Here is a 55692-nt window from a genome sequence, read left to right as displayed (position 1 = left end):
CGGCTGAAGAGGCTGCTATTTCAATGACAAACACTTCTGTTATTCATGTTTATTGCATGCCGGGTCTCGCTGCTAATCCTACAATATTTGAAAAAATAGCCTTACCGCAGGATAAGTTCCAGATCCATTGGCTGGATTGGCTGCTGCCAAAGCCCAAAGAGAGTATTAAAGATTATTCAAGACGCCTTTGTGAAAAGGTGAAACATGAGAATCCGGTTTTGATAGGCGTATCCTTTGGCGGGGTTATTGTTCAGGAAATGGCACAACTCATTGACGTGAGACGGGTGATCATAATTTCAAGTGTGAAGAGTGAAAAGGAACTGCCAAGACGCATGAGGTTTGCACGTTGTACAAAAGCTTTTAAGATCGTGCCCACATCTCTGGCCAGGCATGTAGATGCTTTCGAAAAAATAGCAGTGGGTGATTTTGCTAAAAAAAGAGCAAAACTGTATAAAAAATATCTTTCTATTACAGATATCCGTTACCTGGATTGGGCAATAGAGAAAATGGTGTGCTGGGAAAGGGCAGAACCTTATCCCGGTGTAGTGCATATTCACGGAGACAGCGATGAAATTTTTCCCTATAAATACATCGAAGATTGCATTACAGTTCGCGGTGGAACCCATGTGATGATCATTAACAGGTTTAGATGGTTTAATGATCATCTTGAAGAAATAATAATGACCGGAGAGTTAAAGGAAAAAAAGGAAAATTTAATAAAGAACTGAAGATGAAAATTAAGAACATACTTATTGGAGGAAGTGTGCTGGCAGTAGTAGGATTAGGTATTAATGCGGTACAGGAGGCGCCAAGTGATGAGGTGCAGGAAAAGAAGATGATCAATGATTACAATATTTATGCACTTCCAATGCCCGAAAATCTGGAATTTGCAGGAGAACCTGTCCCTGTTCAAATTCCCGATGTTCATGAGAGAATGGACAGGGAGCTTTTGGTAAACACCTATTGGCAGTCAAATACGCTTTTACTCATTAAACGCGCGAACAAATATTTCCCGGTGATGGAACCTATCCTGGCCGAATATGGAGTGCCTGATGATTTTAAGTATCTGGCCGTAATCGAAAGTAGTCTCACCAATGCTGTTTCACCCGCAGGCGCCAGAGGCTTCTGGCAAATCATGGAGGCTACCGGAAAAGAATATGGACTGGAGATAAACTCTAATGTTGATGAACGATATAATATTGAAAAATCTACCCGTGTGGCAGCAGAATATTTCTTAAAATCCAAAGAGCGTTTTGGCAGCTGGACACTGGCCGCTGCAGCCTATAATGCCGGTAATTATGGCGTTGATAAGCAGAGAGACCGGCAGGATGTAAAAGATTATTACGACCTTTTGTTGGGAGAAGAAACGGGAAGATATGTTTTTAGAATTCTCGCTCTTAAAGAGATCATGGAAAATCCGGCTAAATATGGATTCAATTACAGACCGAAGGACCTCTACGCGCCAATCCCGTCACGTAAAATTAAAATCGATACTCCTGTAACGGATTTTGCAAAATTTGCCAAAGACTTTGGGATCAACTATAAGATCCTAAAGATCCACAATCCATGGCTAAGAGAGGCACATCTCGATAATAAAAGCCGAAAGGAATATTTGATCGAATTACCGGAAGAAGGTTATTATAGCCCCGCTCCTTAAAAATAAAACTACAAAACCGCCGGGAAGGCGGTTTTGTAGTTTTAAGGGAAATCCAAGACTTAAGGTGTCAAAACTTCTTCGGCCTGGGAAAACTGGCCGCTGTCTTTGATCAATAGCAGTGAAATTGCTTTAGAAAAAGAGCTGTAATTAAGGTCGTAGGATTTTTCAAATTCAATTCCATACGGGTGAGAGACCTTGCGTCTTATATCAATGATTTTCTTTTCCTTGTTTAACAGGAAAGTAGTAGGAAAGCCCAGAGAATGTTTCATCATTTTGATTACATAGGGGCTATTATTCTTTATTTCATCTACATATAAAACCCGGATATTTTTATGATATTTTTTTGCCAGCTCTTTTGCAGTTGCGTGATTGTCCCAGAACAACAGAACAAAGTCAACTTCATCTGAATACTTTTCGGCAAGTTTATTTAACGCCGGGATCTCTCCTTCTGTAGGGACAATCCAAGAGGCATAGGTAGTGAGATATACAGGTTTGGTAAATTCGTTCAGAGAAACCTCTTTCTTTTTCAGGTCCTTCACCTTGAAGTTGTCCAGCTGGCTTCCTTTTAAGCTGTAATCAATAAGAGAGTCAAAAAGAAACTCTGCCCGCTCAAGATTATTAGTGCGATAAGCTTTATCGGCTTTTTCTTTATATTTTGGAAGGTGGAGACTTAGAGCTTTAGAAAAGAAAATCTGCTCTTGTTGTGAATAAGAGAAACCTGTAAAAAATATAGTAAGAATTACAAGTAATGTTTTCTTCATTCACAGTGAGGTTCCGAATTCGGCACAAAAGTACTGAATGAATTCCTACAGCTGAAACTTACTCGGTAAAGAGCACAGAAATTAGATGAAATACCTTAGCGGCCTTTCCTGAAAATGATTCCTTAAAAAAAACTTGTGTAGAGACGAATATTAGATCTTTTTCATCTGTTGTTTCATCATCTTGATCTGCTCGTCAAGCATGTTGTGCTTATCAAGTTTTTTTGCCTCCTGCAACAGCATTTGAGCTTCTCTTTTTCTGCGTTTTGTCATCGCAATCCCGGCAAGGTTTAGCTTAGCCATTGCCAGGTCCTGTTTCATGGACAATCCCATTTTGACTGCTCTTTTAAAAAACTTCTCTGCCTGGGTCATATTGGTTTGAGAAACCATTAAACCGTGCAGGTACCAGTAGTAGCCCTGTTGTTTTTGAGTAAGTGCCTTTTCCGGATCCTTTATTTTATCTAACCATTTTTTAGCCCCCGGGAAATCCTGCTTCCGCAGTCTTAGAAAAGCCATAAGTATCATTTCGTTCTTGTAATAAAGAAAGATGAAAATACCTGCTAATAGTAAGAGGAAGATTCCGTTTCCTATATTACCCTGAAAAAACTGCCATATTGCAATGATGACAAGGATGGCTGTGATGATTAACTTATAGACTTTATTAAACATTTGCAGTTGATTTTAGAGGGCGCAAAGGTAAGAAAAACAATTGGAAATTATTTCAATTTAGGGTTTGCCTAAGTAAAAACTCTTTGTATATTTGCCCGCAGTTTTAAGAGGAGGTCTTAGAACAATTTTTCAAAGAGATTTCAAAGAAGATTAAAGATAATTATCATGAAAAGAACGTTTCAACCATCTAAGAGGAAAAGAAAAAACAAGCACGGTTTCAGAGAGCGTATGGCAAGTGTTAACGGAAGAAAAGTGCTGGCTCGCAGAAGAGCGAAAGGCAGAAAGAAATTATCGGTTTCCTCAGAGAACAGGCACAAACACTAAATGATAATAACCGAAAATAATAAAGGTGTTACTTTTTTAAGTAACGCCTTTTTTTATACCCTATAGGTTCCTATTTTTACAAACACCACACAAATTATTTCTAATGCCAAAGAACGAAAACCTAAAAAAAATCCTGATTATAGGTTCTGGTCCCATAGTAATAGGACAGGCCTGTGAATTTGACTACGCCGGTGCTCAGGCTCTTAAATCATTGCGGGAGGAAGGAATAAAGACGGTATTGATCAACTCCAACCCTGCCACGATCATGACCGATCCTTCAATGGCAGATCACGTTTATCTAAAACCTCTTACAACAAAATCTATAGTTGAGATCCTTAACGATCATCCCGATATTGATGCAGTACTCCCCACCATGGGTGGACAAACTGCACTGAATCTGTGTATTGAAGCAGAGGAAAAAGGGATATGGGAAGATTTTAAAGTTAAATTGATTGGTGTTGATATAGATGCCATAAACATCACAGAAGACCGGGAGAAATTTAAACAGTTGATGGTACGGCTTGGAGTAGGAGTAGCCCCGGCACAAACAGTTACTTCTTTTCTCAAAGGAAAGGAAGTGGCACAGGAATTCGGCTTTCCGCTCGTAATCAGAGCTTCGTTTACACTTGGAGGTAGTGGTGCAGCCTTTGTCCATAAAGAAGAAGAGTTTGATGAACTATTAACTGCCGGTCTTGAAGCCTCGCCAATTCACGAGGTACTAATTGATAAAGCCTTACTGGGTTGGAAAGAATATGAACTGGAATTGCTTCGGGACAAAAATGATAATGTTGTGATCATTTGTTCCATTGAGAACATGGATCCAATGGGAATTCATACCGGGGACTCTATTACCGTTGCGCCGGCAATGACCCTTAGTGATACCTGTTTCCAGAGAATGAGAGATCTTGCCATCAAAATGATGCGCAATATTGGCGATTTTGCGGGAGGCTGTAATGTTCAATTTGCTGTAAGCCCCGATGAAAAGGAAGAGATCATGGCAATTGAGATCAACCCGCGTACCTCAAGATCTTCGGCTCTTGCATCAAAAGCAACCGGATATCCTATTGCAAAAATTGCAGCTAAGCTTGCCATTGGTTATACCCTGGATGAACTTCAAAACCAGATCACACAAACAACTTCAGCTTTATTTGAGCCTACTCTGGATTATGTGATTGTAAAAATCCCACGCTGGAACTTTGACAAATTTGAAGGCAGTGACCGTACTCTTGGATTGCAGATGAAATCTGTGGGAGAAGTCATGGGAATTGGCCGCTCTTTCCAGGAGGCGTTACATAAAGCTACTCAGTCCCTGGAAATCAAAAGAAATGGATTGGGAGCCGATGGGAAAGGCTATACAAATTACGATCTGATCCTTGAAAAATTAAAATTTGCCAGTTGGGACAGGGTATTTGTGATCTATGATGCCATTCAACTGGGAATACCGCTAAGCAGGATCCATGAGATCACCAAAATAGACATGTGGTTCCTGAAACAATACGAGGAACTCTATGCTCTCGAAGTAGAGATTTCAAAGTTCAGCATCGATTCGCTTCCAAAAGACCTGCTCCTGGAAGCTAAACAGAAAGGTTTTGCAGACAGGCAGATCGCCTATATGGTTGACTGTCTCGAAAGTCAGGTATATAAGAAACGGGAGGAACTTGGGATCAATCGTGTCTATAAACTTGTAGATACCTGTGCGGCCGAATTTAAAGCGGAAACGCCTTATTATTATTCCACTTTTGAAGCCGATATAGAAACTCCAGAAGGAGTTAGATATGTAGAAAATGACAGTAAGGTTTCAGAAAAAAGAAAGATTGTAGTATTAGGTTCCGGACCAAACCGGATTGGCCAGGGAATTGAATTCGATTATTGCTGTGTCCACGGAGTTTTGGCAGCTAAGGAATGCGGTTATGAAACCATCATGATCAACTGTAATCCGGAAACCGTTTCGACCGACTTTGATGTAGCAGATAAGCTTTATTTTGAACCTGTGTTCTGGGAGCACATCTATGATATTATACGTCATGAGAAACCTGAAGGTGTAATTGTCCAGTTAGGAGGTCAGACGGCTTTAAAACTGGCAGAAAAACTTGATCGCTACGGAATTAAGATCATAGGTACCAGTTATAAATCTCTGGATCTCGCTGAAGACAGGGGCTCTTTCTCGAAACTGCTTCAGGAGAATGATATTCCTTATCCGGAATTCGGAGTAGCAGAAACTGCCGATGAAGCTTTGGCCCTGGCCGATGAACTTGATTTTCCAATCCTGGTGAGACCATCTTATGTACTGGGAGGACAGGGAATGAAGATCGTAATAAACAAAAAAGATCTGGAAGCAACTGTTGTCGACTTGCTTCGGAAAATTCCTAACAATAAACTTCTTTTGGACCACTATCTCGATGGGGCTATAGAAGCTGAAGCAGATGCTATCTGTGACGGGGAAACGGTACAGATCATTGGGATCATGGAGCACATTGAACCCTGCGGAATACATTCCGGAGATTCAAATGCCCTGCTTCCGCCATTCAATCTTGGAGATCTGGTGCTTCAGCAAATAAAAGATCACACCAAAAAGATCGCTCTGGCGCTGAATACCGTCGGATTGATCAATATTCAGTTTGCGATAAAAGATGATAAGGTGTTTATCATAGAAGCTAACCCAAGAGCTTCCAGAACAGTTCCTTTTATAGCAAAAGCCTATGGACAGCCATACGTGAACTATGCAACTAAAGTGATGCTGGGAGAAAATAAGGTGACCGACTTTAAATTCGAACCGAAATTAAAAGGTTACGCCATTAAACAACCGGTGTTCTCTTTCAATAAGTTTCCGAAGGTTAACAAACAACTGGGGCCTGAAATGAAGAGTACGGGAGAAAGCATTCTCTTTATCGATAGTTTAAGAGACGATACTTTCTATGAGTTGTACTCCAGAAGAAAAATGTACCTGAGTAAATAAGTTTCAAAAATGTTATTTTTGAATGCCATCCTCCAGGGGTGGCATTCTTTTTTTACTGAATATTTATACTAGATGAACATGGAAGAAATCATTTTAATAGCAGGAGGAATATATGGTACCCTTGCAGTCATTTTTGGAGCATTTGGAGCTCATGGTTTAAAGAAGTACCTGGATCCAGAGCAATTAAAAAGTTTTGAAACAGGAGTGAAATATCAAATGTACCATGCCTTGTTGCTCATTCTCACGGGGATCATTTTTCCTTTTCAAGGTTATTCGCAAAACCTGATGGGATGGTTTTTAATCCTTGGAGTTTTCTTCTTCTCCTTTAGTATCTATGGATTGGTGTTGTCCTCGGCAAAAGGTCGAAAAATGTCATTTTTGGGGCCTGTTACTCCGGTAGGCGGATTATTACTGGTGATGGGGTGGGTGCTTTTTACAATAAATGTTGCGGGAGTTGTAACTACTCCTTAGTTCATAAACCGTTGAAACGGTTTGATTATACCAAATATTTCCTGACCCCGGGTTGAAACCCGGGGCTATAGGAAGTTTTATTTAGCCTGTAGATTTTCTCTCTCTATGGCCGCTTGGCCCATTTTTCAGCAAAGATTAAGATCACCAAAAGCGGTAAAATGTGGTGCAGTTAACAATGGGACGCCATTTACATTGCTTTAAACTATTTTCTCAGCCTGGTTTTTTATAGCCACGGGTTTTAACCCGTGGTTATAGAGAAATTGCGGGTAATAATGGTTTTAACCATTTATAAACAGGTGAGTCAATTGTTTAAACCGGAATTTATTTCAGTAGTATCTATTAATTCTCAAATCCGTAAAGCTTCAAAAATTCCTCATACTCCTGCTGGAATGATTTCTTCTGATGATGCAGCTTCTGGTTCCGGATATAGGAAAAAGTTTTCTCTAATACCGATTCAGAAACAGAATAGGCAGCATATCCTGTTTGCCATGAGAATTTTTGAGGTATGAGATTGTTCTGATTAATATAATGAGAACTACTTCCTTTAATTTGCTTAATAACATCTGAAATAGATCTCTGTGGGTTGAGCAAAAACAAGCAGTGGATATGATCGGGCATTCCATTTATTATTCTCACAGGACAACCTACTTCCCGAAATTGTTGATCAATATATTCGTGTATTTCATTTTCAAAGGGAAAATTTATCAATGGTTGCCGGTCTTTGGTTGACCAAATAGTATGAACCCATATTTTATTAAACGAATGACCCATAATGGAAATTTGTTTAGGTGTATAAACCGTTGAAACGGTTTTGATAATAATAACTGTTCTCGTGACCCCGGGTTAAAACCCGGGGCTATGAATGAATTTAGGAAAAAAGATTGAATCACTCATTTTCAACTTCATATCTGAAAATTGTGAAATACAGGTTTCCACCTTCTTATAGCCACAGGTTTAAACCTGTGGCTATAAGTAAATTAGTATAAAAATAGTTTTGACTATTTAGGAATTAATTAGATCAGGAAATATTCTCCTCCGGCACCCGCCTTTTTTTTACAAAGACCATATTACCAGAGACGTGCTATTAACTACAGAAAGAATAAAAAGTTATTCGTGATATTTATCTCCTCGGTAATCTTAGCCACGGGTTTTAACCCGTGGTTATAGAGCATCTCCGGGCAGGAATGGTTTTAACCATTTCTACTTCACTGAATATGATTTTCTCTCGCTGCCCGCTTGCGATAGCTTTCAGCAAAAACAGCAATTACCAGTAACTGCAGAATGTGATACAGCATAATGGGCAACAGGAACAATGCATTAGCGGCACTATTACCAAAGATGACCTTCACCATGACCGACCCATGCACTAAAGATTTTTTGGTGCCACAGAATTTAGCAGCAATCTCATCCTCTACACCTAAATTCATAAGTCTGGAGATTAATCCCAAACCAAAATAAACAGCAAAGAATAAAATCGTTACTATTATCAGAAGTTTTAAAAGATCCACCGGCCCTACAGTTGTGAACAGCTGAGAGGAAAATGCACTGCTAAAGCTGGAATAGACAATCAGGATGATGATCGTTTTATCAAAAAAGCTGATCTTTTTTGAATGTTTACGCGCCAGATCTCCAAGGAACTTCTGGAGGAATAATCCGATGATTAGCGGCAGAATGATCTGAATTACCAGCTTTTGCACCACGGCGCCAAATTCAAAGTCTGAAGAGGCTGCCATGAACAGGCTCATCCACAAAGGAGTGGCCACAATCCCTATTAATCCCGAAAGGCTGGCATTAAAAATGGCAGTGGGTAAATTACCTCTGGCCAGTGACACCATCACAATAGATGAACTGACCGTAGAAGGTAAAGCTCCCAGAAAGAATAGCGCCAGCCACAGGTCTGAGGCTGTTCCCGTGTCAAAAAAAGGAGCGAAAGTCAGTGTCAGCATCGGAAAAAGCACAAAGGTGGTCAGCTGAATGATAATGTGCACCCGGTAATTATAAAAGCCAGCTTTAAATTCTGCCGGTGAAAGTTTAAGTCCGTAGAAGAAGAAAATAAAACCTATTCCTATATCTGTAATGGTCTTTAGCGGCAAAACTTCAGGGCCTTCCGGTAAGAACCAGGCAACAAGGATGGAAAAAAGCAGTGCAGCTATGAATCCGTTGAACTTCACTTAGCTTTCGATCTTTACGTTATAGGTTTCCACGATGTGCAAATGTTCTTCGGATACAAAATCAGTTTCAGTGAATTCTTTGAGCTTTACTCTTTTATTGTCGTATCTCTTTATACTTTTTGCAAATCTCCTAATATCGTCTGTAGACTTCAGGATCAATCCGGGCACCTTTACAGATTTGCCTTCGGCGTCCTTGGCAACCATGGTGAAGTAGGAGGAATTACAGTGTTTCACTTCTCCCGTCTGAATGTTTTCGGCTTCTACTCTTATTCCTATTTGCATAGAGCTGCTACCAACAAAATTCACTGAAGCTTTCATGGTAACCAGCTCTCCAATTTCAATCGGCTTCAGGAAATCTACAGTGTCAACACTTGCAGTTACACAATAAACTCCCGAATGCTTGGAAGCGCAGGCAAAGGCGATCTGGTCGAGCAGGCTTAGCACATAACCTCCGTGTATTTTTCCGTTGAAGTTGGAATGGGAGGGAAGCATAAGTTCAGAAATAGTAACCTGCGACTCGGCTATGGTTTTATATTCTTTTGTCATATCGAAATTAGAGGGATTGGTAAAGCAGGTTCATAAATTCTTCAATTTTGGAAGGCTCCAGCCAGCGGGTGACCACAACCAACTTTCTCTCCTGGTCCACCACAATAAAATTCCCTCCAAATCCGGCTGCGTAGAATACATGGTCCGGTACATTCTTCCACTGGCGATTACCTCGATTAAGCCACCACATATATCCGTAGGATTCATTGGCTTCTGAAGCTTCCAGGGCTTTTGAAATGCTTAAGGATGAAATTAACTGTTCGCCGTCCCAGTTGCCGTCATTCATATAAAGTAAGCCGAAACGGGCCATGTCCTCAGCATTGATGAATAATCCTCCACCCGAATGGCCGCCACCGCTTACCGACTGCATTTTCAGTCCGTCAATAGTAACCCAGGAATTTTCATATCCATACCAACGCCAGGTGCTTGAAGCATCAATGGGATCCATGATATTTTCCTTGAGAATCTGTGGCAATGGTTTTCTAAAGATATTTAGCAGGGAATATGCCAGCACATTTACCCTCACATCATTGTACTTGTAGTGAGATCCCGGTTCATTTAGTTCTGTAGAACGCCAGTCATCAATGTTTTTCCGGGGGTTTGGGCGATCTGCCCAATCATAGGTGTCCCACAGTTGTCCTCTCCAATCTGAGGTTTGATGCAAGAGATGCTCCCAGGTGATCTGGCTGTTATGCGGACCTTCAAAAGTGTCATCCCAAACATAATGTTTTACCGGCTCTTCAACATCGTCTATAAGTCCTGAGTCGAGGGCGAGAATGGCTGTCGTGGCCAAAAAACTCTTGGTCACACTAAAGGTCATATCCACTCTTTCTGTGTCTCCCCATTTTCCAATTATGTAGCCGTCTTTTAAGATCATTCCGGCAGGGCCACCGCGTCTTTTTGTGGGACCTAAAAGTTTGTGATAAGGTTCGTTTTCAAAACCTTTAAGTATCGCCTGTCGTAGATCTCTTGAATCGGAATATTCATTGTTCTTGGCAAATTCAATGGCTTTGGAAATATCTATATTAAATTCTGAAGCTGGTTTTTCTTCCCAGACATCTGCTGAAGGAAAGTAGATTTCCTGGGCTGTGGTTGAAATGCTAAAAAAACAGGCAAAGAATACCAGCCTGAAAAAGTAAAGTTTCATAATTTTTAATTTAATTGATTCTCTTCCCCGTTAGCCTGGGAAAGCCATTTCTGAGATAATTTTTGTTTGGGTGAAATTCCCAGGGATTCCAGTTGGTCAATATCCTTGATGAGGTTTTGTTGTCCCGTTAATTTTTTCATTGCACCTTCATAGGCCGATGTTGTGGACTTAAGCCTGTTGCCCACTACCTCCAGTTCGTCCAGCAGCAACTTGAACTTGTGGTACAGGGAAGCGGCATGATTAGCGATCTCCAGTGCATTTTGCTGTTGTTTTTCATTGCTCCAAAGCGTATCAATGGTGCGCAGTACAGACAACAGTGTAGTAGGGCTCACCAGCAGAATGTTCTTTTGAAAAGCGGTGTAGAAAAAGGAGTTGTCGAAATTCTGCGCAAGATATAAGGCCGGCTCTACCGGAATGAACATTAATACAAAATCGGGCGATTGCATTTTGTACAGGTCTTCATATTTTTTCGAGCTAAGATCCTGAAGGTGGGTGTTCAGGGACCTGAGGTGTTCTTTTAAGCATCTTGCTCTCTGTTCTTCGTTCTCCTCATTTACATACTTCTCATAAGCTACAAGGGAAACCTTTGAATCGATGACCATTCTTTTATCCCCGGGAAGATGTAAAACCACATCGGGCAGCAATTTTTTTCCTTCTTCAGTTTCATGAGATTTCTGAACAAAATATTCCCTGTCCTTCACCAGTCCTGACTTTTCCAGTACCCGTTCCAGGATCAACTCTCCCCAGTTGCCCTGAGTTTTATTTTCACCTTTTAAAGCTTTGGTCAGGTTGTTCGCTTCCTCACTTATCTTAATATTTTGCTCATGTAAATACTGAAGCTGTTTCCCCAGTGCCGCATGTCGTTCAATAAAATCATTGGAATTCTTCTCAACCTTCTCCTCAAAATTTTTGATCTTCTCCTGAAGGGGATTCAGTATCTGCTCAATATTCTCCCTGTTGATGTTGGTGAATTTCTCAGATTTCTGATCGAGGATCTTATTCGCCAGGTTCTCGAATTCTTTAGTGAATTTTTCCTGAAGTTTTTCCAGCTCTCCTTTCTGGTCCTCCAGTTTTTCCTGGAGGTTCCTGAATTCTGAATTCCTCTCGGTCAATTGGGTGCTCAAAATGTCTTTTTTGCTCCTTATTTCTTCCCGCTCTTTACAGGCATCCAAAAATTGCTTATTTATCGCTTCCTTTTCTTCCCGTGCCTGTTCTTTTAGCTGAAGCACCTGTTGCGCTACCTGCTCCTTGTACTCCTGATATTGCTGATTCAGCTGATTATTTCTTTCTGAAAGCACATTTTGTACAGCTTTACTCCTGAAGCCGGCAATAAAAAAGCCAATTAAACCGCCAAAAAGCAGGATGATTAGAAAAATTGCGATGAGAAGGGGGTCTGTCATGAGCAGCGGGTTTGCTCAAAGATAGTATTTTCAGGTTTTTATTCTGAAGGATTCTGTAGCCGGATCGAAAACAATAAGGTCTGAAGGAAATATATTCTCAAAAGCACCTTTTTGGATAAGCTGTTGCGGACTGTCCTGAAGGATCTCTCCGGGTTTCATCAGGATGATCTTGTCGCAAAGTTGCAAAGCCAGATTGATCTCATGTGTTGCAAAGATGATTGCCTTTCCGGTCGAAAGGCTTAATTCCTTCAGTAGTTTTAGGACCTGCGCCTGGTGGTACATATCCAGGTGTGAGGTGGGCTCATCCAGGATCATTACCGGGGTGTTCTGGGCCAGCGCTCTTGCAATAAGCACTTTTTGAAGCTGTCCATCACTCAGCTCATAACACTTCCTGTCCTGTAGGTGTTCAATGTTTACTAAAGTCAGGGCTTTTTTTACCATTTTTCGATCCTCTGCCGTAAGCGATCCAATCCAGTTCGTGTAAGGCTGCCTTCCAAGGGCAACTAGTTCGGCGACTCCCAGATTCTTTGATAAAGGTTGTTCTGTGAGCACCAGGCTTATCATTCGCGCCAGTTTTTCCGGCGGAATGTGATTTCGGTCTTCAGAGTTAAGAAGTATCTTTCCGGAGAGGGCAGATTGTACTCCGCTAATGGTCCTCAAAAAAGTGGATTTTCCCACCCCGTTTATTCCAATAACCGCTACCAGTTCCCCTTCAGCAACAGCGATGTCAATTCCTGATGCCACCACGTTTTCCAGCTGCTTCTTTCTGTAGCCTATGGAAAGTGATTCCGTTAGAAGGACGCTATTTGCTGGTGTTGGCTTCAAAATAAGAATTTTCTTTTTCGTACCAGTAGCCATATCACTACGGGCGCTCCCACCAGAGAAGTTACGGCATTAATGGGTAAGGTGTGTTCGCTACCCGGCAGCTGTGCCACCATATCACAGATCAGCATAAGGATGGCTCCTCCCAGGATCACTGCGGGCAGCAGGATCTTATGATCATTTACCGGAACCACCTGCCTTATTAAGTGTGGAACCGCGAGACCAATAAAAGCAATAGGACCGGCAAAGGCGGTGATGCTCCCTGCAAGAAAACTTGTGGAAATAATGAGTAGCGCCCGGTTCTTTCCAATGTTCATTCCGAGGCTTCGGGCGTATTGTTCTCCTAACAGCAGGGAATTGAGATTTTTGATGCTGTAAAGTGCAATGCCGGTCCCCAGAAGCCAGAAAATAATGAGTACTCCGAGTTCGTTCCAGGAGAGATCGCCCACACTTCCGTAGGACCAGAAGACGTATTGCTGTAACTGTGCCGCCGGACTAAAATATGCCAGGACACTTACGACGGCCGAACTTAAACTCGCGAACATTAATCCTATAATGAGAATGGCCATAGTATCTTTAAGCTTAACCGAAGCTAGCATTACCGCCAGAAGCACCAGTAAACTTCCAAGGCTGGAGGCGATCACAATTCCCCAGCTGGAAAAAATGATACTTCCTGCCAGGCCGCCGAAAAGCGAAGCACCCATAAGCACCAGCGCCACACCGAGACTGGCGCCGCTGCTAAGTCCCAGCACATAGGGCCCGGCAAGCGGATTCCTGAACATGGTTTGCATCAGCATCCCACTTACTGCAAGGCCTGAGCCTGCCAAAACAGCGGTCAGCGCCTTGGGAATTCTATATTCCATAATGATATATTGCCAACTGCTGTTGCTGTTCTCTGAAAAAATTGATGTGAGTACCTCCCTGAATGGAATATTTACAGATCCCAGGCTAATATTTAAGAACCACACAGCTACTGTGACAAGCAGCAGTAAAACCAGGCTGATCTTATAAGTACGGGTGCTTTGCAATTATTCCAGTGGTTTATAAAATGTTGTTTGATATTCCGGAAGAAGGTTGGGATGGAATATTGAAATAAGATCCCTTAAAACCAGGTCGGGTCTCATAGGAGCAAGTTCATAAAAAATTACGCCGCCGGTTTCCCCTTTGTCACTTGCGAAAGTGTAAATATTTCTGTTTTGATATGCTTTAAAGCGGGTATAATGTGGAGAGGCATTTTTTAGTTCTTCATAAGAAGTGAATTGAGATGGTCCCACCCAAAAATTGGCATCGGCAGCTTTCGCCAAAACAGTTTCAATGGAAAGAGAAAGACTTCCGGAGCCATCGCTGTTTCCAAAGAGGTATTCGGCATTGGCATCTTTTATAAATTGGGCCTGCCAGCTTTCTCCTGCCGGTAAATACCACTGATCTTTAAACATGGCACCTGCTACCACCGTTGGCTGCTCTTTTGCCTTTGCCGCGATTTCTTTTGCTTCCAGGTAACTGCTCTCTACCTCTTCAAAAAAGGTATTTGCTTCCTCCATTTTTCCGAAGAAGGCCCCGAAAAATTTGATCCATTCCACTTTTCCCAGGGGAAAACTTTCGGTCCAGTCGGCATTGAAGACTACCGGAATTCCGCTTTTTTGGAGGGTATTGAAGCTCTTGTTGCTGCCGTCAATGGAAAAGCCAATAACTACATCGGGCTGCAGCGCAAGCAGGCTTTCGGTATTGAGAGCTTCATTTCTGCCAACCTCCTTTACCTTGCCTTCATCAATTAAGTTGCGGGTGTTTTCTGAAGAAATATAATCCAGCCCCGGAAAACCTACTAAAGTCTCCTCAACTTTGAGGATCTCCAGGGAAGGAATGTGAGTGGTGGAGGTGACCACCATTCTTTCTACAGGGATCTTTATGCGTTCGTCGAATTTCACATCTTCAGGAACTTTTGCACCTTCGTGCGCAAGTAAATATTGGTATGATCTGTCGGCATTTGGCCACGGATTTTCAACTGTTATGATGAGGTGATCGCCAAAATCCACAATGGAAAGTCCGGATGCATATTTTACTTCAATCTCTTCTCCTGCACCGGTCAATAAGGGAGTTTTTTCCTTTTCTTCAGATTTACATCCAGAGAAAAGTGCAAGAATCAACATTAGAAATATGGGAGAAAAGTTCTTCATAGGTGAATTCAAAAGTAAGATTATTTAATTTTTTGGGAGCTGTATAAATTGAAATGTTTACTTTCGTACTGAATTTTGGTTCGATTGTTTTCTGATAATTTCAGAAAGAAAAGACATCGATTAAAAGGGAATCAGGAGAATTTGAAGTTAGAAGTACGAAGTTAGAATTACGAAGTACAATAACTTAAATTCTGAAGCAGTTTTACAGAAGCAGAAATTTACTTCTAATTTCGTACTTCTTAATTCGTACTTCGTATAAGCCTGAGCTGTTCCCGCAACTGTAAGCTTAGTCCCGAGAATTTGGGATGCCTTTTGTACACTTCATACCACTGTTCCATAAGGGATGGGAAGGTCAACAAAAGGACGCGAGCCAGGAGACCTGCCATTTTTCACTCAATTTAAAACCTTCGGCTTTCGGGAAAAAAGCCTGCGGATGATGAAAAAAGGCATTTTCTACATTTTATTACCCCTATTGCTATGTTCCCTTCAAGGGTACGGCCAACTCGACTCTGTTCAATATCTGAAAGAGGTGGTACTAAGCGACATCCATCTATATCGCAATTCCAAAACACACCTGGTACAGGTGCTTAATGATTCGGTTTTGGAGCAAAATGCTCCGGCCCTTACTTCAGTACTAAAATTTAATAGTCCGCTTTACTTCAGGGAGAATGGCCCCGGGATGGTGGCTTCGGCGTCCTTTAGGGGAACCACCGCTTCACAGACTGCTGTAGTCTGGAACGGAATCAATATCAATTCACAGTTCACTGGCCAAACAGATTTTAATACCATCCTCACTTCGGGTTATGAAAGTGTCGCAGTTAGGTCTGGTGGGGGATCAGTGCTGTACGGGAGTGGAGCCATAGGTGGTAGTGTACATCTTAACAACAGGTTCAGGATTGGCACTGGCTTCAGGAATAAAGTGAGGCTTGACTACGGAAGTTTTGATACCTTTTTTGGGAATATAGATTCAGAATATTCATCAGACGAACTAAGCCTTCAGCTGAATGTTTCCAGGCATAGCAATGAAAATGATTTTCCATATCCCGATTCTGAAAAACACAATCAGAACGGAGATTATGAAAATAGCGGTATAAGCGCGGCGGTGGCCTATCTGCTCAACAATAGCAATACGCTGAAGTTTTACACTAACCATTACAACGGAGACAGAGGCTTTTCGGGAACAGTCTCTATGGCATCAAAAAGCAAATATGAAGATTATAACAGCCGAAACCTCCTGGAGTGGAACAGCTATTTCGGAAGATTTGTTTCGGGGCTGAAACTAGCTTACCTGGAGGAAGAGTATAAGTATTTTGAAAACCGGCATTCGGATATTTATTCCTTTGGAAAAGCTGAAACGGCACTGGCAAAATATAATCTTAGCTATGCGGTGAATGAAAATTTTCAAGCGACTGGGCTATTAGAAATTCAGAGGACAGAAGGAGAAGGCAGTAATATTGAAGGCTCTCAAAAAAGGGAAACCGGCTCTGCAGGAGTTTTAATTTCACATGATCTGTATCCCTTTAAGTACGAAATAAGTGCAAGGGCAGAATTCTCTGACAGTTATGATTCTCCCATTCTCTTTTCGGCTGGAGCTGTTTATGAAGTCACTGAAGCTTATCTCCTAAAAATAAATGTCTCCCGTAATTACCGGATCCCGACCTTTAATGACCTGTTTTGGCATGCCGGTGGAAACTCTGATCTCAAACCTGAGAAATCCCTGCAGGCAGAAATTGGTCAGGAACTCCGGATCTTTGGAGCGGGAGTAAGCATCTCAGGATTTATAATTGATACAGAAGATCTCTTACGTTGGGTTCCTTCAAGTGGAGGAAAATGGATCCCTCATAATACTAAAGAAGCCAGGAATTATGGTCTGGAAACAACTCTGGACTGGAACAGGAATTTAAAAGGGCAGGAATTTAGCATTTTTGGAACCTATGCCTACACGCGGGCTATCGACCGGGCTCTTGATAAAGAACTTATCTATGTACCCAAACACAAAGCAACAGCTTCTGCCGGATATGGGTATGGAAAATTTAGTTCTTTCTTTCAATTTCTCTACAATGGAACAATCTACACTTCTTCAGATAATAATTATTCTCTTCCCGGGTATACGGTTTCAAACGCCGGAGTAAACTACAAGTTTTTGAAGCAGAAACTTCAACTGGGAATTGAAGTGCGGAATATCTTCAAAACCGAATATCAAAGTATGCCTTCCCGGCCAATGCCGGGAAGAGCTTTTTATAGTTCACTAACCTTCAAATTTTAAAAAATGCAAATCAAAAATCTCTTTTACTTCTTGCTTGCTTCTAGTATCCTGGTCTCCTGTTCGACAGACGATGATAATCCTGATATCCCGGAACCTTCAGGAGCCTATACAGATGGTGTAGTCATTCTCAACGAAGGAAATTTTGGCCAGGGAAATTCAAGCGTTTCTTTTCTAGATCCACAATCCGGAAATGTAAATCATAATATCTTTAAAACAGTCAATGGAGAAGGTCTTGGTGACACAGCTACAGATATAGGTTTTTATGAAGACCTGGCTTTTATAGTTGTAAATGTCTCTAATACAATTCAGGTTGTAGATCGTCACACTTTTGAACATGTAGCAACGATTGACACAGACCTTAATAACCCCCGAAAAATAGCATTTTTGAATGGTATGGCTTATATCACAAACTGGGGAGAGGGATCAAATCCAGATGACGATTACATAGCAGTTTTTAATGCTAAAGACTTTCAACTCAGTATAAAAATCGCGGTAGAAGAAGGCCCGGAAGATATCCTGGAGCAGGGAAGCAAAATTTTCGTGGCTCACCTGGGCGGTTGGAGCTATAATAATGTCGTGAGCGTTATTTCAAATAACGAAGTGGTAAAAACAATTGAGGTAGGAGAGGGGCCAAATTCATTGGCTGCCGGAAACGACTTTCTGTGGGTTTCAGCTTCGGGACTGCCTGACTGGATGGGTGAAACTGCAGGATCAATAAGTAAGATAAATCTGTCCACTCTTGAAGTTGTGCAGGATTATACTTTTGAAGATGTGAGTCAGCATCCAAATCATCTTAATCTAAATAACGGGAATGTATTTTATACCCTAGAGAATGAGGTCTACAGCTTTGCAACATCAGAAACTTCTCTTCCTGCCACTCCTTTATATACTCTTGAGGAGGTAGATTATTTATACGGATTTACCATTCTTGAAGGCAAAGCTTATGCGGCATCTGCCGACCCGGGATTTACAGGGAATGGAAAGCTTTATGTATATGAAGCGGCAACGGGAAGCTTATCTTCAGGTTATGATACCGGTATCAATCCTAATGGAGCTTATTTCAATTCTCTCTAGATCACAGTACAGAATAAAAAGAAAAATCCCGCCAATGGAGCGGGATTTTTTTATGGACCTATAAGTGTTTTAATTCATTTCTTCCGGTTTCATTAGCGGCATGTTCTCAATAATTAACCTTTGATAGCTCGGGTTGAACATGTCCCTTTCTCCCACGAATTTATATTCTCCGCTCATCATTTTCCTTTGAGTATTGGTTGCGGCTTCCTGAGGATTTCCAAGTATAGCATTAATAGCAGCTTGTAATAAGGTTTCGTTGGGATCGCCTAATGTACCAAGATGTGCCAAATCCTCAGCTACCCTTACATCCGGCGGCAATCCGTCGACGAAATCCGTAACTCCATTTTTGTTAGCATATTTTAGAACCAGAGGTTGCAGTGCATATTTATGATTTGGATTCACATGAGTATTTCCCTTATCATCTGTAAGTTGAAAATTGGGAGAATCATGAAGCGTAAATGAACCCTGGTATTTCCCACTGGTGTAGTCTCCAATCTGAACTACATCTATGTATGGATCAAGACCATTGATCACAAATTCACTGGCAGAAGCAGATCTTTTGGTGGTAAGTACGTAGACCCTGTCAAGATTCAGACTATTAATCTTTTCTCCCGTTCTTATTTCATCATTGAACCTCTGAACCAGCCACTCGGGATAATTCGCCTGATAGTATGCCTGATAATCTTCATTGAACTGATATCTCATCATGATCTCCCCGTTGAACTGTCCTGTAACCATACTGGCAAGATCTTTTGCAGTTTCACCATTACCACCACTATTGTATCGAAGATCGAGTACAAGGTGTGTAATATTCTGTGATTTCAAATCGGCAAAAGCAGCATTTAACTGGCTGTCAAAGCTCGGCGTAAAACTATTATACATAAGATAACCAATACGGTAGTCTTCCATCTCTAAAACTTTGGAAATAAGGACAGGGTTTTCTGAAGATTCACTGTTTACAAGATTTACCACTTTGTCGGTATTTTTTATAGTACTTCCTTCCAGCACAGCTATTCTAAGGCTGTAACTATCCCGGCTGAAAAGATCCCGATAATTATTTAAGGTAAGCTGTTGCCCATCAATTTCAGTAAAAAAATCTCCTCTTTGTACACCTTCTTCAGCTGCAGAGGTTCCGGGAACCACGTATCGAACATAACCATATATATTTTCTGAATTACTGAAAAGATGAAGCTGATAATCCATCCCTGTCGTTTTAGCGACTCCGCCTTGTAGCTGTTTAGTCAAGGCTACATAATCGCTGGTCATAAAACTGAAATGATCATGAGGTGCCTGCAGTGCCTCATAAAGGACTTCGGGGCTGTCAAAATCTGCCAAAAATTTATCTTTTTCAGTATTGCTGGAGAAATAATTATCTGCTAATTCAGGCACTTCAGATTTGTAAAAATAAATATCATTCATTCCCCTGTAAATGAAACGCTCTACCTCAAGGTTACGTTTTTCCCCGGGTTCTTCAATCTCTACTTCTTCTACTTCTTCATCCACAACATCATCTTTTGAACAGGAAAGTGTAAGAAGACTCATCATCAAAAAGGGTGCAAAAAACTTTTTCATATTTTATATTTAAAGGAGCTAAAACTAAGGTATTGTTGAAAAGCAGCAAAACTTATTCCTAAATTATTCTCATTCCCTATAGTGTTCTGAGTGGAGTGGTAAGGAATTTTCATTATACATTCTTTGGTACAGTAGGTCGTCCATACCACTCTCTCCTATCACTTTAAAATTATAAAGTTTTGATTGCGGCGTTTCTGGTGCTCTTCCTTCAATAGTAGCGAGGGCTGCAGCAAGCAATCTTTCTGAAGGATCGCCAAGGATTCCGAGGTTTCTAATGTCTTCTTTTATTTCAAAATCGGGAGGAAGACCATTAACATAATCTGTAACTCCTGCAGCATTAACTGTTTTGTAAATAAGAGGTTGTACAGCATAGGTGTGGTTTAAACTTGCGCCATTTCTTCTGAAGGTAGGGGAGTCGTAGAGGGTGGTTGATGCCTGAAATTTCCCGGTGGTGTTTTCGCCTATCTGCACCACCTCTATATATGGTTTAAGTCCATTTATTAGCAATTCACTGGCCGAGGCAGTTCTAAGGCTGGTTATAAAATAGACCCGGGAGAGATTTAGACTGTTGATGGCTGAACCATTCCGGATGCGGTTATTGAACCGGTTGACAAGGCTTTCCGGAGCAGTAGCCTCCAGGCGGGTCTGGTAATCTTCATTCCATTGTTCCTTGTAGAAAATTTCTCCGTTGAATTGTCCTGTGATCATACTCCCAAGATCGCTTGAACTTTCCACCGAACCTCCGCCATTATAGCGCAAGTCAACAATAAGTTCTGAAATGTTTTCGGCCTTGAACATGGAAAAAGTTTCATTGAGCACCTCGTCAAAAGTGCTGGTAAAGCTGTTGTACATGAGATAACCAACCTTTCCTGCGGAAGTAGGAAAAGTTTTGGCTATAAAAACCGGATTTGAGGTGTATTCCTCTTTTTGCAGTCTAACGGTTTCTCCTGTGGAAGTGATCTCGTTTCCATTAATTTCGGCTAAACCTATAGTATAAGAAGCAGGTTCGAGCAATCGGGAAAAATTGTCGACTGTAAGCTGTTCCCCGTCAACGGAATTAAAATAATCCCCCCGCTTTATTCCCTTGGCTTCGGCTGATGTGTTGGGGAGGACGTAACGAACAAAGCCCAGAACTTCAGAAGAATTTTCGGTATATCTTATCAGGCCATATTGCATTCCATTAGTTAGATTGATCCCATCCAGAGACTTCTCCAGTTTCCGGTAATCTGCCACCAAAAAACTGAAATCATCGTGTTCGGCAACCAGGCCGTTGTAAAAAAGATCTTCCGGAGAAGAGAACGTCCGGAGAAATTTATCTAATTCGGCCTGACTCGAAAAACGATCATCGGCCAAATCGGGCACCTCCGCTTTGTACAGGTACATATCATTCATGGCGCTCCATATAAAATTTTTTATTTCCAGGTCACTGGCCGGCCTAATAACATCATCGATGTCTTCCTGGCAGCCGGTGGCCAATATCAGCAGTAATAAATATAAAAGGAGATTGGGTAGAGTTTTCATAGCTTTAGCCTTTTTATGGCCTAATTTACAGGGATAAATTAAGATTTTAGAATTAATTGGTAACAAAATTGTTTATCAAGCGTCGTAAGGATAAGAGGCAGTAAAAAACCTCCCGCTAACCAAACCAAAATGAAACAGCATACTTTCATAAACCTCATGAAACCGGTGCAGGACAAGATGTACAGACTTGCCTTAAGACTCCTGGTTTCAAAAGAGGCGGCCGAAGATGCAACGCAGGAGGTAATGCTAAAGTTGTGGAGCAGGAAAGATAAACTAAATTCTTATAATAATGTCGAGGCCTTTGCCATGACCGTTACGAAGAATCATTGTCTTGACCAGTTAAAACTGAAGCAGAACAATAACCTGAGGATCGTTCACAGCAATTACGAATGTGGAGAATCATCGTTGCAGCACAAAGTTGAGGTACAGGATGATCTCATCTGGGTTCAGAAGATCATAGGAGATTTGCCTGAACAACAAAAGATCCTCATACAGTTAAGAGAAGTAGAACAGTATGAGTATGAAGAGATCGCAGAGATGACTCAAATGAATGAAACAGCTATACGGGTAGCGCTAAGTCGTGCCCGAAAAAAAATTAGAGAAGAAATGATTAAAAGACACCGCTATGGAATCACGAATAATTGAAAACCTTCTGGACAAGTATTTCGAAGCAGAGACTTCGGGAGCAGAAGAGGCGCAGCTTAAGGCCTATTTTTCATCGGGTGATGTCGCCCCTCACCTACAGCAGTATATACCTATGTTCTGCTACTTTGATCAGGCCAAAACTGAAAATCTGGATAAAGAAGTTGATTATTTGCCTGTCACTTCAAGGTTTGAATCCAGCAGGAAGAAAGTTTATTCCTGGGTGGCAATTGCTGCCTCTATAGTGATCCTTCTGGGAATAGTAGTACAACAGGAGAACAAGATGAGTGAATTCGGCACTTATGAGGACCCCGAACTGGCCATGCAAAAGACCATGGAAGCCCTGGAAATGATGTCTATATATATGAACACAGGAACAGAAGACCTGGGCTACATTGAAGAATTCAATAATACAAAAGATAAGATTGTTAAATAGTAAAAAGAAACCCATGAAAAAATTAACCTTCGCCTTATTGGCCCTAATAGTACCTTTTTTAACAAGTGCTCAGAACTTTGACAAGTATGAGAACATGAAAGAGGTGGATGCCGTAGTAGTTACGAGCAAGATGTTCAAACTACTTACGAAAATAGAACTAAATGCAGATGATCCCGAAACTCAGGCCTATATTGACCTTATCGAGAACCTGCAGGAAATGAGAGTACTTTCTACTACCCAGGAAGGGGTGAGAAAACAAATGGCTGCAGATGTGGCTTCTTTTCTCAAAAATGGAAGTATGGAGGAACTTATGAGAGTTTCTGAGGGTGGAAAAACAGTAAAATTTTACTACAAGCCCGGGAAGAATGAGGATTATGTGAGTCAGCTGTTCATGTTTATGGAAGGGCAGGATAAGAATAAACCAATTTCTGTGATCCTGAATATTAAGGGAGAAATTAACCTGGCACAGGTTTCTAAACTGGCCAATGATTTCAAGATCCCCGGAGGGAATGAATTGAAAAATGTTGAAACAAAAAGATAATGAAAAAAGTAGTTTTACTACTGGTAGTAATAAGCCTGGGTTTGGTTTCATGTAATAATGAAACCACGCTCCAGGAATATTACGTAGAAAACCAGAACAACCATCAGTACCTGGCTTTTGACATTCCGGCCAGTCTCTTGACCGGAGACAACTCGAAGCTTACTGCAGAACAGAAGGCGACCCTTGCTACCGTTAAAAAGGTGAATATACTTGGGTTTCCTTTAAAAGAAGAGAATCAGGTTCAATATGAAGCTGAAAAAGAAAAGCTGTCTGAAATTTTAAAATCAGATAAATACAAGCAGCTTATGCGTTATGGTGGTGGCAACCGAAAAGCTGAACTTTATTTTCTGGGAGAGGATGATGCCATTGATGAGCTGATAGTTTTTGGAAGTGATGACGAGAAAGGCTTCGGAATTGCCCGGGTGACCGGAGATAAAATGAATCCTGAAGCTTTGATAAAACTTCTGAAATCTTTTGAGGAAGGAGATCTCGATATTGCCGGTCTTCCAAAACTCGGTGGTTTTATGGACTAATAAAAAATAAGAGGGCTCAAAAATGACATTTTTGAGCCCTCTTATTTTTTGTTCAAGGTTCAAGATTCAAAATTTCAAAACCATTGTTGTCTGTAAAGTTGGATGTCGCGAGTTGCGAGACCTCGCACTGCATACTGTAAAGTCGGTTATCAGTTCATACTTCTAAAATCGTACTTCTAACTTCATTCTGATCACTGATCACCGATCACTGACCCTATTTCAAATTCCCGTATAATTCTGCGGAGTGATCTGCCTGAGTTCCTTTTTGATCTCTTCTGAAACATCCAGTTCACCAATAAATTCCGAAATACTTTCTTTATTTATCTGTGAATTGGTACGGGTAAGACCTTTTAGAGCTTCGTAGGGATTAGGATATCCTTCTCGTCTCAGAATGGTCTGAACTGCTTCGGCGACTACGGCCCAATTGTTTTCCAGATCTGCATCTATTTTTGCCTCATTCAGCAACAACTTATTCAAGCCTTTTAAAGTAGATGAGAATGCGATCAGGGTATGACCAAAAGGTACTCCTACTATTCTCAGTACCGTGCTGTCTGTAAGATCGCGTTGCAGGCGGCTAACAGGAAGTTTGGCGGCAAGGTGTTCAAAAAGGGCATTTGCAATCCCTAAATTTCCTTCGCTGTTCTCAAAATCTATGGGATTCACCTTATGCGGCATCGCCGAAGATCCCACTTCTCCTTTTTTGATCTTTTGTTTAAAATAATCCATGGAGACATAAGACCAGATATCCCTGTCAAGGTCAAGGATGATTGAATTAATACGCTTAAGAGCGTCAAAGAGTGAAGCCAGATGGTCGTAATGTTCTATTTGTGTAGTAGGGAAGGAGTGATGGAGGCCTAAAGAACCTTCCACGAAATCCTTTCCGAAGTTTTTCCAGTTAATTTCCGGGAAAGCCACTTTATGAGCATTAAAGTTTCCGGTAGCACCACCGAACTTTGCAGCATTGGGAATGTTTTGGAGGAATTTGATCTGCTCTTTTAATCGAACTACAAACACTTTAATTTCCTTTCCAAGTCGGGTAGGGGATGCAGGTTGTCCATGCGTGCGGGCAAGCATGGGAACCTCTTTCCAGTCCTGTGCCAGTTGTTCCAGTTTTTCCAATACCTGGTTCAAAGCTGGAAGGTAAACTTCTTCCATTGCTTCTTTAATGCTAAGAGGCACTGCAGTATTATTGATGTCCTGGGAAGTTAGCCCAAAATGAATGAATTCTTTAAAGCGGGAAAGCCCCAGCTCATCAAATCTGGACTTTATAAAATACTCTACAGCCTTAACATCGTGGTTTGTAGTTTTTTCTATTTCCTTGATCTCTAAGGCATCTTCAGTAGAAAAATCCTGGTAAATTTTTCTTAGTCCCGAAAACTTTGAATGATCAACTTCCTGTAACTGGGGCAGGTTATGCTCGCAAAGGGAAATGAAATATTCGATTTCCACCCGTACCCGGTATTTTATAAGAGCCTGTTCACTAAAATAATCTACCAGTGCTTTTGTCCTGGAAGAATATCTGCCGTCGATAGGAGAAATTGCCTGAAGAGAGGTCATGTAAATTCTTTAAAAAATTAAGGGCTAAAGATACATTTTCGCGTCCATACGTGAAAGCTTTAAGTTTGAAGTTGTTCAGGCTTTTTCCAGAAGTTCCTGCACCACCCGGGGCACTCCGCTGGAAGCATTCTCAGCGAATATTTTCAAATTCCGGGTTTCCTGTACAGAAGGTTTAGGATCAATGAAATATACAGGGGTTTCTTCAGGTGCATAATACAGCAGGCCTGCTGCCGGGTAGACTTGCATGGATGTGCCAATGATCATGAGAATATCTGCCTGCCCCGTGATCTCCATAGCAGGTTCCATCATTGGTACTTCTTCCCCAAACCATACCACATGTGGTCGAAGTTGGTGATTATGCTCGCAGAAATCTCCTGAATTAAGATCATCTTCCCAATCAAGGACCAAATTTTTATTAAAGGTGCTGCGTACTTTCTTTAATTCCCCATGCAGATGGATCACATTACTGCTACCTGCCCTCTCATGCAGGTCGTCTACATTTTGAGTGATGATATGTACTTCATATTTTTCTTCAAGCTCTTTAAGGGCTTTATGAGCTGCATTGGGTTGAACATTTTTTAATTGTCTCCTTCTCTTATTATAAAAATCAAGTACCAGTTCCTGGTTACGCTCCCATCCTATGGGAGAGGCTACTTTCATCACATCATGCCCCTCCCAGAGACCGTTGGCATCTCTAAAGGTGCTAATTCCACTTTCTGCACTTATTCCGGCGCCGGTTAAGACCACTACTTTCTTCATGTTTATATTTTTTATAAAAAATAGGCAGAATTCCTGAATAATCATAACCTCAAGATCCTTATTAGCCTTGTAAAAAATGAGAGAAATTGAGCAGGATTCTTTATTTTCGCGGCTATGGAGGCGAATCCTGAATTATTATCTTACCTGGAAGATTTTCTCACTCCGAGAAGGAAGGACTTGTTTCAGAAAGTGATCGTTAACCGCACCAATTTTTTTACAGTAGCCACCCAGGATGTATATCAGTTGCACAACACCAGCGCAGTGATTCGTAGCTGTGATGTATTCGGGATTCAGAATATTCATGTGGTGGAGGAGGTGAACTTAAAGAAGATTGACAGGGAGATCGCCATGGGAGCGCAGAAATGGGTGGATATTAACCGGTACACCTCAACGGCAGACTGTATTCAAAGACTTCGGAAAAATGGTTACAAGATTGTAGCTACCTCTCCACATAAAGGAACGCTGCTTCAGGATTTCGATATTGCCCGTCCTGCAGCCTTCTTTTTTGGAACAGAGACAAAAGGTCTTTCTGAGGAAGTCATGGAAGAGGCCGACGAATTTTTGCAGATCCCGATGGTAGGCTTCACCGAGAGTTTAAATATTTCAGTTTCCGCAGCTATTATTTTGCAGGATGTAACAGCCCGATTACGAAGGAGCGGACAAAACTGGAAGCTTTCCGAAGAAGAACAAATCGTTAAGAGAATAGACTGGGCAAAAAAGAATTTAAAAAATTCTGCCGAAATCATTGAGAGATTCAAGGCATCACGATAAAATTATTTACATTTAGAGCCCCCTAGTAGAAGAATATGACGCTTTTCTTTTATGTAATTATTGGTTTGATCACTTTCGTGGCTTTTCTGCACGCCTGGTCTAAAAAGGAATATAACCTTAGCAGGACGGTAGTGATCAACCGGCCAAAAGCAGAAGTTTATGCTTTTATAAGACAGCTTAAAAAACAACCTCTTTGGCTCCCATGGTACTTACAGGACCCGAATGTGGTGATCAAGTATAAAGGAGATGACGGGAAGGAAGGAGCCTCCTCCTACTGGAAAGGAAGTAACAACATAGAGGGAATCCAAAAGATCGTAAAGGTAAAGGAAGGAAAAGTATTCGAAACCCAGTTGCTCTTTATTAAACCTTATAAATCTCTTTCTCTTAATTATATCGCCGTAAAAGATGTGGATCCGGACCGCACGAAAATGGTTTGGGGTGTTAAAGGCGTTCATAAATTCCCTGCCTCGGTCCTGATGCTTTTCTATGGAATGGATCGTGCTTTGGGAAAGGATTTTGAAGCCGGACTTTATAATCTTAAAACTTACCTGGAAAGGAAGAAATAACCTTAACAGGTTATATTTCACATGAACTGGCCGGTGGATATCACCCGGATTTTGGGTACATTACTGCAATCAAAAATGCCGGAAATTTTCATTTCCGGCACTTATATTTTTAGGTTTTCTTACCTGTTGAGTACTTTGTATTCTTCATAACAACCGCTCATTGCGTCAAGAATTTGCAGATCATTTGCAGAACCAATAAAGTCCTTGGAATAGTTGCACCTTCTCAATACTTCATCAATGTCCATCCTTGTGATTCCAAGAACAGCCATAAGTGTTTGTCGGTCAAATTTGCTTTGCAGCAAACGCCTTATCTCATCATCCTGTTTCATTTCCCGGAGCTTGCGCATTTGTTGCGGCTGCTTTCCAAAAATATTGTAAAGTGCATCTGCGGGATTGAATACTGCTCCTAAAACTCTTGAAACTGCATTGGGACTGTATTCTCCACCTTCATATCCCTGGTTAAGCCCGGAAATACTATACCGGTAATTCTCATAAATTGGGATGTTCTTAGCATCGATCTCCAGATAGCCTGTTAACTGAACGGGACTCACTACCACTTCTTCCAGGGCTATTCCCAGTTCGGTCATTTTTACTTTGACTTCTCCAAATTTTAACCAGTCATTGGTAACCCTTACCCTTATAGATTTGAATCCGAGGTAAGAGAAATACAGCGTATCATTCACTTCCGCCCTGATCTCGAAATCTCCATTGGCAGCCGTTACAGCTCCAACTACCTGGTTGAGGTTCACTATGTGAGCGTTTTCAATAGGTACATCATTTGCCGCATTAAGTACTTTCCCTTTTACCACTGTAGCTTCCTGACCAAAGGCCAGAAAACCGAAAAGCAGGAACAGGGGCGCTAAAATATTTTTCATGCTGTAATTTAAGCTTCTCATGTTCTACGGGAAAACTGTACCAAAATGCATCAAAAAATTACTTTTTTGATCTTCTTCTCTTAATTGAGCTTTCAATGCTGCTGCTGCGGCCTCCGCTCTTCTTTCCCTTGCGTCCGCCGGTACCTGCATCAGATGATCTTCTTTTTCCGCTTGCGGGGGAATCAGATGAGCGTCTTAACCCTTTGTCTCCTCCTCTTGAAGGCTTGTCAAAGCTGCGTTCTCCCTTATCTTTTCCTTTATAGCCGCCGCCACCTCTGCGACCCCCACTGCGCTCTTTTCCGGCGCTCTTTTTCGTGATCTCCACATTGATGTGTCTTCCCTGGTGCTTAAAGTCCTGGAAGATCCTTATTACTTCTTCAGCTTTAGAGCTGTCAACATTAAAGAAGGAGAAGCTGTCTTTTACCTCTACGCGGTTAACATCATCTTTTCCAAGATCCAGCGTAGCTTTAAGGAAATCCTTGAGGCTCATCCAGTCAAAGTCATCTTTGGCTCCTACGTTAATAAAGAACCTGGTGCTGTCACCTTCGTCTTCATATACTTCTGTAGAACCTTTCGCATTAAGATCCTGCGCATTATTGTAGTAATTGAAGAACCTCGTGAATTCAACAGAAAAGAACTTTTTAAGTAGCTCTTCTTTTGTAAGACCTTCAAAAAGCTCTGCAATACTCGGAAGGTATTTATCGATCTCGTGATTGATCTCTGTCTTACTTATTTCATTGGCAAGGTGGAACAACTGTACTTCGCAGATCTCTCTGCCATCGGGAATTTCTTTTCTTTCGAAACTCTGACCGATAATACGTTCGATACCTTTGATCTTTCTTGCTTCACTTTTGGAAACAATGACCATGGAAACACCACTTTTTCCGGCTCTTCCGGTACGACCACTACGGTGAGTATAGGTTTCTATTTCGTCGGGAAGCTGGTAATTGATCACATGCGTAATGTCGTCGACATCAATTCCGCGGGCAGCAACATCTGTAGCTACCAACATTTGAATTTGCCTTGCCCTAAAGCTTTTCATTACCAGGTCACGTTGATTCTGGCTAAGATCTCCATGAAGTGCAGCCGCGTTGTATCCATCTTCGATCAACTGCTCCGCAACTTTTTGAGTATCACGCTTGGTACGACAAAAGATTACCGAAAATATATCGGGATTTGCATCTGCCAGTCTTTTAAGAGCGGCATAACGGTCTCTTGCATTTATTACGTAATATTCGTGAGAAACATTTGAAGTTCCCATGTTCTTTGTGCCCACGGTAATTTCAACTGGAGTACGCATAAATTTCTTTGCGATAGTCGAAACTTCCTTAGGCATGGTAGCCGAGAACAACCAGGTGCTCTTTTCTTTAGGGGTGTGAGACAGGATCTCTGTGATGTCCTCATAGAATCCCATATTCAGCATCTCATCTGCCTCATCAAGAATACAGTACTGGATCGCCGAAATATCAACAAGCCTTCTGTTAACCATGTCCTGCATACGACCGGGAGTGGCAACAATGATCTGTGCACCTTTTTTGATCTGCGCAGCCTGATCTGTAATACTGGCACCTCCGTATATCGCTACGGTATTTAGGCCCTTAAAATATTTTGAGTAATTTTTTAATTCGTTGGTAATCTGTAAACACAACTCACGGGTTGGAGAAAGAATAAGGCCCTGAGTCTTTCTACTGTCTACATCAATCTTTTGGATTAGCGGAAAACCAAATGCTGCGGTCTTTCCTGTTCCTGTTTGTGCAAGAGCCACCATATCTGTGTCTTCCTGCAGTAAAATTGGGATTGCTTTTTCCTGTACTTCGCTTGGAGTTTCAAACCCCATGTCTTTAATTGCCTGTAACAAGGCGTCATTCAATCCTAATAATTCAAATTTATTCATACATATCTAATAAGCGGCAAAGGTACGGATTTGTTAGCAGCTTATTACATTTAAATTTGTGGCCTGTAAGAGGTCAAAAAGTCAATGAGCTGGCGGGTTGCCAGCGCGCGGTGGCTAATTTCGGATTTTTCCCTAAGGCTCATTTCTGCGAATGTGAGGGTTTTTCCTTCGGGTTGAAACACAGGGTCATAGCCAAATCCTTGTAAGCCTTTCCTCTCAAAAATGATATTTCCTGAACAAATTCCGGTGAAGGTGTGTAGTTCGCCATTCAGATGAAGTGCGATCACGGTTTTAAACCTGGCGCTGCGATCTTCTTCTCCTTCCAGTTCCTTTAGTAGTTTGTTTATATTGGCATCACTGCTTTTTACCTCTCCCGCGTATCTGGCCGAATATACACCCGGAGCGCCGTCTAAAGCCTCAACTTCAAGTCCGGTATCGTCGGCGAAGCAGTCATAGCCATACTTTTGCTTTACATATTCAGCTTTTTGAATGGCATTGCCTTCAATAGTCGGAGAAGTTTCAGGAATATCTTCGGTACAACCAATTTCTTCCAGGGAAAGGAGCTGAATTTCCTTTGGAAGCAGTGCCTGCACTTCTTTTATTTTGTTCTTGTTATTTGTGGCGAATACTAATTTCATAAAAATTTATTTATGATGGTAAGGTTCATTTTTTAAGATGGTGAAAGCTCTGTAAAGCTGCTCCACGAAAAATAGCCGCACCATCTGATGTGAAAAGGTCATTTTTGAGAGGGATAATTTTCCGTCGGCACGGGAGTAGAGTTCTTCCGAAAATCCATAGGGTCCACCTATGATGAAGATGAGCTGTTTCATTCCGCTGTTGAGACGCTTCTGAATATATTCAGAGAAGCCTTCCGAAGAGAATTGTTTTCCGTTTTCATCAAGAAGCACTACAAAATCTGAAGTATTCAGCTTATCAAGGATTAGCTTTCCTTCCGCAGTTTTTTGCTGGTCAACAGAAAGATTTTTGGTCTTTTTAAGATCAGGAATGATCTCCGGCTCAAACCTGTTGTAATGGCCTAATCTGTTAACATAGGTGTCAATGAGGTTCTGTAGGGCCGCATCATCGGTTTTACCTATTGTCAGCAATTTTATGGTCATGATGAAATTAAAGTGTTTACTTTGTAACTTTAGCAAAAATAGGCACTGCAATGATTTCAAAAGAACAATTTGAAAAGGAAATTGAAATAATAATTGAAAATGCATTAAGAGAGGATATAGGAGAAGGAGACCATAGCTCTCTTGCCTGTATCCCGGAAACTGCCAGAGGAAAGGCCAAATTGCTGGTAAAAGATATAGGGATCATTGCGGGGGTGGAATTTGCACGCCGGGTCTTTGAAAAGGTTGATCCCGGGATGAAGATAGATGTTCAGTTTGAAGACGGTAGTCGTATTAAACACCGGGACATAGCATTTTATGTAGAAGGATCGTCCCAATCTATATTAAAAGCAGAGCGCCTGGTGTTGAATGCCATGCAGCGTATGAGTGCAATCGCTACTAAAACCAGGGCGTTCGTGGATAAACTTGAAGGTACTAATACCAGGATCCTTGACACCCGAAAAACCACTCCGGGAATTCGTGCCCTTGAAAAATGGGCAGTAAAGATTGGCGGCGGTGAAAATCATAGGTTTGCCCTTTATGATATGGTCATGCTAAAAGATAACCATATCGATTTTGCAGGAGGGATTTCCATGGCGATAGATAAAACCAGAAAATATCTTGCAGAAAACAACCTGGATCTCAAGATCATTGTGGAAGCCCGGAATCTGGAGGAAATAAAACAAATTCTTAAGGCAGGAGGAGTGAACCGCATTCTTCTTGATAATTTTAATTATGAGCAGACACGTGAGGCTGTAGCTTTAATTAACGGCAGATGCGAAACCGAATCCAGTGGCGGGATCACTCTTGACACTGCCAGGAAGTATGCTGAGTGTGGTGTGGACTTCATTTCCAGCGGGGCACTTACTCATTCTGTTTATAATCTTGATCTCAGCTTAAAAGCTGTGTAGTTCATGAGTAACGGCGAAGCAAAATCTGTAAAAGACAAGAAGGGATTCACCTACTGGTGGACCAGCCGTGCTAAAAAAATAATTTTGCCCGGACTCGAAGGTCTGTCCTTGTATGATCTTTACATCATATTCTACGCGGGGATAGTTAAAGGTACTTTTTCGGCAAGGGCCAGCGCGATCTCCTTCAGTTTCTTTATGGCACTTTTTCCATTTTTGCTGTTTCTGCTGAATCTCATTCCCTTCATCGACTTTATAGATGATTTTCAAATTGTATTTCTTGATTTTATTGATTCCCTGCTCCCGCCTGATACCGGAGATTTTTTTAACGACATCCTGTTCGATATTGCAGCACGTAAAAGGGGAGGACTCCTTTCTTTTGTCTTTTTGCTTTCCATTTTTCTTATGGCCAACGGGGTGAATGCTGTTTTTACAGGATTTGAATTTTCCTATCATACCAGAGTGAACAGGTCTATTATACGGCAGTATATTATCGCGGTTGGGGTTTCTTTAATTCTGGCCCTATTGTTGCTGACTACTGTAGTAGTAACGGTTTATCTTACGTTCTTAACAGAAGATCTTAAAAGCCTGGGAGTGGTAAATGACGCGGTCATTTGGGCAGACGTGGGAAGATATATTGTATTTGTTTCAATGATATATATAGCTGTGGCGACGCTGTATTTTTTTGGAACCAAGGAAAGCAGATTAAGCAAGTTTTTCTCGATCGGGGCTTTTTTTACGACAATTCTCATTATTCTTACAACCTATTTGTTTGGACTTTATATTGAAAACTTTTCCACTTATAATGAGCTATATGGATCGATTGGAGCCCTGCTTATTTTAATGGTGTATATATGGATTAATTCTAATATATTGTTGCTTGGATTTGAACTTAATGCTTCTCTTATGAAGCTAAAAAGAAATAAAAATTAAACGATAAACTTAAAACTCTAATTATGAAAAACCTGCTTTTATTATTTATGGCCGTAATAGTTTCTTCTACTGCGGTAGCCCAAAAAAAGGTCGGCGGTGTCCACCTTCCTGCCACTCTTGAAATTCAGGAGAACAAAATGCATCTTAATGGCGCGGGAGTGCGGGAAAAACTTTGGATTGACCTTTATGCTGCCGGTTTATATCTTACCCAAAAAAATAACAATGCGCAGGAAATCCTCAATTCAGATAAACCCATGGCCATTAAACTTCATATAGTGTCTAAACTTATTACAAGTGATAAGATGGTGGAGGCAGTGACAGAAGGTTTTGAAAAATCGACTAATGGTAATACTGCACCCATTCAAAATGAAATAAATTCAATACTTGGATTTTTTAAAGAAGACATCAAGAAAAATGATGTTTTTGATTTGGTCTATGATCCCTCAAGAGGAGTAGTAGCTTATAAAAATGGTAAAATAAAAGGGATTGTACCAGGTAAAGAATTTAAAAAAGCCCTTTTTGGAATCTGGCTTTCCAACAGACCTGCAGATGATGGTCTAAAAAATGATCTTTTAGCAGGTAAATAATTTTTACCGAAATTATATTCATAAACCATTCTTTTTAGGATGGTTTATTTTTTTGCATCAAAATCCTGTTAAATTTGTTCAAAACCCTGTGAATGGCTTTTTTTATCAATGTGATTCTGCCTCTGCCTTTAGAGAATCTCTTTACTTATAGTGTTACTGAAGCTGAAGCTAACTTCCTTAGGCCGGGAATGAGGGTTGCCGTTCCTTTCGGTAAGTCAAAGATCTACACCGGAATTGTTTCTGAAGTACATCAAAACGATCCAAAGATCTATGAGGCGAAACCCATAGAGCAGATACTGGACGAGACCCCTGTGGTGACGGAAGCTCAATTAAAGTTCTGGAGTTGGATCGCTGCTTATTACATGTGTACAGAAGGGGAGGTGTTAAGAGCCGCAATACCAAGTGCTTTTCTACTGGAGAGTGAGACGATTGTGCAGTTGCTAAAGGAAGCAGAGGTGAACGAAGAGAATCTTAGTGATGATGAGTTCCTGCTTTTTGAAGCCTTACAACGGCAGTCTTCTCTTAAGATCAATGAAATTGTTCAGTTGCTGGACAAGAAAACTGTGTTGCCTGTGATAAACTCTCTTGTTGAAAAAAGGGTGGTGGCAGTGAACCAGGAGATCTATGAACAATACAAGCCAAAGATCGAGCGACATGTAAAATTACATGATAATTATTCCAACGAAGCTGCTATGCATCAATTGCTGGATGAGCTTAGCCGGGCTCCAAAACAAAGAGAGGTGATATTTACCCTTTTTGGAATGTCTGCCAAAAACAAGGGAGTTGTGAAAATTTCAGAACTAGCCAAAGAAAGTAAAGCTTCTGCCGCTGTTATTAAAGCTTTAATAGATAAGCAGGTGCTGGAGGAGATAAAAGTGCAGGCCTCACGATTTGAATATGAGGAAGGGGAGTTGGCAGGGAAAGTCGCATTTAATGAGCACCAGCAGCAGGCCCTCGATGAGATAGAAACCTCATTTAAAACCGAAGATGTGTGCCTGCTTCACGGGATCACTTCTTCAGGAAAAACAGAAATATATGTAGATCTCATTGAGAAAGTGATTTCTTCAGGAAAGCAGGTGTTGTATTTGCTGCCGGAGATTGCTCTTACTACCCAGCTTATCGTTCGGCTGCAGAATTATTTTGGGGAGAAAGTACTGGTTTTTCACAGTAAGTATTCCGTAAATGAGAGGGTGGAGGTGTATCAAAATGTCTTGCGTAATACAGAAAAGGCACGGGTGATCATTGGGGTGCGATCCAGTATTTTTCTTCCATTTAAGGAGCTCGGACTTATCATTGTAGATGAGGAGCATGAATCTACTTTTAAACAGTATGATCCCGCGCCGCGATATAATGCACGGGATTTGGCCGTAGTACTGGGAAAAATGATGAAGTCAAAAGTATTACTGGGATCGGCTACCCCGGCTTTGGAATCCTATTTTAATGCAGACCATTCAAAATATGCCCTGGTCAATCTTGATCGCCGCTATGGGAATATGCTTCTTCCGGAAATCAAGATCGTGGACATCAAGGATAAGCACCGGAAAAAAAGAATGACAGGTCATTTTTCAGATCGTTTGCTGGAAGAGATAAGGGAAACCCTCAGTAACGGGGAGCAGGTGATCCTGTTCCAAAACCGGCGAGGATTCAGTCCAATACTGGAATGCAATACCTGTGGACATTCCCCGCAGTGTCCTAACTGCGATGTGAGTCTTACCTATCACAGTCATAATAACCAATTGCGTTGCCATTATTGCGGATATCATATGGCTCTGCAAACAAAATGCATGGCTTGCGGAAGTATTGAGCTCTCAACAAAAGGTTTTGGAACCGAGCAGGTCGAAACCGAACTAAAAGCCTTGTTTCCGGGTAATAAGATTGGCAGAATGGATCTCGATACTACCCGGGGCAAACATGGTTATGAAAAGATCATTTCGGCCTTTGAAGAGGAAGAGATTGATGTTCTGGTGGGCACACAGATGTTGACCAAAGGTCTGGACTTCCGGAATGTAAGATTAGTAGGGATCATGAATGCCGATACCCTTCTGAATTTTCCGGATTTTAGAGCGCATGAAAGGAGTTTTCAGTTAATGCTGCAGGTAGCGGGTAGGGCAGGACGAACAAAAAAGAGAGGACTTGTGCTTATTCAGACTTACAATCCGCATCATCAGATTGTGCAGCAGGTTTCTACCAACAACTACCATGACATGTACAGGGAGCAGTTGGAGGAGCGAAGAAATTATAAATATCCGCCGTTCTACAGGCTAATTAGAATAACCCTGAAAGGAAGAGATTTTTCCAGAGTCAATGAGGGAGCCGACTGGCTGGCAACTTCCCTTAAAAATTCCTTTCATGAAAATGTGCTGGGTCCGGAATTTCCTCCGATTGCCAGGATCAGAAATGAATATTATAAAAACATACTCATAAAGATTCCGCAGAAACAGTCACTAGGAAAGACAAAGGAGCTTGTGAGCAGGATATTGCAAAGCTTTAAAGCTATTGGAGCTTATAGAGGAGTAAAAACGGTAATAAATGTGGATCCTTATTGATTGGCGGCAAGTGCCTCAATGAGATTTGATTTTTTGTGCCTGCTTAATGGGATCTGTTGCTTGTCAATCTCAATATTTCTACTGTTGTATCGCTCGATTTTATCCAGGTTCACAATGTAAGATTTGTGGATCCTGAGGAATTTATTTGAAGGTAGCTGATTCTCAAAGGATTTCATGGTTGCAAGAACCACAAAATTATCCTTTTCGGTCACAAACTTTACATAATCCCCAAGAGCTTCGATATATTTGAGTTTATTCAAAAAGACCTTCCGGTTCTTTAGATTGCTTTTTACAAAGATGTAGTTGTCATCTTCTGGTGGTGCTCCTTCGTGTTTAAGGCGATAAAGATTGATGGCCTTGGTGACGGCATTTAAAAAACGTTCTTTGGAAATGGGTTTGTGCAGATAGTCTACTGCATCATAATCAAAGGCTTTAAAAGCATATTTGGTCTTTCCGGTGACAAAGATGATTTGTGGTTTATTGGAAAGATCATCCAGCAGGTCAAAGCCGGAAAGGATTGGCATTTCTATATCCAGAAAGATAAGGTCTACTTCAGTATCCAATAAGCCATTCTTTGTTTCAATGGCATTATTGTATTCGGCCACCAGTTTGAGGTTAGGATGGTCCTTTATTAGCTTGACAATAGAAAGTCTTTGTAAGCTGGAATCATCAACTACTGCACATTTGAGTATAACTTCTTCCACAATATAATTAGGTTAGCACTAGCAATAATAACTAAAAATAATCATAAAAAAAATAAAAACCGAATTTCACCGATAAAATTAGCTATTCGCCTTTTTAATTATGCTTTGTAATATTCAGGAATAATGTTACTTTTGCAGCCAATTTAATTTAAAGTAAAATTTTTATGAATCATTATGAAACTGTTTTCATCTTGAATCCCGTTTTATCTGATGACCAGATAAAGGAAACAGTTAAGAAATACGAAGATTTTCTTGTTTCTAACGGTGCCGAGATGATATCAAAAGAGAACTGGGGGCTAAAAAAATTAGCTTATCCTATTCAACACAAGAAAAGTGGTTTTTACCACTTATTTGAATTCACCGCTCCGGGTGAGGCAATCAACCCTCTTGAGGTTGAGTTTAGAAGAGATGAGCGCATGATGCGTTATTTGACTGTAAAGTTGGATAAGCATGCAGTTGCCTGGGCTGAGAAGAGAAGAAACAGAAACAAAGAAAAAGCGTAAGTATGTCATCTATTGAACAACAAGCTAAAGGAAAAAAAGACGGGGAGATAAGATACCTTACTCCGTTGAATATTGAGACCAACAAAGCCAAGAAGTACTGTCGTTTTAAGAGATCGGGTATTAAGTACATCGATTATAAAGATCCGGATTTCTTAATGAGCTTTGTTAACGAGCAGGGGAAATTATTGCCTCGTCGTTTAACCGGAACTTCTTTGAAATATCAGAGAAAAGTGGCTGTTGCCGTAAAACGTGCACGTCATTTAGCATTAATGCCTTATGTTGGCGATTTACTAAAATAAAAAGAGGCTATTATGGAATTGATATTAAAGAAAGACGTTGAGAAATTAGGATTTAAGGATGATGTGGTTTCGGTTAAACCGGGATATGGCCGCAATTTTCTTATCCCTCAGGGTGCTGCTATATTGGCAACCCCTTCTGCCAGAAAAGTTTTGGAAGAAACTTTAAAGCAACGTTCTTACAAAGAGAAAAAGCAAATTGATAATGCAAAAGCTCAGGCTGCAAAACTTCAGGGGCTTGATATAAAACTTACTGCTAAAGCAGGTGCCGGTGATAAGATCTATGGATCTGTAACCGATGCTGACCTTGCTGAAGCTCTTGCAAAAGAAGGTGTAGAGATCGAAAAGAAATACATCACTATTGCAGGTGGAAACATCAAGCGTCTTGGTCAATATGAAGCTACTTTGCGTTTTCACCGTGAGGTGGTTTCTAACTTCAACTTCGAAGTTGTAGCAGAAGCTTAATCGCTGTATAAATCTTATTAAAGCCTGCTTCTAACGGAGTGGGCTTTTTTTATGGAGTAGGCAGTAAGCAGTCGAAAGTTGGCAGTCTTATTAAAGTGAATTAGTGAATATGCAATTAATACAAATTACATTATTCCTTATTCCTTAAACCTTTTACATTAAATATGAAATATTCCCGATTAACAAAAGAACAATTTGAAGAGCTGCACCAGGAGTTTATCAATTTCCTGGCGAGCCAGTCTATTACTGCTTCAGAATGGCAGGAGATCAAGGAGCAGAAACCTGAAGTGGCCGAGCAGGAACTGGATGTTTTTAGCGATCTGGTGTGGGAAGGCGTGCTCAATCAGGCGCAATACCTGGAGCATATATCGGCAAACCAGATCTACCTTTTTAAGATCACAGAATTCACTATTAACCTTATTGCCGTTAAGATCGAGAACGAAGCTGTAGATGTTACCACCCGCCACGGCTATGCATGGCTACAGCAGAATTTAATGGATGACCGGGTTTCGCTTTACACCTCTTCAAAGAACATCAGCGATGACCGGAATAAAGATATTTTTGCACTAATCCGGCAAGGTGCTGTTATTACTAAAGGAGAATTGTATGGATTCTTTGAGAAGCACCTCAATCTCTAAGGGTTCAAGGTTTAAAGTCCAAGGTCCAAGGTTTGTGAGTCGGAAGTGCGCAGTTTTAAGTTGGCAGTAAAGAGATTTTAAGACTTTGAAAAAGTCAATCCCGCAACCCGACTCTTGCAACCTGCAACCTGCAACAAAAAATGACTAACCACTGATCACCGACCACTGATCACTGTGCGTAAACAGTTGGCAGTCTAAAGTTGGCAGTAAAATTGTTCAAACTTGCGCGATAATTAACCTACAACCTGCAGCCCTGGCACAAAAAGACTAATCACTGATCACCGACCACTGATTACTGTGAGTAAACAGTTGGCAGTCTAAAGTTGGCAGTAAAATTGTTTTAAAACTCCGCGGCACTAAACCTACAATCTGCGACTTGTAACCAGAAACCTGTAACAGAAAAACTGCCAACTAATTACTGCCTACTTTATTCGTATCTCAATGACTCAATAGGATCCTGTTTAGCTGCTTTGGCAGCAGGGTAGCTTCCGGCAAGTACTGCTACAATCAAGGTGATCACCGTTGCCCAGATTACGGCAACCCAGGGAGTGGCAAAATTGAATCCCGCGGCTTTGGATACTGCGAAGCCAATTAAAACTCCGAATAATATTCCGAGTACTCCGCCCATTTGTCCGATGATAAGGGTTTCCATAAAGAATTGCATGGCAATGGTATTCTTCTTGGCTCCTAAAGCTTTTCTTACCCCAATTTCCCGTGTGCGTTCACTTACAGAAACCAACATAATATTCATAAGTGCAATAGAGGATCCAAAAATGGTAATTATGGAAATGATCCATGCGGCAAGATTGAGGTATTGTGTGATAGAAAAGATCCTGTTGATAAGATCGTCGCTTTTGGCCAGTCCAAAATTATTTTCTTCTACCGGGCTTAGTGCGCGGATATTTCTAAAGGTCATGATCGCCTCATCCTGGGCTCCTTCAAGTAATTCCTTGTCATCAACCCGCACACTGATGTTGTAATTGATATTAGGTGCTGTGAAGATTGACCTTGCCACCTGAACAGGGATCAGCATCCTTAGGTCCTGATTGTTTCCAAAAGTTGAACCTTTGGATTCAAGCACCCCAATAATCCGGAATTTTACTCCCCTAACCGAAATTATTTTATCCAAAGGATCTTCTCCTTTCAGTAAACCATCCTTTACATCGGCCCCAATAATAGTAACGTTATTGTTGTTTTCAATATCAAAAATATTGAAATCCCTACCTGCTGCTATATTGAGCCCGGAATTGTTGACATAATTCTCATTCACTCCGAGCACGCTCGCTTCAGGATCTGTCTTTTCATTTTCATATTTAATTTCGGCAGATGAGGTTCCGGTAAAAGAGATGGAAGTTTTAGTTTGCGGAAATTCGTATTCGTCATTAAAAGCCTTTACCTCCCTGTAACCGATAACAGGATTTACTTTATCCCGACTCCCGCCGTTGATCCTGATTTGAGAATCATAACGCTGAAGGTTAAAAGTATTTGCTCCCATAGAGGCAAAATCGCTGGTAATCGTATTTTCCAGGGCAGCCACGGCACTTAAAATCCCTACGAGGGCTGTTATCCCAATAGCTATGATCAATACGGTAAGGACAGTTCTTAAGATCTGGCTTTTAATGGAAAAGAAGGCAATACGGACGTTTTCTTTAAAAAGTGGAAACATTGCTAAGTTTCGGTTTAACAGTTAGACGCATTTGCCTTTTGTATGTTACATAAAATGTGAGCAAATGACAGCATTTGCATTCCTTTAATTTTTCAGATATTTGCAGCAGTAAAGAAAAAGATTAAAATGGCGCAAAAACCTTCCATTCCCAAAGGTACCCGGGACTTTTCCCCGGCCGAAGTAGCAAAAAGGAATTATATTATTCAAAACATAAGGGAGCAATTTGAGAAGTTTGGATTTCAACCAATAGAAACTCCAAGTTTTGAGAACAGCGAAACTCTTATGGGAAAATATGGAGAGGAGGGCGACCGGCTTATATTTAAGATCCTTAATTCCGGGGATTTCCTGAAGAAGGCCGATGCAGATGCCTATGCGCAACAGGATAGTATAAAGCTGACTCCTTCTATTAGCGAGAAAGCTTTACGGTATGATCTAACTGTTCCCTTTGCACGTTACGTGGTGCAGCACAGGAATGAAATTGAGTTTCCTTTCAAACGATACCAGATCCAGCCGGTATGGAGGGCAGACAGGCCTCAAAAAGGGCGTTTTAGAGAGTTCTTTCAGTGTGATGCAGATGTTGTGGGAAGTGACAGCCTGTGGCAGGAGGTGGAGTTTGTACAGCTGTATGATGCTGTATTCACTGCCCTGGATCTTAAAGGAGTGACTATTAAGATCAATAACAGGAAGATCCTTTCAGGTTTTGCTGAAGTTATTGGAGAATCTGATAAGTTGATCGACTTTACTGTCGCATTAGATAAACTTGATAAGATTGGAGAAGAAGGTGTAAAGAAGGAAATGCAGGAGAAGGGGATCTCTTCTGAAGCTATTCAGAAAATCCAGAAGGTTTTTGGCTTAAAAGGCAGCTTTTCAAAAAAAATCGAAGTTTTAAAAGACATTTTAGAGCCTTCAGAAATAGGGAGGAAAGGCATAGAAGAACTGGAATTCATCAATAGTGCAATTCAGGAACTGCAGCTAAACACCGCAAACCTTGATCTTGATGTCACCCTTGCCCGCGGACTCAATTATTATACAGGAGCAATATTTGAAGTATCAGCACCCGAAGGTGTCGCTATGGGCTCCATAGGTGGTGGCGGCCGTTACGATGATCTCACGGGTATCTTTGGGATGAGCGGCGTGAGTGGGGTAGGAATCTCCTTTGGTCTGGACCGTATCTACCTCGTGCTTGAGGAACTAGGTCTTTTTCCTGAAACTGTGGCTAGGAATATTCAGGCGCTGTTTATCAACTTCGGAAATAAAGAAAGTCTTTACTGTCTTAAAGCTATTAAGGAACTTCGCGCCGGCGGAATTGCTGCCGAGCTTTATCCTGAAGAAGCTAAAATGAAAAAACAAATGGCTCACGCCAATAAACGTGATATTCCATTTGTTGTTCTCGCAGGTGCAGAGGAAATTGAAAACAGCAAATTTACCCTGAAGAATATGAAAACAGGAGAGCAGTCGGCTGTTACGCTTGAGGAGTTGGTTACAAAACTGGTTTAAGGTTCAAGGTTCAAGCACCAAGCACTAAATTCCAATCAGAATTGCTCACTCAAACAAATCTTGAATCTTGGTTCTGTTTCGTGCCCGCAACTCGTAACCCGCAACCGGTAACTTCCAAGCACCAAATTCCAATTCCAAAAAGTGGCTGGTTTTTAGTGGTATTTATCACGACAGTCTCTCTAACTCTTCAGGAGTCAATTCTAAACCGATTGCCTGATCAAAGGCTTTGAGGTGACTTTCTTTCGTGGCACTTGCAATGGGTGCTGTTACGGCCGGTTGATGAATAAGCCAGGCCAGAGCTACCGCAGCATTGGACACCTGATGGTTTTTAGCTATCTCATCCATTTGCTTTAAGAGGTTAAGACCTTTTTCATTGAAATATTTTTTCACCATTTCCTTGCGGTCTCCCTGCAGGTCCTCTTCCTTCCTGTATTTTCCGGTAAGGAATCCGCTGGCGAGCGAGAAGTAGGGCATTACCGCCAAATCGTATTCTTCGGCAATTGGCCTGTAATTGTATTCGAAGTTCTCACGTTCCACCAGGTTATATTCCGGCTGCAGGACTTTGTATTGGGGCAGGTCATTATGTTCTGCAGCCTTAAAGGATTCCCGTAGCCGGGCAGGAGAGAGGTTTGATGCACCTATGTTCCTGATCTTACCTTCTTTTAGTAACTGCTGATATGCTTCCAGGGTTTCTTCTACGGGAGTGGCTTCATTATCCCAGTGGGTAAAGTAAAGATCTATGTAGTCGGTTTGCAACCGCCGCAGGGAATCTTCTGCAGCCTTCAGAATATATTTTTTAGAAACGTCCCGACCTTCTTTGCCTGGATTTGAACCCACTTTTGTTGCAATTGAGACCTTGTCTCTAAGACCTCTGTCCTTCATCCATTTCCCGATAATGGTCTCACTTTCTCCGCCACTGTTTCCCGGCGCCCAATGTGAGTAGGAGTCGGCAGTATCTATAAAAGTAAATCCTCTTTCATAAATTTTGTCAAGCAATTTCAGGGATTCCTTTTCATCCAGTGTCCAGCCGAAAACATTACCGCCAAAGACTATGGGTGGTGTTTGAAGCTTTGTTCTTCCCAGTTTTTTCTTATCCATTTTTGTTGTTTTACCTTAAAGATACAAGTAAAGCCGGGAAATGGAAAATTGTATGGCTGTTTCCATACGAGCTTTACAGAGGAGAGGATCAGGAAGTAACTATTTCTTTTGGGTTTCCGCTCTTTATTGACTTATTTAATTGTAAGACTTTTTCTCCAAAGATGCGTACCCGTTCCCAGTCTGTGTATTCGATGGGTTCTTTGGTTGAAGTAGGGCCATGGGTGAACTTCATAATGGCTTTGATCATTATCCTGTCAAAGAAACCGTACTTACTGTAGTCGAGACAACCGGCAAAAACATCGACGAGATCTGGTTTCCAGCTGATGGTATCGAGAAATTTAATGACATAGGGATTAGTGTCGGGCTGATTCTTGTCTGATTTACGTGCTACCAGATTTACAGAAAAGAAGGCAGCCCTAATCTTCTCTAGCTCTTCCTGATGTTCATTTATAAAGGCCGTCACCAGCTCATTATGCTTTCCATAGCGAATGCTGGCACCGAGAACAAGTGTGTCAAAATTGGAGACATTTTGCTTAAAATCTGCTAAAGGAAATACAGAAACCCGAAAGCCACCTTGTTTAACCTGAGCTGCCAGGGATTCAGAGATCTTTTTCGTTTGCCCGTCTACTGTAGAATAAAGAATAATAATATTTTTCATAGGCCCGTTTGAGAAGTTGCAGAATTCAAGGGCTTCAGGTCTGTCTTCTGTATTATAAAAATACGAAATAGACAGAATTATAGTACATTCGACTTCATTTTTTATCAAATAATTTTCAAAATGCGTAGCAGAAATTTTTTACTTCTCCTTCCGGTTTTTTTAATCTTAAATTCAGTTTATTCTCAAAAATCCCTTTTGGATTATATGGTGAAAGACGGGGACACTATTTTTGGAGCCATTAGGAGCAATGGCACCAAAAAGCTTTGGCTTTACGAGAAAATAGTTTCAGATAATGAGAAAATAAGTTATCAAAAACATCGGTTGAAGGGCGCAACTGTGTTTCGGAAGGACGGCGAAGTTTATTATTTGAAAAAAAATGTAAATCAAAAGAGATCCATTTTTAAATCTAAAGGCTGGTATAAAAATTACAACACTTTCACCCCCGATTTACAGGATTATGTTGTTACTGCAAAATATGATACAATTTATGGAAAGATAAGCGGCTACAATGGAAGAAGATTGCGGTTTAGGGATCAGCAAAACGAAGAAATAAAATTTAAGGAAGATGATATTCCTGCTCTAAGGTATAACAGCAGGATATATAGATTTAAAGAAAAGCAGCTGACAGGATATGGGGATGACAAAGATTATTATCTCATGTTGCTGGTAGAAGGGAAGGTCAATCTTTATGCTCACCATTATGGAGATGGATTCAAAACCAGGCGCTTTTATTATATTGAAAAAGGAGACAAATTAGTGAAAGTACCTACCTCGGGTTATGGTCATATTCTGGAAGAAATGTTTGCTGATGCACCGCAATTAATTGAAAGATTGCGGGCCAGGGAATTCACACCCGATAATATGGTGCTTATTGTTAAGTTGTATAATGAAGGAAACGATGATTTAGACACTCAAAATTCTTTTTGATCTTTATCTACTATATGCTGTTCAGCATATAGTGCCATAAATAGAAACGGTTTTTCTATGTCATCCAAATATAAAGAAGGAATAGGATAAAACAAAAAAACCCCTGAAAAGGGGTTTTTGAGTAGCGAGAACGAGATTTGAACTCGTGACCTCCGGGTTATGAATCCGACGCTCTAACCAACTGAGCTACCTCGCCGTTTGCGCCTGGAGAAAGCGGCTACTGGCCATCTGCTTTCTTTTAGCGGGTGCAAATATAAAAACATTTTGTCTTGCTACAAACTATCTTTTCGGAATTATTTATTTTGATTTCTTTTTAGGTTTGCAATTAATAATTATATTGCCCGAAACTAATCAAAACCGAAGAATGGACGATAAGATTAAGTATGAAATGGAATTTCCAATCCAGGCTTCCCCATCATTGTTATACAACTATATTGCAACTCCTTCCGGCTTAAGTGAATGGTACGCCAATAATGTAAATTCACGTGGAGAAATGTTCACTTTTATGTGGGATGGAAGTGAAGAGCAGGCAAAATTACTGAGTAAGAAATCAGGAGAAAGAGTCAAATTTCGCTGGGTTGCAGACGAGGATACGCCTTATTATTTTGAACTTCGCATACAGGTGGATGAAATTACAAAAGATGTTTCTATCATGGTGACAGATTTTGCTGAAGAAGATGAGGTTGATGAAGGAAAAATGCTATGGGAAAACATGATCTCCGATCTCAAACAAGTCTTGGGATCAGTTTAAAATTCCTTGAATTTATAGTACCTTGGCCCGTCTAAAAAACGGGCTTTTTTTATGGTTAATATTAACGGCGAACTGGTACCACAGGATCAGGCATCCTTATCTATAAAGAACAGGGGCTTTGCCTATGGGGATGCTGTCTTTGAAACGATAAGGGTTCTTAACGGAAGAATTGTATTTTGGGAAGATCACTACTTTAGGATGATGGCTTCAATGCGTATCATGAGAATGGAGATTCCTCTTAATTTTTCTCCCGAATTCCTGGAAGCTGAAATTCAGCAAATAGTCCGTGAAAATGATCTTTTTGAGAGTCAGGCCCGGGTTAAATTTACTGTTTTCAGAAAGGAAGGCGGATTTTACACTCCTACTACAAATGAAACGGAATATTTAATAACCGCCGAAGCCTTAGCCGAGCCTTTTTACCTGTTGAATGAGGATTTTTACGAGGTAGAACTTTTTAAGGACCACTATATTGCTGCAGGTTTGCTCTCCACCTTAAAGACCAATAACCGGGCAATTAACGTACTTGGAAGTATCTTTGCAAAGGAGAATGATTATCACAACTGTCTTTTGATCAACGAACAAAAAAATGTGGTAGAGGCGCTCAACGGAAATTTATTTCTGGTAAAGGATAACGTAATTAAAACTCCTCCTTTGACCGATGGATGTTTAAAAGGAATTACCCGCGGAAAGATTTTGGAGATTATAAAGAAACTGCCCGATTATTCTTTAGAAGTAGCATCAATCTCACCTTTTGAACTTCAAAAGGCCGATGAGATGTTTATAACCAATGTGGTGATGGGAATTCAGCCGGTAAGTAAATACCGGAAAAAGGAGTACAAAGCCGAAGTTTCCAAGACACTGCTTGGCAGACTGAATACTTTGGCCAGGCTGAGTTAATTATAGGAGGGATTTTCGGGAGCATTTGACCAGATCACATAGGAACCTCCAAGCTGCATCATTTTATCTTTCCAGAACGTGCGTGGCTTGCGATTTAGAATATCCTTATGATCATGATTTTCTGCTACGATCCATGAGTGTGCGTTAAGTTCTTCATTGAGTTGTTCATATTCCCATCCGGAATATCCGAGGAAAAATTTGATTTCATTTTCACTTATGAGGTGTTCATTAATGAGACCCTTGACAACTTCAAAATTTCCACCCCAGTAGATTCCACTGGCGATCTCAATACTGTCGGGGATCAGATCAGGCACTTTATGAATGAAATAAAGGTTGTCCTGTTCTACAGGACCACCATTATACACTTTAAAGTTACCCTCTATATCCGGTAACAGATCCCTGAGAGTAAAATCAAGCTCTTTATTAAGGATAAAGCCAATAGAGCCGCTTTTGGTATGATCGGCGATCAATACCACAGACCGGTTAAAAGAAAGATCTCCGGTAATGGCAGGCTCGGCAATTAATAAAAGTCCTTTGGCAGGTTTTAATGTAGTCATGTTTCGATAATTTCCCGATCTTTCTATTAAACTTAAAAAAATATTGTGCAGGTTGAAACGTTAGCCTGAAATATTTAACAAAAAAACTCTCCCAATTGGGAGAGTTTAGTATTTCGTTAGCTTTTGTGGGAATTAGTTCACAGCTTTCTGTAAGTCTGCACCAGCTTTGAATTTCACAACATTCTTAGCGCCGATTTTAATAGTTTTTCCGGTTTGTGGGTTTCTTCCTTCTCTGGCTGCTCTTTTAGATACTGACCAGGATCCGAAACCTACTAAAGAAACGCGGTCTCCTTTTTTAAGGGATTTCTCAACATTTTCAAGGAAAGATTCTAAAGCTTTCTTTGCAGCTGCTTTTGAAATTCCAGCGTTTTCTGCCATTGCATCGATTAAATCTGTTTTGTTCATAATTCGAGTTTTTAAATAGTTGTTGGTTAAACTTTTATTAATTTGCTCTACAAATTTATATGGAATTCTTTCCCATGCAAGTAATATCAAGGGAAAAGCGGGTTATTGTTAATAACTTCAGTAAATTGTTGATAACCTTTGTTGATTTTTCCGAAAATGCGCCCATATCAGCATTCATAAGGGTTTAGAACACTTTAGCATTTGGAAAGAATTCATAACCATTTAAAAGATCCTGTACCGCCATTTTTCTTTTGCCTGGAAGCTGAATTTCCTTCAGCAGCAAAAAGCCGTTTTTCACCGATACTTTCACCGTTTTTCCTTCCTGTAGTATTTTCCCTGTCTGCTCTTCATGTTCCGCAGGTTGAGGTTCGCTGTCATAGATCTTTAGCATCATTTCATCATTCCCATTCTTGAGCAAGGTCCAGGCGGTAGGATAGGGGCTAAGACCCCGAATAAGATTATATATATCTTCTAAAGATTGGTTCCAGTCAATCCGCGTGTTATCCCTGCTGAATTTATATGCCGATCTGAGATCACCTGCTTCCTTCTGAGATGTGGTAAAGACTTCTCCACTTTTTATAGCCTCCAGGGTCTTAAGAACCAGTTGCGCACCCGCTACCATAAGTTTGTCATGTAAACTACCGGCAGTCTCGGTGGGTAAGATGCCAACCTTCTGCTGCATGATCATAGCTCCTGTATCAATTTTCTCATCTATAAAGAAGGTAGAGACCCCGGTCTCTTTTTCGCCGTTAATAATGGCCCAGTTAATTGGAGCCGCACCGCGATACTGAGGTAGCAGGGAAGCGTGGAGGTTAAAGGTGCCATATTCCGGCATTTTCCATACTACTTTGGGCAGCATTCTAAAAGCGACAACCACCTGGAGATTGGCATCAAGAGCCTTTAACTCCCTTAAAAAACTTTCAGCTTTAAGATTTACAGGCTGCAGAATTTTAAGATCATGCTCCAGGGCATATTTTTTTACAGCCGACTCCTGTAGTTTTCTCCCCCTTCCGGCAGGCTTATCTGGTGCGGTGATCACTCCTACGACTTTATATCCTGCTTCTACGATAGTTCTTAAAGTCTCAACCGCGAAATCTGGCGTTCCCATAAACACAATTCTCAAATCTCTCATAAGTGCTTTAGTTTATATTTTTTTGTTGGAGTGGTAGTAAGGGCATCCTTTTCTACGAGTACCCGTAATACCTTTATTATATGAGGTTCCGGAAATGGTAATGTTTCAGTCATTTCTCTGGAGGTGAATTCTCCTTCCTGCAGCAATTCAATTATTGCGAAGTATATCTTTTTCATCTCTTCTCTGCTAAGCTTCGTTTCTAAGCCCTGGCACACTGAACAAATTCCGCAGGAAGAAGTGTTCTTTTCTCCAAAATATTTCAGCAGCTGTTCGCTCTTACACTGCCTGTCATTTTCTACATAGTTAAGAACCTGCTGTATCTTTTCTGTTTTTGTCTTCTCCTGAAGCCTAATGTATGGAACGAGGGGATTTATTGTAATATCATCCTCGCGCGGCACCAAAAAAGTAATTTTTGTATCGTGCTGGTCGTGTTCAAATTCTGCTATTCCTTCCTTGTGCAGTTGCTGAAGGAGTTTTGCCGCCTCCTGTACAGTAGTTCCTGCTTTTCCTGAAACAATTTGCAGGTTGATCTCTACGGGACTATCAAAAGTTCCTCCATAGGTACGTAAAATAGCTTTTGTTACCGAATCGAACTGGGGATTGGCCTCCAGATAAAATGTAAGCTGTTTTCCTGAAGTCAGAAAATGTATCCGTGTCTTTTTTTGAAACTGTTCCGAAAAGCTGAGGACACTTGCCCTGTCCAGGAGAAGAATTGAATTATATGCGAGTAGGGTGTTTAACTGATATTTCTGGCAAAACTGGTAAAAGTTGAGGTAGAAATCCTCACCCTCACCCTCACCATAAGCAATTCTAAAGTAGGTGTTAAGTTTCCGGTACACCAGTCGAACCATTTCAACATCGGGCAAGGTGGCTAAAAACTGATTTTTCAACAGGGGGATATCACTCTTATTGGTAAGAGTAACTGCCTTCGCCGGTTTTCCGTCTCTACCCGCTCTTCCTGCTTCCTGAAAATAACTTTCAAGGCTCTCCGGCAGGTTCATATGGATTACGGTACGAACATTTGGCTTATCAATACCCATCCCGAAGGCACTGGTGGCTACCATGACTCTTTTCTCCTCCTTAAGCCATTGCTCCAGCCGCTTTGATTTTTCTGCCTTTGTGAGTCCGCCGTGGAAAGAGGTGGCAAAAATGCCTTTTTTGACCAGGTATTGTTCCAGCTCAATAGTAGCTTTCCTGGTGCGAACGTATATTATTCCTGACTCCTCATGTGCTTTAAGCAGTTGTTCCAGGTAGTAATTTTTATCCTCTGCTTCTCTTACGATGTAAGCAAGATTTTCTCTACGGAATGACTTCTGAAGGATCTTTACATCTTTAAGCGCCAGTTGCTGAGCAATATCCTTTACCACCGGAAGCGTTGCTGTAGCAGTAAGTCCCACCATATTTACATCAGGTTTTAATTCCCTGAGGATGGATATGTTTCGGTATGCCGGCCTGAAATCATGACCCCACTGGGAAATACAATGCGCCTCATCTATGGCGATGAGATTTACCTGCATCTGCTTTATGCGCTCCTGTACGAGCTCCTGCTGTAATCGCTCGGGGGAGAGATAGAGGAATTTGTAATTTCCGTAGATGCAGTTGTCCAACATGGTATCCACCTCCTTAAAAGGAATGCCACCGGTAAGTGCCATGGCCTTGATGTTTTTCGCCTGCAGGGCTTTTACCTGGTCTTCCATTAAAGCAACAAGAGGGGAGATCACTATACAAATTCCCGGCTGTAGCAGAGCAGGAACCTGGAAACACAGGGATTTCCCGCCACCTGTGGGTAAAAGGGCAATTACATCCTTATTATTAAGCAGCTCTAAAATGATCTCCTTCTGCAGGGGGCGAAAAGTTTCGAAGCCCCAGTACTGTTTAAGTATTGCTTCCGGACTAGACAAGATGGTCTAATATAAAGGAAGTGCGCTCTGTGACAGAACCCTGTGGAACTTCCACAGGCTGGTAGCCGTGTTGGAAATAACTCCGTGCGAGTTCATCATGAATTTCAACAGCCTGTTCGTAACTCTCATAGCGCTCATTATCTTCGGTGTAGATCTGCTTCCATGGTGGAAGAATAAAAACCTGGTCATAGATATACTCCCTGCAAACTCGATTGAAAACCGGGGGATATTCATTTCCGAAGTAGTTCATGTAAGCAACAACATCAGTGACTCCGCGATCCAGAAAAACAATATTCGATTGTTTTTCTTCGGCTTCTTTAAATTGTTTGATGCGCCCTTCAAGAAGCATCTCACTAAATAAAAGCGGATCCTTTAAAAATAACTGATCAATTCCTTTTTTCTGAGCTTCTCTTGTGATCTCCCGGGAAACTTCGTGCAGGCAAAAATAGCCATGGTTTTCCAAAGCTTCTATAACAGAGGTCTTACCGGTCCCGGGACCGCCGGTAATTACGATCTTTCTGGTTTTCACGCGGCAAATTTCGGCATTTGGATCCGATTTAAAAAATGGATTCTAAAATGTATCTTTGCAATACTAAAGAAGAAGAAAAATTATGAGCGAAGCGCAAGATCCGGAAGAATTTTACAAGAAATTAAAGTCTCAATTACTGGATACTTCAAACTGGCCGGCTATCTATCTCTTTAAATTCATTGTACCTACCAATCCACAGAAAATAAAGAGTATAGAAAACATTTTCGACAATCTTGGTGCTGTAATAAATACGAAACAGTCCAAAAAAGGAAGTTACACCAGTGTTTCTGTAAATGTGAAGATGAAAGACCCCGATGCGGTGATTGAAAAATATAAAGAAGTGGCCTTAAAAGTGGAAGGCGTGATCTCTCTTTAATAATTATTGTATAAATATTGGAGGAAGCTTATTTCCTTAATATATTTTTTTAATTTGCAGTCGATAAACTTCTGCAGTATATTATCACCTAATATTATTCATTTTGACAAACGAATTAGAATATAACTCCGAAAGGAGTAAACTTATCATTCCTGAATATGGAAGACATATTCAGAAAATGGTGGAACACGCCGTGGAGATCCAGGATGATGAAGAACGTAATAAAGTAGCCCGCGCCATTATTTCTGTCATGGGTAATCTTAATCCGCATCTACGTGATGTGCCCGATTTCCAGCATAAGCTTTGGGATCAGTTATTTATCATCAGTGATTTCAAACTTGATGTTGAGAGTCCTTTTCCGAAGCCTTCAAAAGAAATGCTGGAAGAGCGCCCGGAACGCATGACTTATCCTCAGAACTTTCCGAAGTATCGTTTCTACGGAAACAATATCAAGAGGATGATCGATGAGGCCAATAAGTTCGAAGATGGTCCCGAGAAGGACGGTCTTATTTATACCATTGCCAATCACATGAAGAAATCTTACCTGAGCTGGAATAAAGACTCGGTAGATGACAAGGTGATCTTTGAACATCTCAGAGAATTGAGCGGTGGTAAGATCAATCTGAAAAACACAGATGAAGATCTCAGCGAAGCTTCAGAATTATTAAGGAGCAACAAGAAATTCGCAACAAAGAAACCAGCAAAAAAAACGCACCGGCCAAGAAGCCGTAAACGCCATTAAAATTTCATAATTCTCTATGGGAACTTTTCAAATTGAAGGAGGGCATGCTCTAAAGGGGGAAATTCAACCCCAGGGAGCAAAGAACGAGGCTCTTCAAATACTTTGTGCCGTACTGCTAACACCCGAAAAAGTTACAATAAATAATATACCCGACATTCTTGATGTCAACAAACTCATCCACCTTTTAAGGCAGTTGGGAGTTAAAGTGGAAAAGATCAAAAAAGGCACTTACACCTTTGAAGCCGACGATCTTGATCTTAACTATATGAAGAGTGAAAAGTTCAAGGAAGAGGGAAGTGGACTTAGGGGTTCCATCATGATCGTGGGGCCAATGCTGGCAAGGTTTGGACAGGGTTATATTCCGCGCCCCGGAGGTGATAAAATCGGGCGGAGAAGACTTGATACCCATTTTGAAGGCTTTATAAAACTTGGAGCCGACTTTCGCTACAATAAAGAAGAACGTTTTTATGGGGTGGAAGCTCCAAAAGATGGGCTGAAAGGGACTTATATGCTTCTTGAAGAGGCTTCGGTAACCGGAACGGCAAATATTGTTATGGCTGCTGTCCTTGCAAAAGGAAAGACCACTATATATAATGCTGCCTGCGAACCTTATTTGCAGCAACTCTGTAATATGCTTAACAGCATGGGTGCGAAAATAACGGGTGTAGGCTCTAATCTTCTGGAAATCGAAGGAGTAGAATCCTTAGGAGGTTGTACGCATACAGTTTTACCCGATATGATCGAGATCGGTTCATGGATTGGCCTTGCTGCCATGACGAAAAGTGAGATCACGATCAAGAACGTGGGGTGGGAGCATTTAGGGCTCATCCCTACAACCTTTCGCAAATTAGGGATCAAACTGGAAAAACGTGGGGAGGATATTTATATTCCTGCACATAAGGATGGTTATGAGGTGCAGAGCTTTATAGACGGTTCCATCATGAGCATAAGTGATGCTCCCTGGCCCGGATTTACGCCGGATTTACTGAGTATAATGCTGGTTGTTGCAACCCAGGCAAAAGGAGATGTGCTTATACATCAAAAGATGTTTGAAAGCCGACTTTTCTTCGTGGATAAATTGATTGACATGGGAGCGAAGATCATTCTTTGTGACCCTCACCGCGCAACTGTAATAGGACATAATTTTGAATCACAATTAAAGGCTACGACTATGGTTTCTCCCGATATCAGGGCAGGAATCTCTCTTTTGATCGCGGCACTTTCTGCCAAAGGAACTTCAATTATTCATAACATTGAACAAATTGACAGGGGTTACGAAAATATCGATGAACGCCTGCAGGCAATAGGAGCGAAGATCAAGAGAGTAGCTTAAATTTGAATCAGGATCGCTGCGCCTGCCTGCGGCAGGCAGGCTTCTAGAAGCTAGAGCCAAGACTAAATAGATAAAAAAGGCTGCCCGAAATATGATTTTCGGGCAGCCTTTTTTATTATTCCTTATTCCTTAAACCTTATTCCCTGGTTTAATGGCTTTGCATTTCGGCTTTACGTTTCTTCAATTGCTTCTCTAAATCCCTTACGGTTTCGGCAGCAGCAGCCTCGAAACTATCGGCATTTGATGAGGCGTGGATCTTCGGCCCCGGTAAGCTTAATTCGATCGCGCAGGTTTTTCCTTCTCCATTAGTGGACTTCTCTTCTCTAAACATTACATCTGCTGAAATTATCCAGTCATATTTATTTTCAAGTTTATCTAGTTTCTTCTGTACCAGCTGCTCAGCTGATAGTTTTGTTTCTGTTTGTACAAATTGAATGTTAGTCTTCATAATCTCCTGTTTTATTACTTTAATTAATTAGCCTTAAGATACCAAATTTGGAAATAACCGGACCCGGTTTATAAAAATTATAACTTTGTAAAAAGGCTTTTTTTGCTGCTCTTAACTTAGTCCGGAAGTTGGGAAACGACTTCGGAAAAGCGGATACTCCCATCATTCTGTAATTCATATTCGTAGATGCTTTTCCCCTGTATATGCCCATCATCATAAATGGCAAGAACCCAGTCTTCTGTCAAAACCTGCACGAGCCTAAACTCCATAGTACCGCCCAATACCCCATCGAGCGGAATCTTATCCTTTTGCTGTTTTAAAGCATTGGAAATGTATTCCTCTGGTTTCGAAATTGTATCAAACTTTCTTCCAAAGAAGATTGGATAACCTGCAGCCAGCTCATTCTTTTCGATAAGGTGCCGGAGGGAGTCATTTACCTCCCGTTGCTGAACCAGTTCCCGGGAAAGAGAATCCGCCTGGTTTCTGCTGATTTCTAACTGCCTGTCGTCCTGTTTACAGCCATAAAAGCCCGAACATACAAGTGTCAAAAATGTGATTTTCAGCAGACATTTTTTACAGATCATAGATGTTGTCATAAGGATTCCCCGGGGTAACGAAGAATTCTCCGTTAACATAGCGGAATTCGCGGTCAATACCGGCAATTTTCTTCATATCTTCTTCATCCAGAGGAAGCTTTTCGCTTTCCAGATTTGAAATAATGTGTTCTTTAGAAGTGGATTTCGGAATTACCGCAGTGCCGCGCGCCACAGCCCATTTTATAAGGACCTGAGCGGGAGAAGCGTTGTGTTTCTTTGCTATTTCCATAATGGCCGGCTCTTTTAGCAGGGAAGGTTCGTTTTTAGCTTTCATTTGTTCACTGCGATCGCCGCTTCCTAAAGGAGAATAGGCAGTACAATGAATATCGTTTTCCCTGCAAAACTCCAGCAACTCATGCTGCTGCAGGAAGGGATGTAATTCCACCTGATTCATTTCGGGCACCTCATCACTTTCATTCATGAGATCCCTTAATTTTTTGTTGCTAAAATTGGATACTCCTATATGTTTTACCAATCCCTGTTCTTTAGCTTCGATCATTGCATTCCAGGTCTCTATAATGGGCACTTCCTCAAGAGAAAGATAATCTTCATCTTTTGAAGGAAATGAAACCCCATGTTTAAAGGCCACCGGCCAATGGATGAGATAAAGGTCCAGATATTCCAGTTGCAGGTCTTTTAATGTCTGTTTTAAAGCAGGGATAACGTGCTCTTCTTTATGGGAATCATTCCAGAGTTTTGAGGTGATCCAAACTTCTTCCCGTTTGACCTTTCCTTCAGAAAAAACAGTACTCAATGCATTACCTATTTCAGCTTCATTACCATAAGTAGCGGCACAGTCAATATGCCGGTATCCATTATTAAGGGCAATTTTTACTGCTTCTTCAACTTTTCCTTTTTCAGATTTCCAGGTGCCAAGGCCAATAGCCGGCATCTCGTCTCCGTTCTTAAATTTTAGCGTTTCCATGATCTTAAAATTAATACCTGAAATTAAGGAGGAAAAGTCGCGCAGCAAAGGAATTATGTACGTTTAGCAAAAAATTAGTGTTCAGCTCTCGGTATTCAGTGTTCAGGAGAACAAAGACCTTGAACCTTGAATCTTGAGTCACCTCTAAAAAGCCTAATTTCGAAAAGCTCTGAGAGGCTACTATTTGACGATTAAATTGTTGTTTCTTATTTGCATTATGATAAACGAGAAAATCAGAGGATTTTTAATGTTTAGAAGGTGAAAAAATCCAGAAAATAAAGAGTTTTGGGATTTCCCGGGACTCCAGGGACACATTTTCTCCATGTTTTTGGCTATCCTCACTAGATTTATCCACATTCCGCGGGCAAATGCCCACATTCGGTTCTTGATGAGCCCCCGATACCTGGTTTTTTTATTTCTAATGTTTACCACAAACTGAAATATAGTGGCTTCTACA

At 41.1% G+C, this 55692-nt stretch carries 59 protein-coding genes, 1 tRNA gene and 1 riboswitch; of the genes, 28 read left to right on the top strand and 32 right to left on the bottom strand.

The features are described 5' to 3' along the window. Positions 1–23 precede the first annotated feature (23 nt). Both G564_RS0103875 and G564_RS0103870 read left to right on the top strand, forming a co-directional pair. Positions 24–728, top strand: a complete 705-nt coding sequence (locus G564_RS0103875; protein WP_037373448.1) for an alpha/beta hydrolase family protein — start codon at positions 24–26, stop codon at positions 726–728. A gap of 2 nt (positions 729–730) precedes the next feature. After that, positions 731–1657, top strand: a complete 927-nt coding sequence (locus G564_RS0103870) for a lytic transglycosylase domain-containing protein (protein ID WP_029036504.1) — start codon at positions 731–733, stop codon at positions 1655–1657. A 59-nt stretch (positions 1658–1716) separates the two neighbouring features. On the opposite strand, the gene G564_RS0103865 is transcribed toward G564_RS0103870, so the two are convergent. Both G564_RS0103865 and G564_RS0103860 read right to left on the bottom strand, forming a co-directional pair. Then, complete coding sequence (locus G564_RS0103865; protein ID WP_029036503.1) at positions 1717–2418, bottom strand: TlpA family protein disulfide reductase; 702 nt, start codon at positions 2416–2418, stop codon at positions 1717–1719. Between the two features lie 150 nt (positions 2419–2568). Continuing rightward, positions 2569–3084: a hypothetical protein gene (locus tag G564_RS0103860; RefSeq protein ID WP_029036502.1), complete on the bottom strand. Its 516-nt coding sequence runs from the start codon at positions 3082–3084 to the stop codon at positions 2569–2571. A 165-nt stretch (positions 3085–3249) separates the two neighbouring features. Here G564_RS0103860 and rpmH point away from each other — a divergent pair, with 165 nt between their 5' ends. The 3 genes from rpmH (at position 3250) to G564_RS0103850 (ending at position 6835) form a co-directional block, all read left to right on the top strand. Next, positions 3250–3408, top strand: coding sequence for a 50S ribosomal protein L34 (gene rpmH, locus G564_RS20085; RefSeq protein ID WP_013071475.1), 159 nt, complete (start codon positions 3250–3252; stop codon positions 3406–3408). 103 nt (positions 3409–3511) lie between these two features. Next, positions 3512–6364, top strand: a complete 2853-nt coding sequence (gene carB, locus G564_RS0103855; RefSeq protein WP_029036501.1) for a carbamoyl-phosphate synthase large subunit — start codon at positions 3512–3514, stop codon at positions 6362–6364. 78 nt (positions 6365–6442) lie between these two features. Next, on the top strand, positions 6443–6835 hold the full coding sequence (locus G564_RS0103850; RefSeq protein ID WP_029036500.1) for a DUF423 domain-containing protein: 393 nt from the start codon (positions 6443–6445) through the stop codon (positions 6833–6835). Between the two features lie 339 nt (positions 6836–7174). Here G564_RS0103850 and tnpA read toward each other — a convergent pair whose 3' ends face one another. The 8 genes from tnpA to G564_RS0103810 form a co-directional block, all read right to left on the bottom strand. Further along, complete coding sequence (gene tnpA, locus G564_RS0103845; protein ID WP_029036499.1) at positions 7175–7606, bottom strand: IS200/IS605 family transposase; 432 nt, start codon at positions 7604–7606, stop codon at positions 7175–7177. Between the two features lie 434 nt (positions 7607–8040). After that, positions 8041–9006: a bile acid:sodium symporter family protein gene (locus tag G564_RS0103840; RefSeq protein ID WP_029036498.1), complete on the bottom strand. Its 966-nt coding sequence runs from the start codon at positions 9004–9006 to the stop codon at positions 8041–8043. Then, complete coding sequence (locus G564_RS0103835) at positions 9007–9552, bottom strand: acyl-CoA thioesterase (protein WP_029036497.1); 546 nt, start codon at positions 9550–9552, stop codon at positions 9007–9009. 7 nt (positions 9553–9559) lie between these two features. After that, positions 9560–10699, bottom strand: a complete 1140-nt coding sequence (locus G564_RS0103830; RefSeq protein WP_029036496.1) for a serine hydrolase domain-containing protein — start codon at positions 10697–10699, stop codon at positions 9560–9562. A 5-nt stretch (positions 10700–10704) separates the two neighbouring features. After that, a complete protein-coding gene (locus G564_RS0103825; protein WP_029036495.1) occupies positions 10705–12099 on the bottom strand; it encodes a DNA recombination protein RmuC in 1395 nt (464 codons plus the stop codon). Positions 12100–12129: 30 nt separating this feature from the next. Next, positions 12130–12924, bottom strand: a complete 795-nt coding sequence (locus G564_RS0103820; protein ID WP_029036494.1) for an ABC transporter ATP-binding protein — start codon at positions 12922–12924, stop codon at positions 12130–12132. Further along, positions 12921–13949: an iron ABC transporter permease gene (locus G564_RS0103815; protein ID WP_029036493.1), complete on the bottom strand. Its 1029-nt coding sequence runs from the start codon at positions 13947–13949 to the stop codon at positions 12921–12923. Before G564_RS0103815 ends, G564_RS0103820 begins: the two co-directional genes overlap by 4 nt. Beyond that, on the bottom strand, positions 13950–15095 hold the full coding sequence (locus G564_RS0103810) for an ABC transporter substrate-binding protein (protein WP_029036492.1): 1146 nt from the start codon (positions 15093–15095) through the stop codon (positions 13950–13952). 59 nt (positions 15096–15154) lie between these two features. Beyond that, a riboswitch (cobalamin riboswitch) is annotated at positions 15155–15496 on the top strand. A 32-nt stretch (positions 15497–15528) separates the two neighbouring features. Here G564_RS0103810 and G564_RS0103805 point away from each other — a divergent pair. Both G564_RS0103805 and G564_RS0103800 read left to right on the top strand, forming a co-directional pair. After that, positions 15529–17361: a TonB-dependent receptor plug domain-containing protein gene (locus G564_RS0103805; protein WP_084625571.1), complete on the top strand. Its 1833-nt coding sequence runs from the start codon at positions 15529–15531 to the stop codon at positions 17359–17361. A gap of 3 nt (positions 17362–17364) precedes the next feature. Then, positions 17365–18435, top strand: a complete 1071-nt coding sequence (locus tag G564_RS0103800) for a YncE family protein (RefSeq protein WP_029036490.1) — start codon at positions 17365–17367, stop codon at positions 18433–18435. A 69-nt stretch (positions 18436–18504) separates the two neighbouring features. On the opposite strand, the gene G564_RS0103795 is transcribed toward G564_RS0103800, so the two are convergent. Both G564_RS0103795 and G564_RS0103790 read right to left on the bottom strand, forming a co-directional pair. Next, positions 18505–20007, bottom strand: coding sequence for a S41 family peptidase (locus G564_RS0103795; RefSeq protein WP_029036489.1), 1503 nt, complete (start codon positions 20005–20007; stop codon positions 18505–18507). Between the two features lie 69 nt (positions 20008–20076). Next, complete coding sequence (locus G564_RS0103790; RefSeq protein ID WP_029036488.1) at positions 20077–21528, bottom strand: S41 family peptidase; 1452 nt, start codon at positions 21526–21528, stop codon at positions 20077–20079. A 129-nt stretch (positions 21529–21657) separates the two neighbouring features. On the opposite strand from G564_RS0103790, the gene G564_RS0103785 reads away from it, so the two are divergent. The 4 genes from G564_RS0103785 to G564_RS0103770 are packed head-to-tail and all read left to right on the top strand — an operon-like array spanning position 21658 to position 23680. After that, positions 21658–22173, top strand: coding sequence for an RNA polymerase sigma factor (locus tag G564_RS0103785; RefSeq protein WP_029036487.1), 516 nt, complete (start codon positions 21658–21660; stop codon positions 22171–22173). Continuing rightward, complete coding sequence (locus tag G564_RS0103780) at positions 22154–22606, top strand: hypothetical protein (RefSeq protein ID WP_029036486.1); 453 nt, start codon at positions 22154–22156, stop codon at positions 22604–22606. Before G564_RS0103785 ends, G564_RS0103780 begins: the two co-directional genes overlap by 20 nt. 13 nt (positions 22607–22619) lie before the next feature. Further along, positions 22620–23147, top strand: coding sequence for a DUF4252 domain-containing protein (locus G564_RS0103775; RefSeq protein ID WP_037373474.1), 528 nt, complete (start codon positions 22620–22622; stop codon positions 23145–23147). Beyond that, entirely contained in the window at positions 23147–23680 is a 534-nt protein-coding gene (locus G564_RS0103770; protein ID WP_029036484.1) for a DUF4252 domain-containing protein, read from the top strand. Before G564_RS0103775 ends, G564_RS0103770 begins: the two co-directional genes overlap by 1 nt. Before the next feature lie 219 nt (positions 23681–23899). On the opposite strand, the gene purB is transcribed toward G564_RS0103770, so the two are convergent. Both purB and G564_RS0103760 read right to left on the bottom strand, forming a co-directional pair. Then, positions 23900–25237 carry an adenylosuccinate lyase gene (gene purB, locus G564_RS0103765; RefSeq protein WP_394330239.1) on the bottom strand — a complete coding sequence of 446 codons (1338 nt, stop codon included), beginning with the start codon at positions 25235–25237 and terminating at the stop codon, positions 23900–23902. A 75-nt stretch (positions 25238–25312) separates the two neighbouring features. Beyond that, positions 25313–25996, bottom strand: a complete 684-nt coding sequence (locus tag G564_RS0103760) for an SIR2 family NAD-dependent protein deacylase (protein ID WP_029036482.1) — start codon at positions 25994–25996, stop codon at positions 25313–25315. A gap of 114 nt (positions 25997–26110) precedes the next feature. On the opposite strand from G564_RS0103760, the gene G564_RS0103755 reads away from it, so the two are divergent. Together G564_RS0103755 and G564_RS0103750 are read left to right on the top strand one after the other, a co-directional pair. Further along, a complete protein-coding gene (locus tag G564_RS0103755; protein WP_029036481.1) occupies positions 26111–26767 on the top strand; it encodes a TrmH family RNA methyltransferase in 657 nt (218 codons plus the stop codon). 35 nt (positions 26768–26802) lie between these two features. After that, entirely contained in the window at positions 26803–27333 is a 531-nt protein-coding gene (locus G564_RS0103750) for an SRPBCC family protein (RefSeq protein ID WP_029036480.1), read from the top strand. 119 nt (positions 27334–27452) lie between these two features. Here G564_RS0103750 and G564_RS0103745 read toward each other — a convergent pair whose 3' ends face one another. From G564_RS0103745 to rlmH, 4 genes are read right to left on the bottom strand one after another with little or no spacing between them, the layout of a single operon-like run. Further along, entirely contained in the window at positions 27453–28208 is a 756-nt protein-coding gene (locus tag G564_RS0103745) for a carboxypeptidase-like regulatory domain-containing protein (RefSeq protein ID WP_029036479.1), read from the bottom strand. Positions 28209–28266: 58 nt separating this feature from the next. Continuing rightward, positions 28267–30102 carry a DEAD/DEAH box helicase gene (locus G564_RS0103740; RefSeq protein ID WP_029036478.1) on the bottom strand — a complete coding sequence of 612 codons (1836 nt, stop codon included), beginning with the start codon at positions 30100–30102 and terminating at the stop codon, positions 28267–28269. Between the two features lie 50 nt (positions 30103–30152). Beyond that, positions 30153–30740: a non-canonical purine NTP diphosphatase gene (locus G564_RS0103735; protein WP_029036477.1), complete on the bottom strand. Its 588-nt coding sequence runs from the start codon at positions 30738–30740 to the stop codon at positions 30153–30155. A 6-nt stretch (positions 30741–30746) separates the two neighbouring features. Next, positions 30747–31220, bottom strand: a complete 474-nt coding sequence (rlmH, locus tag G564_RS0103730) for a 23S rRNA (pseudouridine(1915)-N(3))-methyltransferase RlmH (protein WP_029036476.1) — start codon at positions 31218–31220, stop codon at positions 30747–30749. Positions 31221–31270: 50 nt separating this feature from the next. On the opposite strand from rlmH, the gene nadC reads away from it, so the two are divergent. From nadC to priA, 4 genes are all read left to right on the top strand, one after another. Continuing rightward, positions 31271–32128 carry a carboxylating nicotinate-nucleotide diphosphorylase gene (gene nadC / locus G564_RS0103725; protein ID WP_029036475.1) on the top strand — a complete coding sequence of 286 codons (858 nt, stop codon included), beginning with the start codon at positions 31271–31273 and terminating at the stop codon, positions 32126–32128. A gap of 3 nt (positions 32129–32131) precedes the next feature. Next, positions 32132–33058 carry a YihY/virulence factor BrkB family protein gene (locus G564_RS0103720; protein WP_029036474.1) on the top strand — a complete coding sequence of 309 codons (927 nt, stop codon included), beginning with the start codon at positions 32132–32134 and terminating at the stop codon, positions 33056–33058. A gap of 23 nt (positions 33059–33081) precedes the next feature. Next, positions 33082–33645, top strand: a complete 564-nt coding sequence (locus G564_RS0103715; protein WP_029036473.1) for a chalcone isomerase family protein — start codon at positions 33082–33084, stop codon at positions 33643–33645. A gap of 92 nt (positions 33646–33737) precedes the next feature. Beyond that, positions 33738–36191 (top strand): replication restart helicase PriA, encoded by a 2454-nt coding sequence (gene priA, locus G564_RS0103710; RefSeq protein WP_029036472.1) that lies wholly within the window; start codon positions 33738–33740, stop codon positions 36189–36191. Here the strand turns inward: priA and G564_RS0103705 are convergent. After that, positions 36185–36895 (bottom strand): LytR/AlgR family response regulator transcription factor, encoded by a 711-nt coding sequence (locus G564_RS0103705; RefSeq protein ID WP_029036471.1) that lies wholly within the window; start codon positions 36893–36895, stop codon positions 36185–36187. The genes priA and G564_RS0103705 overlap by 7 nt on opposite strands. A gap of 164 nt (positions 36896–37059) precedes the next feature. Between G564_RS0103705 and rpsF the strand changes: the two genes are divergently transcribed. From rpsF to G564_RS0103685, 4 genes are all read left to right on the top strand, one after another. Further along, positions 37060–37398, top strand: coding sequence for a 30S ribosomal protein S6 (gene rpsF / locus G564_RS0103700; RefSeq protein ID WP_029036470.1), 339 nt, complete (start codon positions 37060–37062; stop codon positions 37396–37398). A gap of 2 nt (positions 37399–37400) precedes the next feature. Then, positions 37401–37697: a 30S ribosomal protein S18 gene (rpsR, locus tag G564_RS0103695; RefSeq protein ID WP_029036469.1), complete on the top strand. Its 297-nt coding sequence runs from the start codon at positions 37401–37403 to the stop codon at positions 37695–37697. A gap of 12 nt (positions 37698–37709) precedes the next feature. Continuing rightward, positions 37710–38159 (top strand): 50S ribosomal protein L9, encoded by a 450-nt coding sequence (rplI, locus tag G564_RS0103690; RefSeq protein ID WP_029036468.1) that lies wholly within the window; start codon positions 37710–37712, stop codon positions 38157–38159. Between the two features lie 164 nt (positions 38160–38323). After that, positions 38324–38797, top strand: coding sequence for a DUF6495 family protein (locus G564_RS0103685; RefSeq protein WP_029036467.1), 474 nt, complete (start codon positions 38324–38326; stop codon positions 38795–38797). A gap of 427 nt (positions 38798–39224) precedes the next feature. On the opposite strand, the gene G564_RS0103680 is transcribed toward G564_RS0103685, so the two are convergent. Further along, positions 39225–40463: an ABC transporter permease gene (locus G564_RS0103680; protein WP_029036466.1), complete on the bottom strand. Its 1239-nt coding sequence runs from the start codon at positions 40461–40463 to the stop codon at positions 39225–39227. Between the two features lie 126 nt (positions 40464–40589). On the opposite strand from G564_RS0103680, the gene hisS reads away from it, so the two are divergent. Then, positions 40590–41960, top strand: coding sequence for a histidine--tRNA ligase (hisS, locus tag G564_RS0103675; protein WP_029036465.1), 1371 nt, complete (start codon positions 40590–40592; stop codon positions 41958–41960). A 165-nt stretch (positions 41961–42125) separates the two neighbouring features. Here the strand turns inward: hisS and G564_RS0103670 are convergent, their stop codons facing one another. Then, positions 42126–43058, bottom strand: coding sequence for an aldo/keto reductase (locus tag G564_RS0103670; RefSeq protein ID WP_029036464.1), 933 nt, complete (start codon positions 43056–43058; stop codon positions 42126–42128). Positions 43059–43146: 88 nt separating this feature from the next. Continuing rightward, positions 43147–43716, bottom strand: a complete 570-nt coding sequence (gene hemG, locus G564_RS18505; protein ID WP_051205303.1) for a menaquinone-dependent protoporphyrinogen IX dehydrogenase — start codon at positions 43714–43716, stop codon at positions 43147–43149. Between the two features lie 120 nt (positions 43717–43836). Between hemG and G564_RS0103660 the strand changes: the two genes are divergently transcribed. After that, positions 43837–44643: a hypothetical protein gene (locus tag G564_RS0103660; protein ID WP_029036463.1), complete on the top strand. Its 807-nt coding sequence runs from the start codon at positions 43837–43839 to the stop codon at positions 44641–44643. A 122-nt stretch (positions 44644–44765) separates the two neighbouring features. Here the strand turns inward: G564_RS0103660 and G564_RS0103655 are convergent. Beyond that, positions 44766–44839, bottom strand: a tRNA-Met gene (locus G564_RS0103655). A gap of 168 nt (positions 44840–45007) precedes the next feature. On the opposite strand from G564_RS0103655, the gene G564_RS0103650 reads away from it, so the two are divergent. Together G564_RS0103650 and G564_RS0103645 are read left to right on the top strand one after the other, a co-directional pair. Beyond that, positions 45008–45394: an START-like domain-containing protein gene (locus G564_RS0103650; RefSeq protein WP_029036462.1), complete on the top strand. Its 387-nt coding sequence runs from the start codon at positions 45008–45010 to the stop codon at positions 45392–45394. Positions 45395–45445: 51 nt separating this feature from the next. Then, a complete protein-coding gene (locus tag G564_RS0103645; protein ID WP_029036461.1) occupies positions 45446–46291 on the top strand; it encodes an aminotransferase class IV in 846 nt (281 codons plus the stop codon). On the opposite strand, the gene G564_RS0103640 is transcribed toward G564_RS0103645, so the two are convergent. The 5 genes from G564_RS0103640 to G564_RS0103615 all read right to left on the bottom strand — a co-directional run bounded on the left by G564_RS0103640 (position 46288) and on the right by G564_RS0103615 (position 50815). Continuing rightward, positions 46288–46848 (bottom strand): YqgE/AlgH family protein, encoded by a 561-nt coding sequence (locus G564_RS0103640; RefSeq protein ID WP_029036460.1) that lies wholly within the window; start codon positions 46846–46848, stop codon positions 46288–46290. The genes G564_RS0103645 and G564_RS0103640 overlap by 4 nt on opposite strands. Before the next feature lie 132 nt (positions 46849–46980). After that, on the bottom strand, positions 46981–47295 hold the full coding sequence (locus G564_RS0103635) for an HU family DNA-binding protein (protein WP_262504834.1): 315 nt from the start codon (positions 47293–47295) through the stop codon (positions 46981–46983). Positions 47296–47437: 142 nt separating this feature from the next. Next, the gene (gene fmt, locus G564_RS0103625) at positions 47438–48385 is read right to left on the bottom strand and encodes a methionyl-tRNA formyltransferase (protein WP_029036459.1); all 948 of its coding nucleotides are present in this window, start codon (positions 48383–48385) and stop codon (positions 47438–47440) included. Next, positions 48382–50286 carry a RecQ family ATP-dependent DNA helicase gene (locus tag G564_RS0103620; RefSeq protein ID WP_037373443.1) on the bottom strand — a complete coding sequence of 635 codons (1905 nt, stop codon included), beginning with the start codon at positions 50284–50286 and terminating at the stop codon, positions 48382–48384. Before G564_RS0103620 ends, fmt begins: the two co-directional genes overlap by 4 nt. Continuing rightward, positions 50279–50815, bottom strand: a complete 537-nt coding sequence (locus G564_RS0103615; RefSeq protein ID WP_029036457.1) for an AAA family ATPase — start codon at positions 50813–50815, stop codon at positions 50279–50281. Before G564_RS0103615 ends, G564_RS0103620 begins: the two co-directional genes overlap by 8 nt. An 82-nt stretch (positions 50816–50897) precedes the next feature. Between G564_RS0103615 and G564_RS0103610 the strand changes: the two genes are divergently transcribed. The 3 genes from G564_RS0103610 (at position 50898) to murA (ending at position 53266) form a co-directional block, all read left to right on the top strand. Further along, on the top strand, positions 50898–51191 hold the full coding sequence (locus tag G564_RS0103610; RefSeq protein WP_029036456.1) for a YbeD family protein: 294 nt from the start codon (positions 50898–50900) through the stop codon (positions 51189–51191). A 103-nt stretch (positions 51192–51294) separates the two neighbouring features. Further along, on the top strand, positions 51295–51933 hold the full coding sequence (locus tag G564_RS0103605) for a DUF4290 domain-containing protein (protein WP_029036455.1): 639 nt from the start codon (positions 51295–51297) through the stop codon (positions 51931–51933). Positions 51934–51949: 16 nt separating this feature from the next. After that, positions 51950–53266 (top strand): UDP-N-acetylglucosamine 1-carboxyvinyltransferase, encoded by a 1317-nt coding sequence (gene murA, locus G564_RS0103600; protein ID WP_029036454.1) that lies wholly within the window; start codon positions 51950–51952, stop codon positions 53264–53266. A 148-nt stretch (positions 53267–53414) separates the two neighbouring features. Here the strand turns inward: murA and G564_RS0103595 are convergent, their stop codons facing one another. The 4 genes from G564_RS0103595 to G564_RS20560 all read right to left on the bottom strand — a co-directional run. Continuing rightward, positions 53415–53714, bottom strand: coding sequence for an HPF/RaiA family ribosome-associated protein (locus G564_RS0103595; protein WP_029036453.1), 300 nt, complete (start codon positions 53712–53714; stop codon positions 53415–53417). Positions 53715–53830: 116 nt separating this feature from the next. Then, the gene (locus G564_RS19790; RefSeq protein WP_156879167.1) at positions 53831–54262 is read right to left on the bottom strand and encodes a hypothetical protein; all 432 of its coding nucleotides are present in this window, start codon (positions 54260–54262) and stop codon (positions 53831–53833) included. Positions 54263–54287: 25 nt separating this feature from the next. Then, a complete protein-coding gene (locus G564_RS0103585; protein ID WP_029036452.1) occupies positions 54288–55235 on the bottom strand; it encodes an aldo/keto reductase in 948 nt (315 codons plus the stop codon). A 180-nt stretch (positions 55236–55415) separates the two neighbouring features. Continuing rightward, on the bottom strand, positions 55416–55692 hold a 277-nt coding region (locus tag G564_RS20560), incomplete at its 5' end, for a hypothetical protein (protein WP_037373442.1).

Source organism: Salinimicrobium xinjiangense DSM 19287 (assembly GCF_000423585.1).
GTDB classification, from domain to species: domain Bacteria; phylum Bacteroidota; class Bacteroidia; order Flavobacteriales; family Flavobacteriaceae; genus Salinimicrobium; species Salinimicrobium xinjiangense.
The sequence above is the reverse complement of the archived record's forward strand: the minus strand, read 5'-3'. Positions and strand labels throughout refer to the sequence as shown.

What these genes read in the sequence shown, in the direction of transcription:
- G564_RS0103875 (WP_037373448.1), top strand. Translation starts at nt 24, where the DNA reads ATGACAAACACTTCTGTTATTCATGTTTATTGCATGCCGGGTCTCGCT.
- G564_RS0103870 (WP_029036504.1), top strand. Translation starts at nt 731, where the DNA reads ATGAAAATTAAGAACATACTTATTGGAGGAAGTGTGCTGGCAGTAGTA.
- G564_RS0103865 (WP_029036503.1), bottom strand. Translation starts at nt 2,418, where the DNA reads ATGAAGAAAACATTACTTGTAATTCTTACTATATTTTTTACAGGTTTC.
- G564_RS0103860 (WP_029036502.1), bottom strand. Translation starts at nt 3,084, where the DNA reads ATGTTTAATAAAGTCTATAAGTTAATCATCACAGCCATCCTTGTCATC.
- rpmH (WP_013071475.1), top strand. Translation starts at nt 3,250, where the DNA reads ATGAAAAGAACGTTTCAACCATCTAAGAGGAAAAGAAAAAACAAGCAC.
- carB (WP_029036501.1), top strand. Translation starts at nt 3,512, where the DNA reads ATGCCAAAGAACGAAAACCTAAAAAAAATCCTGATTATAGGTTCTGGT.
- G564_RS0103850 (WP_029036500.1), top strand. Translation starts at nt 6,443, where the DNA reads ATGGAAGAAATCATTTTAATAGCAGGAGGAATATATGGTACCCTTGCA.
- tnpA (WP_029036499.1), bottom strand. Translation starts at nt 7,606, where the DNA reads ATGGGTCATTCGTTTAATAAAATATGGGTTCATACTATTTGGTCAACC.
- G564_RS0103835 (WP_029036497.1), bottom strand. Translation starts at nt 9,552, where the DNA reads ATGACAAAAGAATATAAAACCATAGCCGAGTCGCAGGTTACTATTTCT.
- G564_RS0103830 (WP_029036496.1), bottom strand. Translation starts at nt 10,699, where the DNA reads ATGAAACTTTACTTTTTCAGGCTGGTATTCTTTGCCTGTTTTTTTAGC.
- G564_RS0103825 (WP_029036495.1), bottom strand. Translation starts at nt 12,099, where the DNA reads ATGACAGACCCCCTTCTCATCGCAATTTTTCTAATCATCCTGCTTTTT.
- G564_RS0103810 (WP_029036492.1), bottom strand. Translation starts at nt 15,095, where the DNA reads ATGAAGAACTTTTCTCCCATATTTCTAATGTTGATTCTTGCACTTTTC.
- G564_RS0103805 (WP_084625571.1), top strand. Translation starts at nt 15,529, where the DNA reads ATGATGAAAAAAGGCATTTTCTACATTTTATTACCCCTATTGCTATGT.
- G564_RS0103800 (WP_029036490.1), top strand. Translation starts at nt 17,365, where the DNA reads ATGCAAATCAAAAATCTCTTTTACTTCTTGCTTGCTTCTAGTATCCTG.
- G564_RS0103795 (WP_029036489.1), bottom strand. Translation starts at nt 20,007, where the DNA reads ATGAAAAAGTTTTTTGCACCCTTTTTGATGATGAGTCTTCTTACACTT.
- G564_RS0103790 (WP_029036488.1), bottom strand. Translation starts at nt 21,528, where the DNA reads ATGAAAACTCTACCCAATCTCCTTTTATATTTATTACTGCTGATATTG.
- G564_RS0103785 (WP_029036487.1), top strand. Translation starts at nt 21,658, where the DNA reads ATGAAACAGCATACTTTCATAAACCTCATGAAACCGGTGCAGGACAAG.
- G564_RS0103780 (WP_029036486.1), top strand. Translation starts at nt 22,154, where the DNA reads ATGGAATCACGAATAATTGAAAACCTTCTGGACAAGTATTTCGAAGCA.
- G564_RS0103775 (WP_037373474.1), top strand. Translation starts at nt 22,620, where the DNA reads ATGAAAAAATTAACCTTCGCCTTATTGGCCCTAATAGTACCTTTTTTA.
- G564_RS0103770 (WP_029036484.1), top strand. Translation starts at nt 23,147, where the DNA reads ATGAAAAAAGTAGTTTTACTACTGGTAGTAATAAGCCTGGGTTTGGTT.
- purB (WP_394330239.1), bottom strand. Translation starts at nt 25,237, where the DNA reads ATGACCTCTCTTCAGGCAATTTCTCCTATCGACGGCAGATATTCTTCC.
- G564_RS0103760 (WP_029036482.1), bottom strand. Translation starts at nt 25,996, where the DNA reads ATGAAGAAAGTAGTGGTCTTAACCGGCGCCGGAATAAGTGCAGAAAGT.
- G564_RS0103755 (WP_029036481.1), top strand. Translation starts at nt 26,111, where the DNA reads ATGGAGGCGAATCCTGAATTATTATCTTACCTGGAAGATTTTCTCACT.
- G564_RS0103750 (WP_029036480.1), top strand. Translation starts at nt 26,803, where the DNA reads ATGACGCTTTTCTTTTATGTAATTATTGGTTTGATCACTTTCGTGGCT.
- G564_RS0103745 (WP_029036479.1), bottom strand. Translation starts at nt 28,208, where the DNA reads ATGAAAAATATTTTAGCGCCCCTGTTCCTGCTTTTCGGTTTTCTGGCC.
- G564_RS0103740 (WP_029036478.1), bottom strand. Translation starts at nt 30,102, where the DNA reads ATGAATAAATTTGAATTATTAGGATTGAATGACGCCTTGTTACAGGCA.
- G564_RS0103735 (WP_029036477.1), bottom strand. Translation starts at nt 30,740, where the DNA reads ATGAAATTAGTATTCGCCACAAATAACAAGAACAAAATAAAAGAAGTG.
- rlmH (WP_029036476.1), bottom strand. Translation starts at nt 31,220, where the DNA reads ATGACCATAAAATTGCTGACAATAGGTAAAACCGATGATGCGGCCCTA.
- nadC (WP_029036475.1), top strand. Translation starts at nt 31,271, where the DNA reads ATGATTTCAAAAGAACAATTTGAAAAGGAAATTGAAATAATAATTGAA.
- G564_RS0103720 (WP_029036474.1), top strand. Translation starts at nt 32,132, where the DNA reads ATGAGTAACGGCGAAGCAAAATCTGTAAAAGACAAGAAGGGATTCACC.
- G564_RS0103715 (WP_029036473.1), top strand. Translation starts at nt 33,082, where the DNA reads ATGAAAAACCTGCTTTTATTATTTATGGCCGTAATAGTTTCTTCTACT.
- priA (WP_029036472.1), top strand. Translation starts at nt 33,738, where the DNA reads ATGGCTTTTTTTATCAATGTGATTCTGCCTCTGCCTTTAGAGAATCTC.
- rpsF (WP_029036470.1), top strand. Translation starts at nt 37,060, where the DNA reads ATGAATCATTATGAAACTGTTTTCATCTTGAATCCCGTTTTATCTGAT.
- rpsR (WP_029036469.1), top strand. Translation starts at nt 37,401, where the DNA reads ATGTCATCTATTGAACAACAAGCTAAAGGAAAAAAAGACGGGGAGATA.
- rplI (WP_029036468.1), top strand. Translation starts at nt 37,710, where the DNA reads ATGGAATTGATATTAAAGAAAGACGTTGAGAAATTAGGATTTAAGGAT.
- G564_RS0103685 (WP_029036467.1), top strand. Translation starts at nt 38,324, where the DNA reads ATGAAATATTCCCGATTAACAAAAGAACAATTTGAAGAGCTGCACCAG.
- G564_RS0103680 (WP_029036466.1), bottom strand. Translation starts at nt 40,463, where the DNA reads ATGTTTCCACTTTTTAAAGAAAACGTCCGTATTGCCTTCTTTTCCATT.
- hisS (WP_029036465.1), top strand. Translation starts at nt 40,590, where the DNA reads ATGGCGCAAAAACCTTCCATTCCCAAAGGTACCCGGGACTTTTCCCCG.
- G564_RS0103670 (WP_029036464.1), bottom strand. Translation starts at nt 43,058, where the DNA reads ATGGATAAGAAAAAACTGGGAAGAACAAAGCTTCAAACACCACCCATA.
- hemG (WP_051205303.1), bottom strand. Translation starts at nt 43,716, where the DNA reads ATGAAAAATATTATTATTCTTTATTCTACAGTAGACGGGCAAACGAAA.
- G564_RS0103660 (WP_029036463.1), top strand. Translation starts at nt 43,837, where the DNA reads ATGCGTAGCAGAAATTTTTTACTTCTCCTTCCGGTTTTTTTAATCTTA.
- G564_RS0103650 (WP_029036462.1), top strand. Translation starts at nt 45,008, where the DNA reads ATGGACGATAAGATTAAGTATGAAATGGAATTTCCAATCCAGGCTTCC.
- G564_RS0103645 (WP_029036461.1), top strand. Translation starts at nt 45,446, where the DNA reads ATGGTTAATATTAACGGCGAACTGGTACCACAGGATCAGGCATCCTTA.
- G564_RS0103640 (WP_029036460.1), bottom strand. Translation starts at nt 46,848, where the DNA reads ATGACTACATTAAAACCTGCCAAAGGACTTTTATTAATTGCCGAGCCT.
- fmt (WP_029036459.1), bottom strand. Translation starts at nt 48,385, where the DNA reads ATGAGAGATTTGAGAATTGTGTTTATGGGAACGCCAGATTTCGCGGTT.
- G564_RS0103610 (WP_029036456.1), top strand. Translation starts at nt 50,898, where the DNA reads ATGAGCGAAGCGCAAGATCCGGAAGAATTTTACAAGAAATTAAAGTCT.
- murA (WP_029036454.1), top strand. Translation starts at nt 51,950, where the DNA reads ATGGGAACTTTTCAAATTGAAGGAGGGCATGCTCTAAAGGGGGAAATT.
- G564_RS0103595 (WP_029036453.1), bottom strand. Translation starts at nt 53,714, where the DNA reads ATGAAGACTAACATTCAATTTGTACAAACAGAAACAAAACTATCAGCT.
- G564_RS0103585 (WP_029036452.1), bottom strand. Translation starts at nt 55,235, where the DNA reads ATGGAAACGCTAAAATTTAAGAACGGAGACGAGATGCCGGCTATTGGC.